The following is a 57,671-nucleotide window of genomic DNA, read 5'->3' as shown; positions in this document are numbered from 1 at the left end:
GAGATTGCCCGTGAAGTGGAAAAGCAGATGGCAGCTCGTCTGATTCCTTTGGGAATGCCTAATGTCCGCTTCCAGGTGGAAATGGGGCTGAAAAAAGAATTGGGTCCCCAAGGAGAAGATACGGTGAACTTCTTATTCTCTGCCAATAAGAACGGAGCGCTGCAGAGTATATCTTCAGTTGCGTCCGGTGGTGAAATAGCTCGTGTTATGCTGTCTATCAAGGCAATGATAGCAGGAGCCGTAAAATTGCCCACTATTGTGTTCGATGAAATCGATACCGGAGTATCCGGTGAGATTGCAGATCGCATGGCGGACATCATGCAAGAGATGGGTGAACAAAACAGGCAGGTGATCAGTATCACCCACTTGCCTCAGATTGCTGCCCGTGGACGTGCCCATTATAAGGTATACAAGCGGGATAATGATACGGAAACGAATAGCCATATTCGTCGTCTGACTGACGAAGAACGGGTAGAAGAGTTGGCACATATGCTGAGTGGTGCCACTTTGACCGAGGCTGCACTAAGCAATGCAAGGGCATTGCTGGAACCTTCTTTGAAAGAGAGAAAAATAATAAAATAAGTATATAGTGGCGTGCAATGAACATTGGCGAGTTGCATACTCTAAAAATGCAGACAATTACATGATTGATAAAAGCGAAATGATTTTCGGCGTCCGTGCCGTGATTGAAGCCATTCAGGCTGGTAAAGAGATAGACAAGATTTTGGTGAAGAAAGACATTCAGAGTGACTTGTCCAAGGAGCTGTTTGCTGCTCTGAAAGGTACGCTGATTCCTGTTCAGCGCGTCCCGGTGGAACGTATCAACCGCATCACCCGTAAAAATCATCAGGGTGTAGTGGCATTCATATCTTCGGTGACGTATCAGAAGACCGAAGATCTGGTACCTTTCCTCTTTGAGGAAGGTAAGAGTCCGTTCTTTGTTATGCTCGACGGGATTACGGATGTGCGTAATTTTGGTGCCATAGCCCGTACTTGCGAATGTGCCGGAGTGGATGCTGTCATTATTCCTGCGAAAGGAAGTGTTACGGTCAATGCGGATGCGATGAAGACTTCAGCCGGAGCTCTGCATACTTTGCCTGTCTGCCGTGAACAGAACTTAAAGACAACTTTACAATATCTGAAAGATAGTGGATTCCGCATTGTGGCTGCTACCGAAAAGGGTGATTATGATTATACGAAGGCCGACTATACCGGTCCGATGTGCATCATTATGGGCGCCGAGGACACCGGTGTTTCGTACGATAACCTTGCGTTATGCGACGAATGGGTCAAGATTCCGATGTTGGGCAGTATTGAGTCACTCAATGTGTCGGTAGCCGCTGGTATCCTGATTTATGAAGGCGTGAAACAACGTACAAACTAAAACAACATTCAAATACATGAAAAAGAGCATATTATTCACATTTGTGCTTTGTCTCCTGTCACAATGGAGTGTAGCGCAAGCCCCCAAATGGGTAGAGAAGGCGAAACGATCGGTGTTTTCCATCGTTACGTATGATAAAGACGACAAAATTCAGAATACCGGCAACGGATTTTTTGTGACCGAAGACGGAGTGGCTCTGTCTGACTATTCTTTGTTTAAAGGAGCTCAGCGTGCTGTTATCATTAATTCCGAAGGAGAGAAAATGCCGGTTGAATGTATTCTGGGAGCCAATGATATGTATGATATCATAAAGTTCCGTGTCGGCATTACAGTAAAGAAGGTACCGGCATTACAGGTGTCCACTGTAGCTCCGGCTGTAGGTGCCGAAGTCTATCTGTTACCTTATTCCACTCAGAAAGGTGGAAACGTGACCAGCGGCAAAGTGAAAAAGGTGGATAATATCGGTGGTGATAAATATCATTATTATACACTGGATATGGTATTGAAAGATAAGATGGTGAGTTGTCCGGTAACGACAGCGGACGGTAAAGTGTTCGGAGTGGCACAAAAAGCTTCCGGACAGGATACTACCTCTATTAGTTATGCAGCAGGTGCAGCTTTTGCCATGTCACAGAATATCAATGCTCTTGCACTGAGCGATGCCGCACTGAATGCAATCGGTATAAAGAAAGGCTTACCTGAAGATGAAGATCAGGCTTTGGTTTACCTGTTTATTGCTTCTACGCAAACTACTCCTGAGGCTTATGCCGTTGCCCTTGATGATTTTATCAAAACTTTCCCGAACAGTGCGGATGGCTATCTTCGCCGTGCAGGGAACTATGTGTTTGCAGGTAAGGATATGGACAAAGCGGCTGCCGATTTGGAGCATGCCCTGAAGGTTGCACAGAAAAAGGATGATGTTTATTATAACATAGCCAAGTTGGTATACAACTACCAATTGAGTAAACCCGAAACCACTTATAAGGATTGGACGTATGATAAGGCTCTGGCGGATGTGCGTAGTGCGATAGCTGTTCAGGATTTGCCTGTATACCGTCAACTTGAAGGAGATATTCTTTTTGCCAAGCAGGATTATGCCGGTGCATTTACCAGCTATGACAAAGTGAACGGAACCGAATTGGCATCTCCGGCTTCCTTCTTCAGTGCTGCCAAGGCAAAGGAATTGAGTAAAGCTGCTCCCGAAGAGGTCGTTGCTTTGCTGGATAGTTGTATTGCCCATTGTCCGACGCCCATTACAGCAGATTTGGCTCCCTATCTGTTGGAACGTGCCCAGATGTATATGAATGTAGAAAAGTATCGTCCGGCTCTGGCCGATTATGATGCATATTTCAATGCAGTGAATGGCAGTGTTAACGATTTGTTTTATTATTATCGGGAACAGGCTGCCTTCAAAGCCAAACAATTCCAGCGTGCTTTGGATGATATCACAAAGGCAATCGAGCTGAATCCGGAAGATCTCACTTATCGGGCAGAGTTGGCAGTGGTCAACCTGCGTGTGGGACGCTATGCGGAGGCCGAGAAAGCATTGAAAGATGCATTGACTGTTGATCCGAAATATGCCGAAGCATATCGTTTGTTAGGAATTTGCCAGATTCAGTTGAAGCAAGAAAAAGAGGCTTGTGCAAGTTTTGCCAAAGCAAAAGAACTTGGCGATCCTAATGTGGATGAACTGATTAAGAAGCATTGTAAATAAAGTGCCGGAAATATAAAAGAGAAGAGGTTATCGTCATTGCGATAACCTCTTTCTTTATGGGGGAGATCCATTTCTAACATCTCCATTTTGTTAAAGTTTAGGTCTTATTCGGTTAAAGTTATTCTGATTCTTTTGTGTATTCATATATATAAATACGTTTGTTTGCCAAATACTGCATAGCTCTTATATTTTTTTCTTATCTTTGTTTTCATAAGAACTTTCCTGATAGGAGTTTTTTATCATCTTCAGGATATCAACTTTACCATAAATGTCAATCATTAATAAACCAAGTAAAATGAAAAAAGTAATTTGCAGTGATAAGGCACCGGGAGCTATCGGTCCTTACAGTCAAGCTATTGAAGCGAATGGAATGGTATTTGTTTCCGGTCAGCTTCCTATCGATGCAGCTACGGGACTGATGCCCGACGGTGTGGAAGCACAAGCCCGCCAGTCTCTTGAAAACATAAAACATATCCTTGAGGCTGCCGGTCTGACCATGTCAGATATTGTAAAAACGACAGTTTTCCTCCAGGATATGTCTTTGTTTGCCGGAATGAATGGGGTATATGCAACTTATTTTGAAGGCGCATTTCCCGCCCGTTCGGCTGTTGCCGTGAAAGCCTTGCCTAAAGATGCTTTAGTCGAGATCGAGTGTATCGCGGCACGATAATAAGTCGGCTACAATAAAGCTACTGCCTCCTACGAAGATCAAGTCTTCCGGGAGGCTTTTTTCTTGTGCGGCCTTTACGGCCGATTGAACATCAGGATAAGTTTTACCCTGCAGTCCGGCAGAGGCTCCGATTTGCTGTAACAGAGTCTCTGACAGAGCTCTTTTGACGCTCGCTTTGGTGAAATAGTAGACTGCATTTTTAGGCAGTAAGGCCAGTACTCCACTGACGTCTTTGTCATTCACCATACCGATGACCATGTGGAGACGTTCATATTTCATTTGCTTTAGTTGCTCTACGATATAAGAGATACCTGCTACATTGTGTCCCGTGTCACAAATGATGGTGGGAGAGTTTCTCAATTTTTGCCAGCGTCCTTGTAGTCCGGTCATTTGGTCTACTTGCCGGAAACCGTTTCTTACGTCATTGTCACTGATCTTATAACCTGACTTCCTCAGGATGGGAAGAGCAGACAGGAGTGTATTTGTGTTTTTTGGTTGATATGAACCTCCCAGTACTCCTTCCAGTTCGGGATATGTCTCGTTTTCGTAGATCCAGCCGGAAACAGCTTCTGCTTCTTCTGCTTGTACAGCACTGGAGTGTTTTTCCGGATATTCTGTCCATTTTCTGTTCGTACAGGTTTTGAATTTTGTTGCTCCTTTTAGTCTTTGTTCTTCTTCTGCGAAGATGATAGGAGCTTCCACTTCCTGAGCTTTCTGCAAAAATACGGGCTTAGTCTCTTCGGTTGTTTCACCAATGACAACCGGTACACCTTTTTTTATGATACCTGCTTTTTCTGTCGCTATTTTTGCCAGTGTATTGCCCAGAAACTGCATGTGGTCGAAACTGATATTGGTGATAATACTCAAATCCGGATGAATGATGTTGGTGCAATCCAGGCGTCCTCCCAGTCCAACTTCGATTACAGCTACGTCGATATGCCGGTCGGCAAAGTATCGGAATGCCATGGCTGTAGTCAGCTCGAAGAACGAAGGATGCAATGGTTCAAAAAAAGAACGGTGGCTTTCCACAAAACGGATCACGTATTCTTGTGAAATGGTCTCGCCATTGATGCGGATACGTTCGCGGAAGTCGACTAAATGGGGCGAAGTATAGAGCCCGACTTTATATCCGGCCGACTGCAAAATTGCTGCCAATGTGTGTGAGCAAGAGCCTTTTCCATTAGTCCCGGCGATGTGGATACTTTGAAACGTGGTGTGAGGATGTCCCAAATATTCGTCTAATGCATGGGTGTTTTCCAGTCCCTCTTTGTATGCACTGCTTCCTACCTGTTGGAACATGGGAACGCTGTTGTATAGGTAGTCTAAAGTTTCCTGATAATTCATGTTTTATAATATTTAACGGGCAACTTCTTTTGTTTGCCTTTTTATTTGTTATCTTAGTTGCAACAATTCAACACAGAGGTGTCGATTGTCTTTTTGATTGCAAATATCAACATTTAAATCTAAGAATCATGGGAACAAAGAAAAATTTTGTGCTCGACACGAATGTTATTCTCCACGACTACAATTGCCTGAAGAATTTTCAGGAGAATGATATTTATCTTCCGATTGTTGTTTTGGAAGAATTGGATAAATTCAAGAAAGGTAACGAACAAATCAATTACAATGCGCGTGAGTTTGTGCGCGAACTTGATTTAATAACCGACGATAGCCTGTTCACCCATGGCGCCCCTTTGGGCGAAGGACTGGGCAAGTTGTTTATTATAACAGGTGATTCGGAAGCTCCTAAAGTACATGAATCGTTTCCTGCCCGTAAACCGGATCATCAGATATTGGCTGTAGCCGAGTTTCTGGCGCGGAAATATCCGAAAATGAAAAATATCCTGGTGACTAAGGATGTCAACTTACGGATGAAAGCCCGTTCCATAGGGATACTTTGCGAGGACTATATCACCGATAAGGTTGTGAATGTCGATGTTTTCGAAAAATCGAACGAGGTATTCGAAAACATAGAACCGGAGTTGATCGACCGTATTTACTCGTCCAGAGAAGGGCTGGATATCAATGAATTTGATTTTAAGGACATTCTTCGTCCCAACGAATGTTTCATTCTTAAGAGTGATCGCAGCAGTGTGCTTGCCCGTTACAATCCCTTTACACACATGGTCTGCCGGGTAAATAAAACGAAAAATTATGGAATCGAACCGCGTAATGCGGAACAGAGTTTCGCTTTCGAAATTCTGAATGATCCCGATATAAAACTGGTGGCTTTGACAGGTAAGGCCGGAACCGGTAAAACATTGCTTGCCCTGGCCGCAGCTTTGGGAAAACTTACTGAATATAAACAAATTCTGCTGGCACGTCCTATTGTGGCCCTTTCCAATAAAGATTTGGGATTCCTTCCGGGAGATGCGACTGAAAAGGTAGCACCCTATATGCAACCCCTGTTCGATAACCTGAATGTAATAAAACGTCAGTTTGCCTCAAACTCTACCGAAGTGAAGCGGTTGGAAGATATGCAGAAGAGCGAGCAATTGGTGATCGAGGCTTTGGCATTCATTCGCGGACGAAGCCTTAGCGAAACCTACTGCATAATTGACGAAGCACAGAATCTGACCCCACACGAAATTAAAACTATTATCACCCGTGCCGGAGAGGGAACCAAGATGGTGTTTACCGGAGATATCCAACAGATTGACCAACCTTATCTGGACAGTCAGTCTAATGGTCTGGTGTATATGATCGATCGAATGAAAGATCAGAACCTGTTTGCACATGTCAATCTGGTGAAAGGTGAACGCAGCGAATTGAGTGAATTGGCAAGTAACTTAATGTAATATCCATATTTTAAAGGGACGGAAGAAGAGAATTCCGTCCCTTTTTTACACTATTATTCCACTTTTATTGTGTTAAAAACTTTATTTTGTCAAATAAAAACGCACGGGTTAGTGAAAATAGTGTATCTTTGCACCGCCTAAAACAAAAACTGTAAAACAAATGAAACAGAATTTTTTCCATCGGTATCTTTCCGCGAAGGTACTGCCCATTTGGACTATCCTATTGATTGACATATTTATTATTGTCGCATCCTGTTTGCTTGCCTATTCGCTTCGTTACGATTTTCGCAGCATTTTTCTGGATTCGTCTACGATAGATAAGACCATTCTTTGGACAGTAGTGGCTAATTTGATTTTCTTCCGGGTATTCCGTACCTATTCAAATGTGCTTCGCTTTTCTTCGTTTGTGGACATTATGCGCATTTTTGTGTCGCTTACGGTCTCTTATGGGGTACTGATGATTCTGAGTGTTCTGCTGGACGCTTATCTGGGTGTCCGGATTGGTGCCATCAGCGTGCTGTTTATGGCGTACGTGATCAATTTTGCCATGATGGCTTGTTCGCGTATAGTAGTTAAGATGTTTTTTGAAGTGCTCAACTTCGATGGTAGTCATACCACTAACGTATTTATTTATGGTGCCAAAGAGGCCGGAGTGAACATAGCCAAGTCTCTGCGTGTAAATTTGCGTAATCATTATCGTCTTCGTGGTTTTATAGCCGACGAGCCGGAGTTGATTGGTAAAGTTATGATGGGAGCTAAGGTATTTCCAAACGACGAACTACTAATTGAAAACATGAACGACCGTGATGTGCATACCATCATCGTTTCTCCGGTTAAGATGGAGAAACTGAAAAAGTCCGACATGATTGATACGCTGCTCTCCAATAACGTGAAGTTGCTGACCGCTCCTCCTCTGAGCGAATGGGGCGGACAATCACTCAATAAAACCCAACTGAAGGAAATACAGATTGAAGATCTCTTGCAACGCGAACCTATCGAGGTAGATATTCATAAGATTGCTTCCCATTTGGAAGGCAAACGAGTGATGATTACCGGTGCTGCCGGTTCTATTGGTAGTGAGATTATGCGTCAGGTTGCATCTTTCAACCCATATAAGTTGATCCTGATTGATCAGGCTGAGACTCCGTTACATGACATTCGTTTGGAATTACAGGATCGTTGGCGTGATATTGATGCTGAAACGATTGTTGCTGATATATCGAACGCTACCCGCATGGAAGCTATTTTCCGTGAATACAAGCCTCAATACATATTTCATGCAGCCGCATACAAGCATGTGCCGATGATGGAAGACAACGTGTCGGAGTCTATTCAGATTAATGTGTCGGGTACACGTACGCTTGCCGATCTTGCCGTTAAATTCGGTTCGGAGAAATTTGTGATGATTTCTACGGATAAGGCTGTCAATCCGACCAATGTAATGGGATGTTCAAAGCGTATCTGTGAAATCTATGTACAGTCATTAGCGAAAAAATTACAGAAGGAAGGCACTCGTTCGGTGCAGTTCATTACCACTCGTTTCGGTAATGTATTAGGCTCTAACGGTTCGGTTATTCCCCGTTTCCGCGATCAGATTCAGCGTGGAGGTCCTGTAACTGTTACTCACCCTGAGATTATCCGTTATTTCATGACTATACCCGAAGCTTGTCGTCTGGTATTGGAGGCCGGTAGTATGGGTAATGGCGGAGAAATCTACATCTTCGATATGGGTAAACCCGTGAAGATTGTCGATCTGGCTAAGCGAATGATCAGCCTTTCGGGACGTACGGACGTGAAGATTGAATTTACCGGTTTGCGCCATGGTGAGAAGCTGTACGAAGAGTTGCTCAACGTGAAAGAGCTGACCAAACCTACTTACCACGAAAAGATTATGATTGCCACTGTGCGTGAGTATGATTATGACGAAGTGAAAGAGAGAATTCAGAAATTAATCGATGTAAGTTACACCTATGATCAGATGAAGATCGTAGCTGCCATGAAAGATATTGTTCCGGAGTTTGTGAGCAAAAACTCTTGTTTTGAGGCATTGGATAAGAAAGACTAAAGTTATTATTAAAGCTGTAAGATAAAAGAAAGTCAACTGAATAAATGCAATTCAGTTGACTTTTTTATTTATTAGAGGATTTTTGTAAGAAATACCTCTATATGAATTGATGTGGATATTGTTTGATTTTATAAGATCTCAATTTCATTAGGATATCTTATAAATAGAAGTATGACTAATATTGAGAGAATGCTTGCCATATATATAAGGGATTTTCTCTATTAACTCTTTCATATTGCCCATAGGTACTGACATTACACCAACATTAGGGTCATACAAATAAAAACGCCCTCCTGTTGCAATTGCTGCAATAGCATGTCTTCCAACTAATTTATGGTCTTTTTCTAAATCAATGACATATAAAAGCATGTTACATTCTGCCAGTGCATTGGTTGTTATCTGATAAATTTCCCCTGCGTTAGTCCCTGTTACATGAAGGGAGTTACGAGTAGCTAAAGATACATTATCTGCAATATTCGGATAATATTGTTGGTAACTTCTTTGGTTGCTTGCTATTTGTTGAATTAAAGTGGGAGTTTTCATTTCCTGCCATATCGTATTCGGAGCTTTATTTGTGCTGTTATGCCATAGATATAACCAAGTAATTGATAAGTGTAGACAAATACCTCCTTGCGTTTCTTCATTTCCAAATTCTTTTAAGTATTTGCCCTGTTCTCCTCCATCATTAACATTCTCAAAGTAAGGTAATAATTTCTTATCCATAATATATTTCTTATTATTTCTTCCTACTCTATTTCCGGCTTTTCGGTTCCGCCCGTTTTTATTTATTCTTTGTAAGCTTACGACAGCAAAAGTGAAAAGAAAAGCCCTATCCTGAAAATATAAATTCCGAATAAGCTATAGTTCCTTTTAAAAGGAGGGATCGGTCTTTTGATTGCTTTCCTTGAGGGACAAGGACACGCGGCCCTGTATGCTTATAAGACAATAGCATTCATTCGGAAAAACATTCTTCCGGTTTAAAATATAAAATTGTAACCGGGCCGGGCACTCTCTATTTTTGCCGTCATAAAAGTCTGAATAGAAAATTGAAATTTATAAATAATCACAGATATGGCTGCAAAAATATTAAGTGTAGATGATGAACTCGATTTAGAGGTATTGCTTACCCAGTACTTCAGGCGACAGATACGAAAAGGTGAATACGAGTTTGCCTTTGCCCATAATGGGTTGGAGGCTTTACAGAAACTTCTGGAAACTCCTGATTTCGATATTATCCTAAGCGATATTAATATGCCCGAGATGGATGGATTGACCTTGCTGGCCAAGATCAATGAATTGAAAAATCCGGCGATGAAATGTATTATGGTCTCTGCTTATGGAGATATGGACAACATACGTTCTGCCATGAATAAAGGGGCATTCGACTTTGCTACCAAGCCGATAGATCTGGAAGACTTGTCGCGGACTATTGAAAAAGCAATCGAACAAGTCCGTTATATCCGGGAGTCACAGCAGGAACACAATCAACTGGAGTCTATCAAGAATGACCTGGCCATTGCAGGAGAAATCCAGCAAACCATTCTTCCCCGTTCTTTTCCGCCTTTTCCTGAATTGGCGGGAATGGTCGATATCTATGCCTCCATGACCCCGGCCAAAGATGTAGGTGGTGACTTTTACGACTTTTTCCAGATTGACGACGAGCGCATAGGTCTGGTGATTGCCGACGTATCCGGGAAAGGTGTACCCGCATCCTTGTTCATGGCCGTTAGCCGGACACTGCTTCGGGCAACCGCTCTCCGGGGAGTATCATCGGCTGAATGTCTCACTTATGCCAACAAGCTGCTGTGCAAAGAAAGTATGGACTCTATGTTTGTGACGGTTTTTTATGGGATCTATAACTGTAGGACCGGTGTAATGGATTATACCAATGCCGGACATAACCCTCCATCTATTCTTCGGAGAAACCGATCGGCAGCGTACTTGCCCGTCGCTTCCAATTTTGTGGTCGGAGTGTTTGATGACATTGAATTTGAAAGTAATACATTGGAGTTTGGAGTCGGAGATACTCTACTTCTGTATACCGATGGGGTAACGGAAGCCTTCAATGATAAAAGCGAACAATTTTCGGAAGGCAAACTGCAGGAAGTTCTGGGTGCTTTGCAAGAAGATACTTCAGCGAAAGAGGTCGTTACGCAGGTGCTTCACTCTGTCAGGGCTTTCTCCGGAGATTATCCTCAGTCCGATGATATCACTTTACTGTCTCTTCAACGAATCAGATAATACTAAAAAATAAGAAAACTATGGAAAAGTATGAAATCCATCCAGTTGGTGCCGTTTTGGATTCAAATACAAGCGCTGACGAACAAACTAAAATTGTAGCTCTTATTGAGCAAGGGCATTCTGTGGCGTTGGACCTCAGCAATTGTTCCTACGTATCCAGTGCCGGATTACGCGTTATGCTCTACGCCTTTAAACTGGCAAAGGCTAAAGGCAGGAATGTATGTCTTGTCAGTGTGTCGCAAGAGATTAAGGACGTAATGCACATGACCGGATTCGATAAGTTTTTTCGTTTCTATCAGACCCTTGACGAATTATCACAATCTTAAAAAATACCTGAGCAATGACGTTACTTCAGTTTCGCCCTGTCGTCGGGAGGTTGGATGAAATTCTCGATATGCTGATGCATAGCCGTGAAGTTACTTCACATCCCTCCCTGTCTTATGCCCTCCGTTTGGTAAGTGAGGAGATAATAGTCAATATTATCAATTATGCTTATCCGCAGGAAACGGACGGTTACCTGACTCTGTGTTTATGGGATGAAGGTGGAGAGATTGTCCTGGAATTCATAGATGGAGGTGTTCCGTTCAATCCTCTGGCTAAAGCCGATCCGGACATTTCATTACCGCCGGAACAGCGTGAGATAGGGGGATTGGGGATTTTTCTGGTACGTGAAATGATGGATGATGTGGCGTATGCCTACGTCAATAAAGAGAATCGGTTAACCATTAAAAAGAAGTATCCGCAATCGGAAGATGAACCTGTATGATGATCAAGTTAAGCCAAAATATAATCCGTTGGATCATAGCAGTCCCTTGTGTACTGTTGACCGTTTGTCTGGTTTTATACCGGGCCTATCGTTATTCGGAATTGGAGAGAGACCGTCTGACTTTGTCTTTGGAGGAGTTTCAGGACAAAGAAAGGCAGTCGGTTCTTATCCAACGTGTCAGTCAGCAAATGGAGGAGATTGCCTATCAGCAAAAAGACATTTCCGAAAAGAGAAGACAGGAAGCTGTCGCGCAGACCCGGAAAGCTAATCAAATGCAGCAGCAGGCGGAAATAGCTCGTGAAAAGGCATTTACTGCACAATGGGAGGCTGAGAAAGCCTATCGGTTGGCGGATGAACAGAAGAATCTGGCAATGGAACGACAACTACAGGCTGAACAATCGAAGAGAGTGGCCGATACGTTGGCTTTTCTGGCCTTGGGACGTTCATTGGGTACGCTTTCTGTCACCCAATACCGGTCCGGCAACATGGAACTGGCCTCGTTGCTGGCATATACTTCCTGGCAGTTCACAAAACACTATGATGGTGATGTGTATCATCCGGCTGTCTTCAACGCTTTGTCCTTATCTTGCAGGCAAGATCAACTTTGGTTTAGACACAAGGGGGCTATCACCGGCATCAGGTTGTTGCACGAAACAATTGGAAACCCGCAGACTTGCCGGGATTCTCTGCCGGGATTGGTCACTGTCAGTAAGTACGGTGAAATGATATGTTGGAAGTCGGGAGATGGACAAACGTACACATCCGGATTTCTGTTGAGTGATTCCCGTTATGATTTTCGGGATGTGCTGATCCATTCGGATTCTCTGGTGTATGCCCTGTCCTATGACGGATGCCTCGTCTCCGTGAACTCTGCCGGTATGGCTGCTTACCTTTTGCCTGAAGGTAAATACCGGCAATTGATTCCGGCTGCTTCCGACCGGCTTTTAGCTATTTCTGCAACGGGTATTTATGCTTTTGACTGTATCAGCCATCAGATACAGCTTTGTTTTCAGCCGGAGTATCCGGTCACTTGTGTCGGGAAGTCAGGAGATAACCTCTATGTCTTTTTAAAGAATGGAACAGTAGCCTTGCTTTCATCTGCCGGTCAATTTGTCCGGTTTATAGAGGGGTGGTCGCAAGGGGGGAGGGTTACCTCTTTTTGCTCTCTTTCTGATGAAAGGTATGCCGTGGGGTGTAGGGAAGGAACCATTTTAATATGTGACAAAGATGGGAATGTCCTGCAAAAGCTGATCGGACACCAGGCTGCCGTCACCGCCATTTTCCGGAAAGGGAATATACTGTTTTCAAGCAGTTATGACTGTACGCTTCGTTTATGGGATCTTCATAAAGGAAAGACGGAATCTGCTGTAATTATGACAAGCAGCGGATGGATTCACACTTTCTGCCTTCATCCGGATGGTACATCCATTTTTATGGGAGACGAACAGGGCCGGTTATACCGGATACCCGTTTCGCCCGATCATATGGCTACTGTTGTCCGTCAGGGATTGCGACGCGACTTCACACAGGAAGAATGGGAGTACTATGTCGGCAAGCAAATACCATTTGAATCTTATTATTTAAAAACGTACCAGCCATGAAAAAGATACTCTTATTGATGTTGTGTCTTTGCCCGATATGTGCGGATTCACAAGAAGGAGTTCCATTCTTTGTGAACTATCCGTCTTCTGTGTATCAGGCGCACAATCGTAATTTCGACGTTGTGTGTGACAGCTGCGGGAATGTTTATTTTGCCAATTTCGAGGGTATTCTTCATTATGATTACAATCGTTGGGAAACAATCTATACGCCCGGATTTTCCCGTGTCACCCGTCTGTTCCGCGATTCGGGGAATAGGATATGGGCAGGAGGATACAATGTATTCGGAAGGATAGAGCGTGATGAACGCGGATGTGTCGTGTTGAGAACCATTGTGTCCGATCTGGACCCTTCTTCTTTCGGTGAATTGGATGATATGGCGGAAGTTGACGGACTTATTTACCTGAAAACGACATCGGGCCGATGCTATACGGTTCAGGAAGATACCCTCCTGTTTCCCACACAGATACTTCCGGTTCAGTTGCAGGAGAAGTGGCAGAAGCAAACGACATTGGAGGACATCGGCCGTGGATTGTCGGTGAACGACAGTGAAGGGAAAGAACTATTTTCTATAACCGAGAATAACGGTCTGTGCAGCAATTCCGTATCTTCTGTTGCCACCGATGGGCGGGGGAACCTCTGGGGGGCCACTGATAATGGGGTATTTCATGTATTCACTCCTTCTTTATTCAGTCGCTTTACTTCCTATGAAGGTTTGAAAGGAGAGGTCGTGTCAGTCATCCACTACAAGGGGATGCTGTATGCCGGCACCTTACAGGGGTTATATGTATGGAGGCATAATGTCTTTGTACCTGTCAGGGGGATTACGCAAGCTTGTTGGCAACTTGTGCTTTCTCCGGAAGGAGAGTTATATGCGGCTACCAGTGATGGGATATATGTTGTCGGGGATTATGACCGTTTGAGAAAACTTACAGAGGTTGCAGCCTATTCGTTGGTATTCGCGGATGGCACCGATATTTTAATGGGAGCTATGGACGGGATTTATCGGTATTCTACCCGGACAAGGAAGGTCGGGAGAGTTTCCGGAATTGAGAAGGTGGTACATTTGGAAGTGAAAAAAGATCATTCTGTATGGGCAAAAACCATGTATGGAGAAATCTATCTGCAGAAAGGGGATGGAACTTCTTTCGTCCTTCAGCCAAGGGGAAACGAAGAAGTGATGACCGGATATACGGACAGCCGCGGATACAATTGGCAAACGAATCTGAAGGGTAAAGAGTTGCAAGTGACGCATCCGCAGGACAATACCGGGAAATTAAACCAATGCCTGCATGCAATTCGAAACTATGTTGTGCGGGTAATTTATATAGAAGAAAGGAATGCAGCCTGGTTTGGGGGGGATTTTGGTTTGATCCGGATGGATCTTGGCAAAGCACAGGCGTTTACTCCGTTTGTTCCTCGTATTTATCTTCGTGAGGTTTGTCTGAACCGCGATTCCATATACCGGGGAGGGGATTTACCGATAAATCCGGAGGCAGCAAACCAACGTATCGACGATATATCCCGTTTTGGAGATGATGTCCGCGCCATTCGTTTCTCGTTTGCCACGGATGCGGCCTGTTTCACGGGTTCCAATGAATATAGATCCCGTCTGGTCGGTTACGATCCGGAATGGAGTTCGTGGGATTACCGGACAGAGAAGGAATATGCCAATCTTCCTTCGGGTACATATACGTTTTGCGTGCAGGCACGTGATATTTACGGTACGATAAGCGAAATAAAACAATTCCGTTTTTCGCTGTCACCTCCTTTTTACTTACAGTGGTATAGTCTCGTTTTGTATGTCGTCACTTTGGGAGGGATACTGTTCCTGCTGTTTAAATGGCGGATGCACAACTTGCTGAAAGAGAAGGAAAGGTTAGAGAATCTTGTAGGCCAACGTACCGGACAGTTGGTGCGGCAAAAAAATGAAATAGAGGAAAAGTCCCTGAAGCTGGAAGAGGCATTGAAAGAGCTGAGGCAGGCACAAGATGATCTGGTGCGACAAGAGAAAATGGCCACTGTCGGTAAACTGACACAAGGGCTGATCGACCGTATCCTGAATCCGTTGAATTACATTAATAATTTTTCTCACCTGACTTCGGGGTTATTGCAGGATTTATATCAGAACCTGGAAAGTGCACAAAAGCTTTTGGATGAAGACACTTATCTGGATTCGGTAGATGTCATAGCCATGATGAAAGATAACCTGGCAAAAATAGAAGAACACGGAAGCAATACTACTCGTGTGCTGAAGGCTATGGAGGAGGTTTTGAAAGACCGTAACAAGCAACTGGAGAAGATAGAATTGACGGGTTTGTGCCGGAAAGACATGGAACTGCTGGAGAGTTATTACCGGAAGGAGATCAGTGATATGCACATTTCAGTCCGGACTTCTCTTCCCGATACACCATTGTTCATTAACGGAAATGCCGAGCAACTGGGGAAAACCATTATGAGTCTTCTTAACAACGGCATGTATGCCATAATCAAGAAGTATGGCAAGAATATATATCCGGCTGAGATTGGTCTGTCATTGGAAAGCCGAAACGGACAGGCAGTCATCTGCTTATACGACAATGGGGTGGGCATTGAACAAAGTATTCTTGAGAAAATCTTCGATCCGTTCTTTACAACGAAGACAACCGGTGAGGCGGCAGGTATCGGATTGTATCTGAGCAAGGAAATCATACTCAATCATCGTGGAAAGATAGCAGTACGCTCAGAGAAAGATGAATATACGGAGTTTGCCATTACTTTGCCTCTATGGGAGGACGGGACAGGATGATCTGTACCTTCCGGACGGAACGTCCGTTCATCCTGCTTTTTACAAGCATAGGTAAATGCTTTTACATACCGGCGTAAAGGCATTTACCTGCCGACGTAAAAGCATTTACATGCCGGCATAAAAGCATTTACCTGCCGGTGTAATAAGTCGGTAAATGCACTGTTTTGATTAACAGCGTAGTATCCCGTCAGATTATATAAGCTAATAATGATATAGTACTTAAAAAGATTGATTATGGAAAGAAACATTTCACAAGAAAAACGAATTGAAGAGCTGGAAGCACGGCTCAGAGAACAGGAAAAGTTGGGGTCATTGGGATTGTTGAGTGCCGGTATAGCCCACGAAATACAGAACCCACTGAACTTTGTCATTAATTTCAGTAAATTGTCCGGGCAGTTGTTGTCCGATCTGGATACCATTGTTGATGAAACCGGGAACCGTATTCCGGAAGAATCGCTGGAAGATATTAAAGATATACTTTCCGGATTACGTGAGAACATGGACAAGATCAGAGAACATGGTGACCGGGCTATTAGTATTATCCGTGGCATTCTACTCTATTCCAGGGGTAAGGATGATGAGTTTATGCCTTCACAGATACAGAAGTTGACAAAAGAATATGTGTGGCTGGCTTATCATGCGATGCGTGCCAACTACAAGAATTTTAATATTGCCATTCATGAAGACTATGCCAAAGACATTCCTCCGGTCCGGCTGATTCCGCAGGATTTCAGCAGGGCAGTGCTGAATGTGATGAACAACGCCTGCTATGCGGTATGGAGAAAATGGCAGGATACTCCCGAAGGATATTCTCCTGAGATAACGGTGAGTCTGGAAAAGCTGGATAAAAGAATCGTGCTTACCATCCGTGATAATGGAGAAGGTATGAGTCCGGAAGTCAAGCAAAGATTGTTCGACTCTTTTTTTACGACTAAACCGGTCGGGCAGGGGACAGGGCTCGGAATGTCGATCGTCCGCGATATTATAGAAAACAAACATCACGGAAAGGTGCTGTTTGATTCGGTTCAACATGAATATACTTGTTTTCGTTTTATCATCCCGGTCACATGAAACGCTACCTGTTGTTATATATCTTCTCCTGTTTTTTTGCCGTGCAACTGACAGCACAATCGGCAGACAGTGTCCGAAATTCATTTGTAAGGGCAGAAGCGCTTTATAAAACTGGAGATATTGATCAAGCCTGCCGTATATTGGAGGAGAATCTGCCGTCTTTTCGGGGGACGATGCGCACCGAGGCATGCCGCCTGACTGCTTTATGTCTTCTGGCTTTGGACCGTTTTGCAGAAGCGGAACAATATGTCTCATTGTTGTTGAAGGACGAACCCTATTATTATATCTCGTTACAGGATCCGGAACGTTTTGCGGACATGGTCAGGAAGCACAGGGAGACTAAAGTAACCTTGGTCACGGCTTCGCAACAGGTGGAGACTCCGGAAGAAGCTCCTGTACCTGTCACTCTGATTACAGAGGAGATGATTCGGGCTATTCATGCCCGATGCCTGCGTGACGTATTGATTGCTTATGTTCCCGGCATATCCGGTTTGTCTTCCAATGAAGAGATGAATCTGGCTATGAGGGGAGTCTATTCGTCCGGACAGGAAAACATACTGGTTATGCAGGATGGGCAGCGCCTGAACAGTTACATCACGAATGCTGTTTCGCCGGATTATGGTATTAGCCTGGCTAAAGTCAAACAGATAGAAGTGCTTCGCGGACCGGCTTCTTCGCTTTACGGTAGCGTGGCGCTGACAGCCGTGATTAACATTGTCACTAAGGACGGGGTGGACATTCGTAATGGTGCCGTATCCGTCGGTGCCGGAGACCGGGGGCAGCTGGCTGCTGACTTGTTATTGGGCAAACACGACATGAACATGGATTTTATGGCATGGTTTTCCTTGTATCGTGCAACGGGAGAGCCGGTTTTTGTCCCTGCCGGCAAACAATATGCCCTTTATCCGAGAGACGGATTTATTTATCTGGACGGTTATTCCGAACTGCCCGCTCTGGATGGCGGCATTAAACTGCAACGGGGAAACTTACTTTTCAGTTTTAGTATGAACTATGCTAAAAAAAGGCAGCCTTATAGCATGTGGCTTTTTGCTTCACCCTACTCTTATAACAAGTTCCGCACTTTTGATGGTGCCGGTCCGGGATATTCCAGATGGTCGGCCAAAGAGCAGGCGGTTTACAGTCGTACGTGGCAAAATGTGAGCTTCAGTACGACGTTCTACACCGACTGGAACAAAAATGTACGTTATGAAACCGCAGGAGATACATTGCAGGATTACCCTATTTACCTCAATCCCAATGACAGCACCAAACTCATTTTTCCGGATCGTGGAGTTTTTCAATACATCCGCTGGATGGACTTCAATGTTGGCTTTAACACTCGTGTGAGCTATACTTACGATTGGGGAAGATACGGAAAAGGTAATATGCTTGGCGGCGTGGAGTGGAATCGGTATGCACTTTATGATTCTGAATACCTGGAAGGTATGAATTTCAGAGAAATAGTCAGGACATGGACCGACAAGCGGCTTTACACTGGTCACGAAATGAACGCAAACGTATTTCTTCAATTCAAACATAATCTGCATAAAAACTGGATTGTAAATGCCGGAATCAGATACGACTATAAGAAACGGAGAAATAACCGGATAATGCAGGCCTTTTCTCCCCGTGTATCGCTTATTTATCTTCGGGACGGACTGAATCTGAAAGCCAGTTATTCCAGGTCGTTTGTCGATGCACCCTATTATTACAGAAACAACGATATGGATACTTACTCCGGTGGCGAGAATCTGCAGGCTGAATATCTGAGTTCGTACCAGTTGACTTGTGCCTATCATTATCGCCCCTTTCATATAGATGTTGAATGCAACCTTTTCTACAACCGGGCTTCCCATTTTCTGTTTACCCAACCGGAAACCCGTATTTACGAAAATGCCGGTCTGCTGGATATGGGAGGTATCGAGGTAACCATGCGTTACCGGGCAAACCGATTAAATCTGGATGCAAACTTGTGCTATCAGAGAGTATTGGGTTATACCAATTTCTTTGTTACCGACGGGTCGGTTAACAATGTGCCGGATTTTTCCGTGAACCTTGTAGCCGGCTATTTCCTGGTAAAGAAGAAAATATGGAACTGGTCTGCCCATGTAAAAATGAATTGTAATAGCCGTTGCTATACACAGGTCAGCGTATTGGAAAACGGACTCAACGGAGATGCCACCAATTATACTGTCCGCCTGCCGGGCTATACTGTTTTCTCTTTCACTACCAGATGCAGGTACAAACAGATAGAAGGCAGTCTGGGAGTTGAAAATCTCTTTAATAACCGATATGAATGCGGAGGAGCAAATATCCCCATCCGGCAGAAAGGACGGTGGATTTCCGGTAGTATATTGTATAATTTCTAAATCAAAAAACAATAATGAAAACAAATATTCAAGAAACTTTTTTTCAGTCATTCTCTACTTGGGGTGACCAAACGGCCGTCATTGCGAAAGACGGTACTGTCTCTTATCAGGAACTGGAACGTTATTCCGGGAAAATAGCACAAATTGTCCGTCAACATTTTCCGGTGACTCATGCATCCGGCTTCCGTAATGTCTGTATCGGAGTTTGTATGGGACGGAATAAAACGCTGGTTCCTGCTATTATGGCCATCTTTCGATTGGGGGCGACTTATCTGCCCATAGATCCTGCTTTGCCGGATAACCGTAAACGATACATGGCCGAAAATGCAGGTATGGTTTTGTTATTGACCGATTCACCGGATGGAGTCAGTGGAATTCCGGAAGCCTGCCAGCTTCATCTGGACTTGTCAGCACTCTCCGGCTCCTCCATTGACGGATATGCCGAGGTCTTCCCCGATGATTGCGCCTACATCATATATACTTCCGGGACGACAGGAAATCCCAAGGGGGTACAGATCAGTTATTCCAATCTGGGGACATTTACAAAGAACCTGATGAATACGGAACTTTATCATTTAGCCAACCCCTCGGACAGGTATCTTGCCTTTGCCAGTATCAGTTTTGATGCCTCCATATTAGAATTAATGATGTGTGTGCCGATTGGGGGGACTTTGGTTTTGGCGGGGGAGGCGGAACGCAGGGACATTTCTTTGCTGGACGGACTGATCAGGCGTGAGCAAGTGAATGTGGCCTTTTTCGCTCCTTCATTATTGGGCATGTTTGCCAATCTTGACTTTCCGTTCATGAAGACTTTGCTGTTTGGTGCTGAGGCTATCAGTGAAAAGTTGTTTAATAGGCTGAAACAACAGCCATACCGGTTGATGAATGTCTATGGTCCGACAGAGAATACGGTACTCAGCACCATACGGATTGTAAATGATGAGACTTCGTACGACAATATCGGTTATCCGCTGGAAGGAACCACCTGCCATATCTTGTCCGAAGATCTTCAACAGGTGGTTGGTGGAGCAACAGGAGAGCTTTATTTGAGTGGTCCACAGGTTTCATCCGGATATATCGGGAATAAAGAGTTGAATGAAAAATCATTTCTCTTCTATCATGGGGAACGGTTGTACAGGACGGGCGATTTGGTTCGGCAACAGCCTGACGGTTCTATACGTTTTATCGGACGAAAGGACACACAAGTCAAGATGCGGGGATTCCGTATTGAACTGAGGGAGATAACGGAATGCCTGAATAAGGACCCGGAGGTTGAGAAAGCTCACGTAGTGGTGGTAGAGCAGAATGGACGGCAATTATTGGGTGCTTACTTGCAACCATCAGTGCCCGGCTGTTTTCATCTGGAAGATGTAAAAGAACGTTTACGGTCGGAACTTCCTTATTACATGATACCTAATTTATGGCAGGTGGTAGATCGTTTTCAGCGTACAATGAATGATAAGATCGACACTCGTTCACTCCCGCCTTTTGCTCCGGTGGAGTTGGAGTATGTCCCTCCGGTGCATCCGGGAGAAATCATTTTATGTGATATTTTGAAGGAAATGCTGAATTTACCCCAGGTCAGTGTTGAGGCCGGTTTGATTGATGACCTCGGAATGACTTCGTTGGATATACTGAGGCTGGTTACCGAGGCAAATAAAAGAGGATGCCCGATTAGTGTATCTGCCGTTTATGCTACCGATACTCTGCGCCGGCTGTTGGTGGTTCCCAGGCAAGAACCCGTTTATTGGTATAAGCAGCAAAATCTCAAAAAGCCGGTTATCATTCTGGTTTGCGGGTCTGCTTATTTCAATCATTGGTATTTTCACTTTGCCGACCGCTTATACGAAAAATATGATATTCTTGTGATAGATGCTGTTTACGATCACTTCTGGAAAGTGGCCGCGGATGTTACGGGATTGCTGGAATATTATGCCCGGGCGGTACAACCAATGATCCGGGAACGTACTGTTTACGCGCTTACCGGTTTCTGCATGGGTGCCGAACTGGCAATCGGCCTGGCCGAGTTGTTACGCCGTTCTATGGGGATAACACCGAAGGTTTTCGCACTCGACGGACAGGCCTGGCAGAATCCCGCTTTGTGCCGGAATTATCCTTTACTGATATTCCCCGGAGATACTGACGAGATGATACGTGAACGGAACGAAATCATTGATATTTATTTCAGTACGACTCCCAACCTGATTTATCAGGGAGAGGTGATTGTGTTGTTATCCGGATTATTCCATCAACAGGCCGGATTGTCTCCCGAAGAGGCATGGACAGAGGAAAACTACCGTATATTCCGGACTGAATATGACAATTGCGAAAGATTGTGGAACAAATATTATCCGAATGCTTCTGTCCTACGATTACCGACAGATCATTGGCACTTTCTGGAAGGCGAATCACTGGAACAACTGATCACTGTTTTTTTTAAGTAAGTATCTATGCAGACAGACAATTTCACTTTGGGTAAGAAGGATCTTCTTATTTTGCTTGGGCTGACTCTTGTACTTCCTTTTCCGATCAACTGGGCATTGATCAGACTGAATCCGTTGACCCTGATGCCGGGTGCGGACGATGTGCCCACCTGGATTGGTTTCGGAGGTAGTTACATCGGAGGAATCATTGGCGGAGTCATTTCAATCTTGATTTTAAACAAGACACTTCGTCAAACCGGTGTACTCCACCATGACCTGAAACTTTTGCAGTTGGATACCATCATCTATACTCAGCAACAAGATTGGTTTACCGGTTTTAAACAAGAATTGGCAGAGAATCTGAAATCCATTGATCTATATGTGTTGAATACCATCGTTTCATCCATATCCATGAAGAATTATGCATATGCCAAAGAGGTCTTGAGCGAGATCAATAAAAACCTCGAATATCAGATGGTTGCTGCATCCTTTTCTTTCACCTCCTCCCGCCTTTCGCCGGAAGAGCAAAAATATATGCAATTGGTGCGTCGGATACAGACTGAATACAGTTCTTTTATCAAAGATATTCTTTACTATATTCCTTTGGCGGAGACGATGGCTTCCCGGAAAAAACTGAACTATGAACAGTTGATGGACTATACGCTGTCCCAATACGATTATTTGCAGGGGCAGGAAGGAGAATCTGCTGTTTCCGGAGCCGTCATACCACGTGTTATGGAGATCGATCCTTCTGATAATATAGGTAAGGAGTTGGAACGGATTATGGAAGAAAGATTAACCGGGCGTACTTATCTATATCACATGAAGTCTGATCTTGCAGAGGTTACCCATCAATTAATTATTTATGAAGAACAGCTCATCAATGCCATCCTGTATAAACCTATGGGAGAAACACATTGACAGATATTAATATAAAATGGTATTTTTTTATTTCAGTATTAAAAGTGAATTTATATTTGTTTTTCTATTGATAAAAGAGTGTTTTAAACTTTATATGTCTTTTATAAGAGAATACTTTCGGAAAAAATAATCTGGTATTCGGAAAAAAAAGCACACTATACGGAACGTAAAATTTCTATAAGTTAATAAAATCCTATTTTTGCACTAAATGAAATTTAATAAGTTAAGTTATGAGCAAAAATAGAGGTCTATACAGGCTGTTTTTGTATTTTGTCTTTATCATGCCTGTGTTTTTAAGCTGCCGACATAGTCCGGTAGAAATGCCGGACGGTATGTATGGAAGATGGAAATCATCCACAGACCGTCCGGACATAACATTAGGGACAGACAGCATAGGATATTTTGCTATTGTTCATCATCGTATTAATGACGGACGAGTCTGTCCGGTCCGCTATCCTCTTCATCTTAGTTCACCCACAAAAGGGTATATCCGGGCAGAGGGTTGTATTCTGTTTTATTATGACAGCCTGAAACATACTTTGTACTTTTCTCCCGGAGGAGATTATGCTAAATAATCGCATGGACGTACTTCAGTTAACTAACAATAAAATAATTATGAAAGAGAACTTGATCAAACCGTATTGTTATTGTGGTGAGTCGGAAAACTCATTGGTTGATAATGCTATTTTTGTGTACTTCAGTGATGAGTACAGAAGGGTGCTTCTGGATGAAATCTTATGGGTGGAAGCATCCGGAAGTTATTGTGTAATCTATATGGAGGATGGTGCCGAGATAACAATGAGCTATCCTTTGGATCGTGTTTTCAACAATGATCTGCCTTGTAGCAAATTTAAAAGGATCCACCGGTCGTATGCTATCAATCTTTTTAAAGTGACCGGGTTTGCCGGTAACTACGTACACATCGGGAAAAAGATGTTGCCGGTGAGTGAATCTCACAAAAAGGACTTTCAAGCCTGTTTCCATAAGATTTATTCAAAACGGGCATTGGGAAAGTGACGAAAGGGAGTGGGAAGAAATCCGGCTCCGTCTAAAATTAAAAATTTACTACGCAAAGAACGTGCACTACCTTTGCATCGTAAGCTTACAAAAGAGAAAAAACAATTAAGTAACAAATTTAAAAAACAATTATTATGGCAGTTGACAAAACACCGTCGCAAGTTGCAACCAGTGCGTTGCAGTCGATTCCGTTTGGTTCTATTATTGGTGGCCCGTTGAAGGCATGTGTGGAAGCGCAGGCTTTAGCCGCTAAAACCACTTGGGAGTTTATTCAGAACGTGGGTATTAACGTGAATCCGGAAACCGGTGAGAAAACAGCGGTTAACGTTTCGTTCTCATTCATTCAGGGCGGACGCCTGGTTCAGTTGAATATTCCGTTGCTGACTATCGTTCCTATTCCTTATATTGCAATCCGTGAAGTGGACATCAATTTTAAGGCTAATATCAGTGCTTCTTCTTCATCGGCAGCAGAAACAAACGAGTCAGTATCCAAAGATGCGGCCCTGAAGGCTTCGGCCAGTTTGGGATTGGGATGCTTCAAGATGAATGCCAATATGAATGCAAGCTATTCATCGAAAAAGGACTCTAAAGCGACTTCCGATTCTAAGTACAGTGTAGAGTATACCATGGACGTGGCTGTAAAAGCCGGACAGGACAGTATGCCTGCAGGTCTTTCTAAAATCCTGGAATTGCTGGGTAATTCATTGGATGTTTCCGATCCAACCGGTACTTTGGAAGTGAACAGCAACTTGCTGCTGATTGAAGATGGCAAAGAGAAAGTGCAGCTGATTGCTACCTATAAGGATCCTAACGGTCTGTTGGCTCCTGAAAAACTGACTATTTCCGGAACCGGTGCCAACGCTGCTGACTTTAAGGTAAGTGGTGACAGTAAAATTATCGATTTGCCGGAAGGTAAATACACTGTCAAAGCAGAGGGAAGCAAGAAGGAAGTTATTATCGAAGTAAAGAAAGATACGGCAGCTCCTCAGGAAGGGACACAGGCTTAACATTAATTTAAAAACTTAAGAACTCATAATATGGCTCAGTTAAGTTCAGTAATCGGCTCTATATTGCGTGATATTGTTTCGGCACAGCACGAGGCCAACCTTTATTCATTGTCGCTTGGCGACTCTTACGGGAAAGACGGAAAGGCGAAAGATTTTCAACTGCCTAATGTCATGGTCAGCGATATGGAACTGGATTTAAAATATGGTGTGAAAAGTGCATCGGAAAGTCAGCAACAGTTTAATATCAAATATGATAAGTTCCGTCAATTCCTCAAGGAACTGTGCGAACAGGTTGCGAGGGTAGCTATCAGCAGTGCCGTCACTACAGTGATGACCTCGGATATAGAGAGAAATGAAGGAGAGAAACACTTCTTTGAACGGCTTAAAAAAGAAAACAAACTTCATCAGGAATTCTGCACTTTTCTGAGCCGTAATATGAGAAACTCTTTCCGGAATAACCTTTATGATGCCGTAGACAGCAGTAATGGTTCTGTGAACAACGATGTTGTGATCAGCAGGCTGACGGATGTCGTGCGTAAAAAGTTTCTTTATGATACGGACCTCGATGATCTTTTTGCCGGAGAAGATGGAGAAAAACTTCGTGATACCGCTGAAAAGAACATTATAAAAGCGATGGAAGCTATTGTGAAAAAGCTCTCGGTAGACGCTAACTTCAAAAGTCTTCATTCATTTCCACAGCTGGATGTGGCCATCACGGCTGATGAACTGATGAATATGCCTGAAGAAGCGATACACAGTTTTAAGATCAAGTTCAGTCCTCGCAATTATTCAGTCAGTCAAACGGACGATGATTCGTTACTGGAAGATTTTGTGATGCGATAATCAATCCTAATCAATTGGTACAATATGGATAAAAAGAAAGTTAGGAGCGTTAGTAGTCAGGTAATGGAACTTCAGCAATTAATTGCCGGTCCTTTGATCGCAACAATTGAAGCAGATTCATTATCTTCGCAAAGGTATCTGGATTATTTGATGAAAATAGCATTTGAATCTTATGATCCTGCAACAGGACGGACCGGTAAGATACGTATGCTTACGTTCAACTATCAGAGTCAGGATGCCGGTGGAGGAAGAAAACAAAGTGTGAGTATCCCGATACTTACGCTGGTACCTTTGCCACTGTTACAAGTGCAGGAGGCGGATTTCGATTTTGATATTAAAATCCTGGATGCTTTATCGGAGACAGCAGAAGAGAAATTCTCGCTGGAAGAAGGCAAAAGCGTGAGTGAGCCGCAAAGCGGGGGAGGATTCAAACTCCGGGCTTCGCTGGCTCCCAAACAGGGAGAGGGCAGCAGCACCTCAAATGTGCAGCAGAGTTTGTCGGCGAATATGAAAGTAAAGGTGAAGATGCGTCAGGCGGATGTGCCTGCCGGATTGTCCAACTTACTACATCTGACGGCAAGCAACATGCAAGTAGAAGAGACTGAAACTGAAGAAATAACGGAAGGAGGAAAGAAATGAATAATGTAGCAGAACATGCCCGTGAACAGAAAGCCGGGATGAAGTGTCCGCAATGCGGAACGTTTATTGAAACATCGATTTTTGAGTTGTTGACATCCAATGCCTTGCAATGTCCATCCTGTCACTTGCGTCTGAACATAGACCGTATGAAATCAAAACCGGCTTTTGACGCATTACGGAAAGTGCAGAATGCACAAGAGAATCTGGAGAGAAAGAGCAAATTCAACGGCTAAGTGTACGGACTATGAAATTAACTTTTTTCAAACGGGTGGGGGAGAAGATCCGCCATCCGTTCCGAAAGGAAAATACGGAAACTGTTGTAGTTTCGGAAGCCGTTCCTCAGCCGGAAGTGGATAATGCAGCTGAAATAACGATAAATGAACCTTCCGTTACGATGTCGGCAGACAAATGTGCGGAACAGGCACGTTGTTTTCTGTTGAAAGATAACAAACTGGTCGGTAAGCCTCTCAGTAGTTATCATCCCGAAATACGGATTATCCATGTCGATAGTTTTGTAAATGCCTTTTTGTTTTTCTTACGTATGTGCGATCAGCGTTTGCTGACTTATCGCCAGACAGGAGAGCACTTGCATTGCACTGCTGTTTTTCCGGACGAAAGCGGGAATTTGTATTTTACTAACAAGGTGACTTGTCGTAACAAGGAAAATACAGTTGCGGTCTTAAAGATTGACTATATGGGTCTTAAACCCAGGATTAGTGAAATAAGATTTGAATTAAACATTAAAAAATAAAAGAGTATGAATCCTATATTAAATAAAATGGGCGCAAACGCCAATGAACAAAAAAAACTCCTGATGGAGTGTGCGGCAATGCTGGAAAAGTACGTGAACAGATTTCCGGCAGAAAAGGGATGTGCTTCATTCTCAGGTGAAGACATGAAATTATGGAAAGAAGTTTATTATCCCAAACTTGTCCAGACGGACATTCTGCCGGACGGAAAATTCTTTAGTGGTACTTCATCAGGAAATAGCGGTATTGGTACAGACGGTTATTTTACCGGTTATGAATTCTTCCAGTTTATATATCGTGCCTATAAGTCGCTTTACGAGCTGGAAAAGGCAGGACAGATGAGATGATAAATAAAAACTAATTGGAATATGAAAACGATTAAATTGGATTATGAAGGCGAAGAAGCTCTCTTGTTGTGTCAGGGGCTGAAACGCAATGGCTATTCAGTGAATGAAAGCCGGATTTTCACACAAGAAATGAAAGAATCGGTTGTTGATTTTCAACGGAAAAGCCAACTGGATGCTGATGGGATCGTGGGATACCGTACCTGGGAATCCCTGTTTTTTACAGGACGTCCCACTACTGAACGTTTGACAGAAGAAGATTTCGTTCTTGTTGCCCGATTGCTCGATGTGGAAGTGGCTGCTTTAAAAGCCGTACAGCAAGTGGAGACAGGCGGAAAAGGAGGATTCTTTTCTCCCGGTAAGCCCGCTATCCTTTTCGAAGGTCATATTTTCTGGAATCAGTTGAAAAAGCGGAATATCAATCCTGAATCGCATGTGAAAGGGAATGAAAACATTCTCTATCCCAAATGGGAGAAAGGACATTATAAAGGCGGTATGGGTGAATACGATCGTTTGGAACAAGCCCGCAAAATCAATCATGAAGCAGCGGATGCTTCTGCCAGTTGGGGGATGTTCCAGATTATGGGTTTTAACTATGCGGCCTGCGGAGAGAAGAGTGTCGACAGTTTTGTAAAAGCTATGTGTGCGAGTGAATGCAGCCAGTTAATATTGTCTGCCCGATTTATCAAACAATCCGGAATGCTTCCCGCTTTGCAAGCCAAAGACTGGGCAGAGTTTGCCAGACGTTACAATGGTCCTGCTTATAAGGAGAATCGTTATGATGAAAAATTAGCAAAAGCTTACCAGAAATTTTTGTAGGCCAATTACAGACCTGAAGCGTCTCAATGAAATTTGAATTTAAAAAGAACTATGGATTAAAAAGAGCGGTGAGCAAGCTGTGAAGCTTGTTCACCGTTCATCGTTATTATCTTTATTTCTCAGAAAAATATTTCAGGAATTGGGTACGTTCAAACATATTGATGCCTTCTACATCTTTGGCGTTCAATTTACCTTTGAATTGCGAGATGTGTTTGAAGCCTTTTCTTTCCATCCATGCACCCAGAAAACGGTTCATTTCTCCTATAAACAAGTTGGTGTTCTGATAAATGGCACTGCATACCTCTATGGCAGATGCTCCGGCTAAAATGGCTTTTACGATTGCGTCCGGTTTATGAATACCTCCCGAAGCGGCATAATCTATTTTAGTAACCAATGATGAAGAAATACCTATCCAACGCAGGGTTGCCGAAAGGTCGGACGCGTTGCTGAACACGTCTCCTGAAGTATGCTCCATCTTCTCTACATCAATATCCGGTTGGTAGAAACGGTTGAAAAGAACAACTGCCGCTGCACCGTTGGCATATAGTTGATCGATCAGGGCTACCGGATTCGTAAAGTTACTGCCCAACTTCATAATAACCGGAATACGAATCGTTTTCTTTATATGGCTTAAGATATCGATGTGACGCTGTTCAAATGAACCATATTTATATTGGACGTCCGATTGCAAAGCAAGAATGTTGATTTCCAGCGCATCTGCACCGGCTTCTTCTATTTGCTTGGCAAAGTCTATCCATTCTGAGTCAGTATAGCAGTTTATACTTGCAATGACGGGAATGGTGCAGGCCTTTTTGCTTTCTTTAATCAGTTCCAGATATTCAGCCAGTTTGTGATTGCGGATATATTCAGCCAGATAGTCACTTCCTTCCGGATAATAAGACGGGTTTCTCAAGCGGTCAGCTTCCAGCATAATTTGCTCTTCGAACAGTGATTTCAGGACAATAGCTCCTGCACCGGCTGCTTCCAGCTTAGCGTTTTTAGCAGCGCTGTTAGTGAGTCCCGAACTACTGATGATAACAGGATTTTTTAAAGTCAATCCCGCAAAGGTTGTTTTTAAGTCGGCCATGGTAATTATTGTTAATGGTTTTTCAATGAATTTTCTGCTTCATTGTTTCAATTATTAATAAACTCTTTCCCCGAAAATTTTACTTCCTACTCTTACCAGCGTGCTGCCTTCTGCAATGGCGAGGCGATAATCGTGGGACATACCCATTGAGAGTTCGCAAAAAGTCGGTTCGTCAGCAAAATATTGTTTTTTCACTTCGTGGAAGAAACAATTTAAAGAACGGAATTCCCGTTCGATTTGTTCTTTCGAATCTGTGTTGGTAGCCATTCCCATCAGTCCGCATATCTGTATGTTTGCCAGTGCTTTCCATTCGTCGGCATTCAACATCTCCTTGCATTCGTCAAAACTGAAACCAAATTTGGTTTCTTCCTGGGCAATATGTATTTGCAGCAAACAGCGAATGACTCTTCCTGCTTTGATAGCTTGTTTATTTACTTCCGCTAACAACTTGTACGAGTCGATTCCATGAATCATGGACACATACGGAGCCATATATTTGATTTTGTTTGTCTGCAAGTGCCCGATAAAATGCCACTCAATGTCCTTGGGCAGGCTTTCATACTTGCCTGTCATCTCCTGCACTTTGCTTTCTCCGAAAATTCTTTGTCCTGCACGATAAGCTTCTTCAATAGCTTCGTTCGGGTGGAATTTCGAAACCGCAACCAGTCGAACGCCGGATGGCAATTCGGCCAGGACCTGCTTTAAGTTATCAGTAACATTCATTTTTTACCAGTTTTGAGTTCACCACAGATTACACAGATTAACACAGATATTTTAATTTAACTCCCAGTAAAATAAATTATTAATCTGTGAGAATCCGTGTAATCTGTGGTGAGTTATATTTATTTCTATTCCAAAATTATACTTCCGGTTTATCATTAGGCTCAGAACTATACGGATATACATCCATAATTGCTGTTTCAGCAACAGAACCGATCTGATAATCAGCCATTGTACCTTTCATGCCTTCATCCAGCTTCTTTACAGCATCGCGCAGATCGGCGGCCTGTACCAAAACTTGAGTCGATGTTTTCTTTTCGGCACCGCTTTTTTCGTCCAGTGTGATAAAAATCAGTTTACACTTAAACCAGCGGTCAGCAGCTTCTTCTTCGCTGGGGAAAAGTTCACTATAGTTGGCTCGTTTGATATCCGATACGGTAAATTCTCCTGTAATGAACGGAGTCATCTCCTCAATAATGCGTGCTTCTGCTTCTGTAAAGCTGAGTGCATCCACGAGATAAGGTTCAGTAACTTTCTTGTTCATTCCGTTTTCCATCAATTTCTCGTAACGGATCTTACACTCAAACCAAGTATGCATTGACATATTCTCTTTTGATTTTTAAGTAGTTAATATATGATTTACTATATAGATCTGCTTGTTTGCTAATCTATTCTACCACAAAGATAGTTCAAAATCTCTCTTTATGCTGTGATAAAGATAAGAATTTATTGCCAGTTTATTGTAATTTATCACCTCGCAGCCCGGAATAGGGGCTTATTGAGGGATTTTTAGTTGATGAATTCGTAAGTTGGCACTTGAGATACCAAAAAGATGATCAAGAAGAAATTCTTTTGAATATGTATTTAATGTTTTGATAATTAGTTGTTTGTGTGTGATTTGTTTTCTTTATATATATATGGGAATACAAGAAAACTAAATTTTACTTTTCCGGGAAACGAATTGCTTTTGAATATATTTCTTTTACCTTTGTGAGAAAATACTTAAAATAAATTGCTATGGAAAAATTATACTTTCAAAGAGCTGCTTCATTAGGGTTGCTTTTCTGTCTTCTTGCAGGAACATGGGCTCAGACACCTCTGAAAACAAAGAAGAAAAAAGAACATAAGTCGCAAACAGAAGTATCGGTAAACGAATGCGTATCGGTGGATACGTTGTCTTTGGTATCGTTTAACGATTTCCATGGAGCCTTTGCCAGCGATAAGGGAGTGCCCGGGGCAGGGAAATTAGTACAAACTATCTTGACTCAAAAAGAACAAAATAAAAATACAATAGTGCTTTCGGTCGGCGATAATTTCAGCGGGAGTTATTTCTCAAGAATAACAAGAGGTAATCCGTTGCCTGAAATGTTTCGGGAGATGGATGTCAAGATGTCAGCGGTAGGTAACCATGAATTTGACTGGGGATTACCTTATCTGACGGATACAGCCAAAGTATATATGAACTTTGTAGCTGCCAATATCATTTCAGAACGGGGGGATTCGTTGGAGTGGGCAAAACCTTACCGGATTGTGAATCTGGAGATGAAAAACGGAGGAATGGTGCGTGTTGCTTTTGTTGGATTGACAACAACGGAAACTGCCCATAAGACGAGTCCGGAAAATATCAAAGGATTGGCTTTTGTACATCCCACATATGTTGCCCGTGTCGAGACGGCTTGCCGGTTGAAGAAAGAGGGGAAGGTGGATCTGGTGGTGCTTCTGATGCACATTGGTACCAATATGAAAAATAAAGATATTATTGAAGAAGAGAATGCCAAGTCACTTCCTTATCTTAATGGAGTGGACGCTATCATTTCCGGTCATTCCCATGAAGTGGTGCTTAGTAAGGTGAACGATGTTCCCATCATTCAGGCAGGAGTCAACGGTACACACGTCGGTAAACTGGATTTCAAGGTTGTCAGAGAAGGAGGGAGTTGTAAGGTTTCTTATATCGGTGGCGATACTATTCGTACCGGTGAGGTTTCGAATCCATATATTGATTCATTGGTCAATAATGTACTGGAAGAATATGGATTGTCGGATAGTTTGACTAATGCTAAGGATGCTTTGATCCATGACCGTACCGTCAATAAGTGGGACTATACATCTGTGGGAGCTTATGTGACTGCTGCCTACGTGCAGAGTTTCTTGCAAAGTGAATGTGTGGCGGATGAATTGAAAAAATTACCAGTGATTGGAGTGAATCATTACGGGGGCTTACGTGCCAGTATTCCGGCCGGAAAGGTCACAAGGTTGCGTGCCGGTAATGTGCTTCCATTCGGTGGCAATGTGGTGGCTTATGAATTTACGGGTGAACGATTGAAGCAGTTGTTGGACGATGGACGCAGAAATAAAAATGGTTTTCTGCAAACTTCTTACTTAAAATTACATTTGAATTCTAAAGGAAATATTGAAACGATAACCGACTGCCGTACCAATAAGATAATCCGTGATGACGATAAATGTATTGTTGTGTTGGATGCTTTCATTACTTCCGGTGGTGACGGTTATGACAGCAAATTATTTTCAGGTTATGAAATAGGAGATTTTAATAATCAGAAACTTGAAACAACCACGGCTTTTATCGATTATTTGAAGAGTTTGAAAGGGTTTATTTCGTCTGCGGCTGCACCGATACCCATAGTGCAAAAGTAAAAAATTAGAGCTAAGATGAAAGCGATCAGGCGGTTTAAAATGTAATTACACATTTTGAGCCATCTGATCGCTTTTGTGTTTTTTAAGTTTTTTGTCTTTCACTTATTAATAAATTATTGCTAAATTCGAACGATTTTTTGCAAATCGACATTGTTTACTAATAATTTAATTTATATGGAAAATCTGGAAACAGCGCTTCTGCTGATGGTAGTGGGAATGGCAACTGTCTTTGCTATTCTCCTTCTTGTGATCTATTTAGGAAAATTACTCATCTCTTTAGTTAATAAATATGCCCCTGAGGAACAACCTCTTGTGAAACAGGGAGCTAAAGTATCAGCTCCTATTCCCGGTAATATTGTTGCAGCCATTACAGCGGCTGTCAATGTAGTGACACAAGGAAAAGGGAAAGTGACTAAAATCGAGAAAATCTGAAAATTAATCTTATAGAATAATACCGAAAACGGAAATGAAAAGAGAAGTAAAATTTAGTCTGGTTTTTAGAGACATGTGGCAGTCTGCCGGTAAATATGTGCCTCGGGTAGACCAGTTAGTGAAGGTAGCACCTGCTATTGTTGAAATGGGATGTTTTGCCCGGGTAGAAACAAACGGCGGTGGTTTTGAACAAGTAAATCTATTGTTTGGTGAGAACCCCAATAAATCTGTGCGCGCATGGACGAAGCCCTTCCATGAAGCCGGAATACAAACCCATATGTTGGATCGTGCCCTTAACGGGCTTCGTATGAGCCCTGTTCCGGCCGATGTGCGTAAGTTGTTTTATAAAGTAAAGAAAGCACAGGGGACGGATATCACCCGTACATTCTGTGGGCTGAATGATGTACGTAACATTGCACCTTCCATCACTTATGCCAAAGAAGCGGGAATGATTTCGCAGTGTTCACTCTGCATCACCCATTCGCCGATTCACACGGTGGAGTACTACACCGACATGGCATTAGAATTAATTAAATTGGGGGCGGACGAGATTTGCATTAAAGACATGGCAGGTATCGGACGTCCCGTTTCTTTGGGCAAGATTGTGGCAAATATCAAAGCAGCACATCCCGATATTCCTATTCAATATCACAGTCACGCGGGACCGGGCTTTAACATGGCCAGCATTTTGGAAGTATGTGAGGCCGGGTGTGATTATGTGGATGTCGGAATGGAGCCTTTGTCGTGGGGAACGGGACATGCCGATTTGTTGAGTGTGCAGGCTATGCTGAAGGATGCGGGATTCCGGGTGCCTGAGATTAATATGGAGGCTTATATGAAGGTGCGTGCCTTGATTCAGGAATTCATGGACGACTTTCTGGGGCTGTATATCAGTCCGAAAAACCGGTTGATGAATTCATTATTGATAGCTCCGGGACTTCCGGGCGGAATGATGGGAAGCTTGATGGCGGATTTGGAAACGAATCTGGAATCCATTAATAAGTATAAGGCAAAACACAATCTTCCTTTCATGACACAAGATCAGCTTCTGATCAAGCTGTTTAACGAAGTGGCTTATGTATGGCCCCGCGTCGGATATCCTCCTTTGGTTACTCCTTTCAGTCAGTATGTGAAAAATCTTTCGATGATGAACGTTATCGCGATGGAGAAAGGAAAAGAGCGTTGGGGAATGATCGCTGATGATATTTGGGATATGATTCTGGGTAAAGCCGGACGTCTGCCGGGCAAGCTTGCTCCTGAGATTATAGAGAAAGCCGAGAGAGAAGGAAGGAAATTCTTTGAGGGAAATCCGCAGGATAACTATCCGGACGATCTTGACAAATATCGCAAACTGATGAAAGAAAAGAAGTGGGAGACAGGCGAGGACGATGAAGAACTCTTTGAATATGCGATGCATCCGGCTCAATATGAAGCTTATAAGAGCGGGAAAGCGAAAGAAGATTTCTTGGCCGATGTGGCAAAACGCAGGGCGGAGAAAGAACAGGCACCTGCTGAAGAGGTAAAACCCAAAACACTTACAGTACAGGTAGACGGGCAAGCTTACCGGGTGACAGTTGCTTACGGAGATACGGAACTGTCTGTTGCACCGGCTTCACAGCCGTCTGCTGCTGCAGGTGAGGGAAAAGAGGTGCTTTCTCCGCTTGAAGGAAAATTCTTCCTGGTGAAGAATGCGCAGGAGACTCCACTCAAAGTAGGCGATGCGGTAAAAGAAGGTGATGTGCTTTGCTACGTGGAAGCAATGAAAACCTATAATGCCATCCGTGCTGAATTTGGTGGAACGGTAACAGCTATTTCTGCAAATCCCGGCGATACGGTTTCTGAAGATGATGTATTAATGAAGATAGGATGATGAACGGAATATTTGAAAAATTATATGATATGACTGCTTTCAGCAATATTGTTGCCGAACCGCAGTTTTTGGTGATGTATGTCATCGCCTTCGTTCTCTTGTATCTGGGTATAAAGAAACAATACGAGCCCCTCTTATTGGTGCCGATTGCCTTTGGAGTATTGCTGGCTAACTTCCCCGGTGGAGGGATGGGAGTGATACAGGCTGACGAGAATGGCATGATCTTGGTGAACGGAGTAATGAAGAATATCTGGGAGATGCCTCTCCATGATATTGCTCATGAATTGGGACTGATGAACTTTGTATATTATATGCTTATAAAGACAGGGTTTCTTCCCCCGATCATTTTTATGGGAGTGGGAGCATTGACGGACTTCGGGCCGATGCTTCGCAATCTGCGTCTGTCGATCTTCGGGGCTGCGGCCCAATTGGGTATCTTCACCGTATTGTTGGTAGCTATCCTGATGGGATTTACACCCAGTGAAGCGGCTTCTTTGGGAATTATCGGTGGTGCGGACGGGCCTACGGCTATCTTTACCACCATCAAGTTGGCTCCTCATCTGTTGGGTCCGATTGCCATTGCCGCCTATTCTTATATGGCACTGGTTCCGGTTATCATACCATTGGTCGTTCGGCTTTTGTGTACCAAGAAGGAACTGAGCATTAATATGAAAGAGCAGGAAAAGAAATACCCTTCGAAAACGGAAATCAAAAATCTCCGCGTACTGAAGATTGTTTTCCCGATTGTGGTGACTACGGTTGTAGCTCTTTTTGTACCGAGTGCAGTGCCTTTGATCGGTATGCTGATGTTCGGTAACCTGGTGAAAGAGATCGGTGCCAATACTTTCCGTCTGTTTGATGCGGCTTCAAATAGTATAATGAATGCGGCAACCATTTTCCTGGGTTTGTCGGTAGGAGCCACTATGACGAGTGAAGCCTTCCTGAACTGGACGACTATCGGCATTGTGGTAGGAGGATTCCTGGCTTTTGCGTTGTCTATAGCAGGAGGTATCTTCTTTGTGAAACTGGTGAACCTGTTTACGAAGAAAAAGATTAATCCGCTGATTGGTGCTACGGGACTTAGTGCCGTTCCTATGGCCAGCCGTGTAGCCAATGACATTGCCTTGAAATATGATCCTAAAAATCATGTATTGCAATATTGCATGGCCAGCAATATCTCGGGAGTGATAGGGTCTGCTGTAGCGGCAGGGGTGCTGATCTCTTTTCTGTCTTAATAGAGCCGGAAAGATATCCGGTTCATCATAGGTGATAAAAAGCGTCCGCTTATCCTGTAATGGGATACCGGACGCTTTTTAATTAAGTATTTTAAAATCATGCGTTTTTTCTTTATTAATTATTTGCATAATTAAAATATAATGTTTTAATTTGGGAATGCGTAACAATGTTTTTCCGGAAGATTGTTGCAAAGTATGTTTGTTGACTAAAATGTAGGAAATTATGATAAACCGGATATTGACCATGTATGCCGGTCAAATGGAACAATACATGGAAACTTACTTCCATCGGCCGGAAGGCATGGTAGAGGTTGGAGCGATCGGAGCACAAGTAGACGAAGAACCATGTAAAATACAGATTTCTTTGTTGAATGTAGAGCGTGAAACTGCCCAAGGGATGAATATGGGAAAAGTGGGAACTTCAGGAAGGTTTTCCGGTTTGTCTTATCCGCTCATACATGTTAACCTGGATGTGATCATAGCTGCTGTTTTTAATGAAAAGAGATATCGTGAATCTCTGTCGGTCCTCTCGTTGGCAATTACTTTTCTTCAGTCTAACCCTGTTTTTATGGTAGAAAACACAAAGTATACCATCGAAATGATAACTCCTTCACTTCAGGATCAAAGTAATGTATGGACACTGTTTGGTGGACGATACTATCCTTCTATCTTCTGTAAAATCAGGAGGTTGACATTTGATGGCCGTGAAGTGAAACAGGTGATAGCAGATATAACGGACAATAAGTCGACCGTAAAAAAATGATAAAGATTATTTGGAGTCTTTGGCTGAAGCATGAATATTATAAGGTATTTCCGGAGAAAGGGCTATCGTTGATTTTATCGGACGAATCGCGGCGGCTTTTACTTAGGCGGGGAATGATGTGGCGTTATGATGGCAACGGCAGATGGCTTTTGTTTTCGTTGGACGGTGATCATGGACAACCAGCCGAGGAAGACAGGGTCGTGATTGATTTTCGTGTGGAGGATAAATCGTTATCGTATGTGACGGATTGGGACTGGAATTTAGCAGGTGTATGTGAACAACTGGAACTGTCGGAGGGTAGGGAATCTATTAGGATGAATGCCCTTCATGGGGCTCTGGTACCGGTACATCCCGGGGTTTGTTTTCGACTTGTTTTTTTATTTGATAAGATCGGGGATCAGTCATTGCCTTATGAAACCGAACTTGTATTTAATTCTTTCAATAGACAGGTGGAATATTTGTTTTTGCTTCGTGATGAAAATACAGAACGGAAATTGATGATAGAGGATATGGAGAATACGGTTCTGTTTGACGGCCCTGTAGAGGTTGATTTTATGGGAAAGAAAGTAATACGTTTCCGATCGAAAGAAAAGGTGAAGATGAAAGAGTTTCCGGATTACCGTTTGCGGCTGTGGGAAATTTATCCTTCCGGTAAAAGGGAGATCTTTCGTCAATTGCCCTATCCGGTTCCCGGAAATATTATGGGCGACACTTATAAGGACATTCTTTGCCGATTATTGTATATATGAAATAGACTGATTTTCTTAATATAAAAATTAAATGCTTATGGGACCAATGAAAACACCCGGCGTATATATCGTCGAGAAAAGTGCATTTCCGAGTTCGACAGTTGAAGTGGCTACGGCTGTGCCTGCTTTTATCGGGTATACCGAAATGGCTTTGAATGGTAACGTTTCGTTGTTGAACAAACCTTTCCGTATCACTTCGATGGCCGAATATCACTCTTTTTTTGGGGGAGCGCCGACTCCTTTGTTTACTTTGGAGGATGCGGCTGACGGTGAGATGCCGACAATGGTTTGCGGAACTAAAAAAATGGTGGCAAAGCGTACCAGTGTACCTTTTACTCTGTACTACCACATGTTGATGTTCTTTGCAAACGGCGGGGGACCTTGCTACATTGTTTCCGTAGGTGATTATACAGCCGACAGCCTCGACGCTGATGCGTTCAAGGCAGGTATCGACACGTTACTGAAAGAACAGGAACCGACAATGGTACTGTGTCCCGAAGCCGTCAATCTGAATGACAAAGAATTATGTTACGGTGTGCAGACTGCTATGTTGAGCCATTGCGGATACAAGATGCGCAATCGTATCACGATTCTGGATATATACGACGGCTACAAGGACCGTCGGGATCCTAAAGGAGATGTGGTGAATGAATTCCGCAAAAAGATAGGCAGTGCTTTCCTCGACTTCGGGGCCGCATATTATCCCTGGATTAACACTTCTGTCGTACAGGATCGCGACCTGTCTTTCCTGAACCTGGATGCTGAAAGTCTGAAAGCATTGCTTGAAGAAGAATTGAAGAGACAGCCGGAAGAGAAAAAGCAGTTGATAAAAGAACAGATTGATAAACTGGGTACGGAGATGACTGACGTGGAACAAGACGGGCTGCATAAAACGCTGATGTTGATTTGTCCGATCTACATAGCCGTGCTAAAGGAACTCAAAAGGGTACTTAACTTGCTTGCGCCTTCGGCTGCAATGGCGGGCATTTATACAATGGTGGACAACACACGAGGAGTGTGGAAAGCACCTGCCAATGTCTCGGTTAATACAGTAATCTCTCCGGCTTTGAATATCACCCATGATGAACAGGAAGACCTGAACGTACCTTTGTCGGGTAAAGCCATCAATGCCATACGCACGTTTGTGGGCGAAGGGATCAAGGTATGGGGTGCCCGTACATTGGACGGTAATTCGCTCGATTGGCGTTATATTAACGTCCGCCGTACCATGATCATGCTTGAGGAGTCGGTGAAGAATGCAAGCCGGGCGTATGTTTTCGAGCCTAATGTGGCGTCTACCTGGTTGAACCTGAAAAGTATGATTCAAAACTTCCTGACCGGTATCTGGAAGCGGGGAGGACTGGCCGGAGCTACTCCGGATGATGCCTTCAGCGTACATGTCGGCTTGGGAGACACAATGACTCCGGAAGATGTGCTGGAGGGTATTCTTCGCGTGACGGTTCTGGTAGCTATTGTCCGTCCGGCAGAGTTTATCGAAATCACATTCCAGCAGCAGATGCAAAAAAGTTAGCGGAGGAGGAGGCAAGGTGTTTCTCAACAAAAAGACTTAAGTCTTCGGAGTGAAACGTTTAAGTCTTCGGACTGAAACTCTTAAGTCTTTTCAGAAAACGTCTAAGTCTTTCCGAAAAACACTTTAGCCTTTATCGAAATAAGATAAACAGATTATTTATAATTTAATACTAAAGATTATGGCAGGAGAAAAACAAGATAGCGTATGGCCGTTGCCGGTGTTCTATTTCAAAGTGGAGATTGGCAGTTTGGGTGAGATTGCCTTTAAAGAAGTTTCGGGAATGGATGCTGAGGCACAAGTGATAGAGTACAGGCATGGAAACAGTCCGCAGTTTTCTACAATCAAGATGCCGGGCATCAAGAAATATAGCAATGTCACTCTGAAAAAAGGAGTTTTCGCTCAGGACAACAAGCTATTCGACTGGTTCAATACCATCAAGATGAATACCATTCAAAGAGAGCCGGTTACGATCAGTTTGCTGGACGAGGAAGGAAATCCGACAATGGTATGGAAACTTGCCAATGCGTGGCCTACCAAAGTGAGCGGTGTCAGCCTGAAGTCGGATGGCAACGAGGCGGCTATCGAGCAGTTAGATATAGCGCACGAAGGAATAACCATTGAAAACGGATAATAAAGATAAGCTGAATGCTCGAATTAGATCATATCATACCGCCTCCTACTGTATTCTACTTCAATGTACAGTTTCTGGCTCCTTTTCCCATTCCGGATATGGCTTTTCTTGAAGTATCCGGACTTACCATGGAGTTGGAAACCATAGAAATAGAAGAGGGTGGAGGGCCGAGAGTGAAACTACCGGGCTACCGGAAACATGGAAACTTGGTATGTAAAAGACCTATGAAGCGATTGGGATTAAGTGCCCTGTCGATGTGGACAACAGCGACGATGCAAATGGAGTATACCACTCCGGTATTGACCAGCGAGATTATGGTGACTCTGTTGGGAGCTTTCGGTGAGCCTGCATGCGGGTGGCTGATTACGGATGCCTATCCGGTGAAGTGGGAGGTTGGCGCATTCGATTCAAAGAAAAATGATGTAGCGATTGAGACGATTGAGTTTGCGTATTATTCTGTAAATCGTGTATTGTGATATGCCTATTATTATTAAGGAAGTAATTGTAAGAACTACTGTGGAGTCTAAAAAGGCTCCACAGGAGACTTTCCCGAAGGAGTGGATGGAGAAGATGAAGCGGGAAGTGGTCGAGGAATTGAGACAGGAGAACCGGAGTATAAGAACGGGAAAAATCAGAAAGGACAGGTAAAATGGATATCGGATGGCTTAAAAAACTTGAAATTATCGGGTATAAGGACGGAACGTTCAATACTTTGAGTGGCCATCGCTTTAGGTTGATGATTAATCCGAAGGATTATGAGTCTAAAAAAGAAATAAAGTATTGCGTTGAAAACTGGATTGGAGGACCTGTTTTCAAAAGCTATAATCAAGAAGGACTGGAACTTGAATTTGTGCTTGATACTACAGGAGTATTGACTAAGCTCGGAGACGATAAATTTGGGAAAAGCCTGAAATCTCTGATTAATGATTTGAGCGAAACCGTTTACCAATATATAGGGACTGTTCATCAGCCGGGGTTTGTTAAGGTGATTTGGGGAGAACTTAACTTTCAGGGACGGTTGCAACAGATGGATATCAAATATACCATGTTCGATCCGAATGGTGCTCCGCTGCGTGCAACCGTGCAACTCAAGTTGATAAGGTATACGGATGTGAAAACCTTCCGGTTGCAGATGTCGAACAGTTCTCCGGATCTCTCGCATGTGGTTACTGTAAAAGACGGAGATACACTTCCTGACCTTTGTCGGAAGATTTATGATAATACAGCCTATTGTACGGAGGTGGCGCGCATCAATGGGCTTACGGGTTTCAGGTACATTGAACCCGGAACACAGTTGCTTTTTCCACCATTAACTAACGAGTAAATAGAAATCTATGAATGATAATTCACCAAGTAAAAATGCCGGAAAACTGGTCACATATACCGTTTATAGTAACGGGACTAAAATAAGTGATAAATATCAGTTTAAAAATATAGAAGTATGTCGTGAGGTAAATCGGATAGGAAGTGCTGTACTGAAGATTTATGCCGGGGATATGCCTAAATCGAATGTGCCGGAAAGTGAGTCGGACGACTTCAAACCCGGTCAAAAAATAAAGATTGAGTTGGGATATGAATGCACGGATAACTCGGTTTTTGAAGGTATAGTCGTGGCTCAAAGAATCTATATTCCACGAGAAGCGGAAGCGGCCGCATTATTAATTGTAGAGTGTAAGAACGAAGCGGTCAAAGCTACCGTAGCCCGTAAGAATCGGGTATTTGAGAAGAAGAAAGACAGTGATGCCATTATAACGGTTCTTTCCGATTGCGGGTTGTCGGTTGACGTAGATGGTACGGATGTGGAACATACACAACTGGTACAATATTATTGTACCGATTGGGATTTTGCCTTGTCACGGGCCGATGTCTGTGGCATGATTGTGACAACAGACGGAAGTAAAGTAACCATCGGTAAACCTAAAGTTGCAGGACCCCCGGTTCTGAAAGTGGAGTATGGCACGGATTTGCTTTCGTTTGACGGAGAGTTGTATGCCGAAGACCAATTTTCTGAAGTAGAAGGTGTCGGTTGGGATCCGGTTACTCAGAAAGCCATTATTGTTAATGCGGTTACTCCTTCTCTAAATGAACAGGGCAACCTCTCGACTGCGGATATTTCTTCGGCTGCCGGCATGGATAAAGTGACCTTACAGGCGGATGCGTTATCAGCCGGGGATGTACTGCAAAACTGGGCGGATGCAACACTGCTGAAGACGGGATTGTCGCGTTTCAGGGGGACGTTCTCTTTTCAGGGAAATGCATCTGTTACACCGGGATGTATCATTGAACTGACCGGTATGGGAGCACGGTTCAATGGAAAGGTATTTGTGGGGGCGGTGACACACAGAGTACAGGAGGGAGCGTGGATAACGGAAGTGGAGATGGGTATTTCGTCCATGAACATTACCCAGCGTACGGATGTTGTGGCTCCTCCGGCATCGGGGTGGATTCCCGGTATTGAAGGGCTGCATATCGGTAAGGTTTCAAAGCTTACCGATGATCCGGATTCAAATTATCGTATCCAGGTGGAAGTGCCGTTGTTGAATTCCTCTCGGGATACCGTATGGGCACGTTTATCTCAATTTGCGGCTTCCAATGGGATGGGAAGTTACTTTATACCTTCGGTTGGCGATGAAGTAGTACTGGGTTTTATTAATAACGATCCGAATCAGGCTGTCATATTGGGCTGTATGTATAGCAGCAAGCAGGTGCCTCCGTACGAAGCGGATGAAAATAATTATAAGCGGGCTATTATCACTCCCGAGAAACTGACGGTGGAACTGGATGATGAGAAAAAAGTGATAACCATCAGTACACCTCGCGAGAACTCGATTGTGATAAGCGATGACGCCAAAGGAATTAGAGTGAAGGATCAGAACGGGAATGAATGCATGATGGACGATAAAGGTATTAAACTGACTTCCGCAAAGGATATTGTTCTGTCGGCAAAAGGGAATATACAATTGGATGCAAAGGGGAAAGTTGCTGTCAAAGCTACACAGGATGCATCGATTGAAGGGATGAATGTGACTGCTAAAGCACAGGTTTCCCTGAAGGCCACCGGTTCTGCTTCTGCTGAACTTTCAGCTTCCGGACAGACTACTGTCAAAGGTGCCATGGTGATGATTAATTGATTGTTTCATACTAAAAATATAAAATTATGCCTCCAGCTGCCAGATTAACTGATATGCACTCTTGCCCCATGCAGATTCCTGCATGGCCGTCACCTATTCCGCATGTGGGCGGGCCAATTATAGGGCCTGGTGCCCCTACCGTACTGATAGGTAAGTTGCCTGCTGCCGTAATGGGTGATAGTTGCGTGTGTGTAGGACCTCCTGATTCGATTATCAAAGGATCGGCTACTGTAATGATATGTGGAAAACCTGCTGCCCGTATGGGGGATACGACTGCCCATGGCGGTTCGATTGTTGCCGGTTGCCCGACTGTCCAAATAGGAGGATAGCTTTTATGGATACGGATAAGGACCGTTCTTTTCTGGGAAAAGGGTGGGCTTTCCCACCGGTTTTCCATACGGGTGTGTCTCCGACAGCGATGGTGTCGGATGAAGAAGATATCCGACAGAGTTTGCACATTATCTTATCCACACGTTTGGGAGAGAGGGTGATGCGCCCTGAGTTCGGTTCGGAGGTACACAATATGGTCTATCACAATATGGATGTGACTGCACGTACTCAACTGCGGGCAGCTATTGAAAACGCGATACTTCATTTTGAAAGGCGCATTACGTTGACCGACGTGGAGTTTGACGTAAGTGAAGAACGGGTGGGTAAAATGAGTATTATACTGGAATACACCATACGCCTGACAAATGCCCGCGGTAATTTGGTTTATCCTTATTATTATGACGAACATTTCTGACACAGACGGGTTGAGTAGGGCAAAACGCCTGGAGCGCTTTGAATCTTCGGTTGTTTTGCCGGTACTGGAAGAGCGGTTTCCGGTACTCCTTGCTCATGTCTTGTGCGGTTCGGAATTTTCGTCTTATTACCATTGGCAGCCATTAATGGTATGGCTCGATATGGTACGTTTTCACGACTTTGATGATGCGGGACAAATCTATCATGTTCTGCGGGAATGGAGAAAGAGGTTGGAGTACGCTTGTCTGGAAGGGCCTTCTTTGGGGCTGCTGAAAGATATCAGCGGACAAATAGACCTTCACATCCGTCCTGTACAGGCTGCTGTAGGAGAGCAGCCGGAAGATGAAAGTGTCCGGCGTCGTTTTCATCTGCTGTTGCAAGGGGTGGTACGCTGGTTGCAATCCAGGAGGGAAACGTATTTGACGGAAATCTGTACTTCCGGAAGGATGGACCCTTCACTTGCCTTACTGGTTGCTTTTCTGCACAATCATGCCGGAATCGTTTCATCGTTCAATCTGCGTTGGGAACGATTGCAGGACTTCTATCAGAAAGAGATTCTGAAAGGAATTGCCCGAAAAAGAAAACCTTGTTCCACTTGGCTTTCTTTCGAAAAATCACCTGCTGTGAATTCTGTTTTACTTCAGCGCAATATATATTTCAAAGCAGGAAAAGATGAAAAAGTAGCAGGCTATAAGTTGCTATCCGATATGTGTGTAACGGGGATGAAAGTAGCTGGAGTAAGTATAATCCGAGTAGAGAAAAAGTCAGACCGTTATCCGGAAGCGGCATTAGGCTATGTAACTTCGGTACTTCAGTCTACTTTGAAAGACCGGACGGCTCGTCCGGAACCTATCGGACTCCGTATCCATTCGATGCTGTTACTATTGAGTGAGGGCGAGCGGGAGGTTTCCGTATGGTTCGAACTGAACCGGGAGTCTCAGCAACGATGGGTAGGGATGGTTGATGAAGTGGCTAAAGCTCAGGAAATCAATCCCGATGAAGCTGCCTTTAAGATTCTGAATGATTCATTTCTACTCAAAGTGAGTACTTCGGAGGGAGATCGGGAAGTAGATCGTTTCCATCTTCGCTGGCAGGAAGGAATCGGATTGCGGTTGACATTCCGTTTGGATGAAAGTTTCCCTCCCGTATGTCCGGACAAAGGAGAAGGTGCTCCGGCATTGAGCTTACTGATGAATACTGAGGCATGGTTGTTCCCTTACTCGTGGGCACGTAGGCTTGAAGTGCGTTCAGTGAGGATACATGTGGAGGTGAACGGACTCAGAGAGTTCAGTTTGTATAATGAACTGGGACAGGTCGATGCCCGTCAGCCTTTTTCGCCCTTTGGTATACAGGGAGATAAAGGAGCATGGATGGCGTTTGGCTGTTATGAAATGGCATTAAAACCGGTGACGCATGTAGAACTGCATTTCCGCTGGCTACATCTTCCGGTGGGCAATGGCGGATTGGAGGAGCATTATCGGGAATATAATAAAGGGCTGAATAATCGTTCGTTTCGGGCCCGGACAGAGTTTTTGCATAACCGGGAATGGAAACAGACGTCCGGAATAGAAGAACATTATCTGTTTTGTACTTCATCAGCGTCTGTTCCTATAGCTGCAGACGCGGTGAAGGAAGAGACGAAGATCGTGTTTGAAGTTCCCGAGGTGGTTTTACCTCCATTGGACGACATCACCCGTTTTCGTCTCGGGGAGGTTCGCTCCGGCTTCTATCGTCTGGTGTTGAGTGCTCCGGATATGGGATTCGGAATGCATGAATATCGTCGGCTTTTTGCTGAAGTGATGATGGAAAACAGTTATCGCCGCCGTAAGAAACGTCCTTTGCCGGAACCTCCGCTGTCTTTGCAAATGGATGCCGTATCACTGAATTATATAGCGGAAGAAGAGGTACAATTTGCAGTCGGATGTCATTCGGAAATCAGATTTTCATACATCCGTCCGTTGTCCGGAACTGTAGATGCTACCCCCGATATGAGCCATCCGATCACTTTGGCGGACGGACCGGACGATGAAGGCAATATCCTGATAGGCATAGCAGATGCGATAGGTGAGAATATAATCCGGTTGTATATCGGAATGGAACTGTTGCAGCGTGAGATCGACCATGAGTATTTGCCATCTGTGGACTGGTACTATAGGGATTCTTACCGTTGGGTGAAAGTGGATCCTGTGTATGTATTGCGGGATGATACCGGGGGATTGATGCATAGTGGTGCAGTCATCATTCAGTTTCCTTTTAGTATTTCTCCGGAGATGACAGATACGGAGGGAGTTTTCTGGATTTGTGCGGGTATACACTCTAATGTAGGTAACTGTTCGGTGTTGCGGAGTGTGAGTTTGAATGTAGCCGAGGTGGCATGGACAACGGAAGAAGAAACGGAGAAATCTGTCCCAGGTTTACTCTCTTACCGGAGAGTCGGATTACTTGATACGACTGCTGCTGAGGAATCGGAAACAGAGATGAAAGCACGTTTGAGCGAACGGATTGCACATCGTCAGCGTCCTCTTTTACCTTGTGAATATGAACAGTTGGTATTGCAGGAATTCCCTGGATTGGCAAAAGTGAAGTGCTTACGGGGAATTGATGCGAAATCCCTGAATCGTGCAACTGTGGTTACATTGGTCGCCATACGCAATCGTATCAGTAAAGACTGGCCCTTGTGCACCGATCAGCTGCTTTGCAGGATAGAGAGTTTTTTACGTCCTTATACATCGCCATTTGCCAAGATTGATGCGATTAATCCGGCTTATGAAGAAGTGACTGTTTTTTGTGGCGTCAGCTTGAAGGAAGGACAGCAAGCCGGCGAAGCTATTTCGGACATTAACCGGAATCTGTGCAGATGCATTGCTCCTTGGAACGAAGAGCAGAAAGAACCTGTTTTAGGGTACTGTTTCTCCATACGCGATCTGATAAGTTGTATCAAAGAAAATCCGTCTGTAGAGGCATTGCACGGCATAAAACTTTTGCAGGTCATTGGTGAAGAAGCGAAGTTCGGATTGAAAGAATATACGGGTGAGCAGGATGAGAATCAGACGATTGCTCCTTCTGTGCCTTGGGGTATATTGGTACCGGCTGTACGGCAATACGTGAAGTTGGTGGAGGCTGGTGAATGGCGTCAGGATATTGAGTTCGGAGATTTGGAAGTAGAGAATACCTTTGTAATACAATAGCGAATATGGCAAAAACGAATCGTAAGACTTTGAAAGAGTATTTCGGTAAAGGTAAGAAACCGGATCATACACAATTTGTCGATCTGATTGATTCTATGCTGAACGTTGTGGATGATGGATTCAATAAATCGGCAGAGAGGGGGATGCTCCTTTCACCGCTGAATGATGACGGAGCTGTCATGGAGATACGCCGGAATATATTGGACGGAGCTCCGGCCTGGATCATATCTCTTGGTAAGGAGAGGGAACTGCATATTCACCGGGGAGAGGATGAAAAGGCCTTGGTGACTTTGTGTGCCGACGGAACAATAAGGATGGGAGATAACGGCAAGGTGAAGCTGCAGGTGAACGGTTCGGTTCAAGCAGATAGTTTTGTGGGAGGGTATATGCAGGGAAAGGTTCCCGCTAACGGATTGTGGCATGATATTGGAGGGATGGAATATGGTTGTCTGGCTTACCATATTGTGGCAGCTTGCGGACTAAAATGGAAAGGTAAATATGCCATAGCAGATGTAACTGCGATGAATTGCTTCGGACAGCATCCTCGCATTTGGAACCGTCGTTCCTGGTTTGGGACTCGTTTCAACAAAATACAATTTCGGTGGCGACGAGGAGAAGGAAGGACATGTGGATTGCAGGTTCGGACGAGTTCCAACTACGGAGAAGATGTCTGGCTTCACTATCGTGTCAGTTCAATGCTTGATATGGATTTTGTAACAAAAGAATAAATGGAAGAGCACGTTACCATACAACGGAAAGGGGAGGGACAGGATCTTTATACGCAACTCCAGGAGAAAGCGCTGGCAAAAGTTCAGGAGCTGGCAGGGGAGTTGTGGACGGACTATAACGAACACGATCCTGGAGTAACGGTGCTGGATATACTGAATTATGCTTTGTTGGAGACAGATTATCGTTTGGGTTTTGATCTACAGGATTATCTGACTGCCGAAGAACAACGCTTTTCCCCCGGAGAGCATGCTCTTTTCCCTCCTTCTGAAGTCTTTCCGGTAAATCCTGTTACGGCTGCCGATTACCGGAAATTATTCATTGCGGGGATTGAGGGATTGTCGGATGTACAAGTGGTGGTTCATCACGAATCCGGCATTTATGACTTTGTATTGGATGCAGGTCCCGAAGTACATGTGGAACGGAAGCATGAAATAATGAAGGAAGTATACAGGTTGTTTCATGCCCATCGCAATCTCTGTGAGAATGTAGGTGAAGTGAGCTTCCTTACTTATGAACCTCTGCAACTCTATGCCGAAATTGAGATAGATGAAACGGAAGATGCCAATCATATGATGGCACGTTTGTATTTTGAAGTCCGTGAGTTTTTGGGCGCAGGTGTGCGTTTCTGCCGAGTAGACGAATTATTGGACAAAGGCATGACTATTGATGAGATTCTGGAAGGTCCCGTACAACAACGAATGGTGATTGACGAGTCTACCATGTGTACCGGAAGAATGGTGTATGATGTCCTTAGTCTCTATCAACGAGTAAAAGCAATGCCCGGGATACATCGGGTTATTTCCCTTTACTTTATGGAGAATGGGCGGACATTGAAGCAATTTATTCGTAGAAAAAGTCCTTTACAAGCTTATTCCATATCTCCTTTTAGCGGGGCAGAAGAAGGAGTTGTATTAAAAAAGAATGGAAAGCGTGCAGCGGTGGAACCGGGAGTGGTGCAGAGGGTGATTGCTTCTATGCGTGCGGCTACCTATGGGGTACAAAACCAGACTATGGACAAAGCAATATTGGATGACTGTCCCGAAGGAACCTACAGGAATATCTTCACACATTGTCCGGTTCGTCAGGATCTTCCGGAAATTTATGGCGCTGTTGAGCAAGAAAGTTTCAAAGAGTATCTTGCTCTTTTTGACGGACAGTTTATTTCTGTTCTGAATGAATTAGAATCCCTTCCCTTTTGGATGCGGCCTGATGAGACCGATCTGAATGATAAAAAAGAGGCATGGATGGATATTCTCGATCGTTTGTATGGAGAAGACAGTAATCCTACTTTTCTGAGGAAATATGAAACAGACGAAGAACGGCGAAAACGGCGGATCAATTTTTTGAGTTGTCTTCCTGAATGGGGACGGGATAGAAACCGTGCATTTAATTTACAAGATTCTTCTCCGGAAAATCGTTCCGGATTAGAGAAATATATAGATTGTCTGCTTCATCTTGAAAGATACGAAGCTGAAATATTTGTAGTGGAACATCCTCTATTGGAACTACACTTGAAAAAAGGAGAAGACGGTTCTTCTTTCCGGATTTCAGTGATATGGACTGCGGGTGAGCGTTGGATACGGGATGAAGAGTTCAAGCATAACTGCGAGCAACTGGTTCTTTCACGTATACCTGCCCATATTCACGCCTGCGTTTATTGGTTGGAAAAAGAAAGGGGGGCGGATTTCAGAACTGATTTCCGGTTGTGGAAATATGCACTTTCCACTTCCAGAGATTGGAAAATAGAGATATTGACTGATAAACTAAAAAAATGGCTGACGAATGATTTCAATTGACTCGGTGAAATTTGACTTTCTGGCAGATAACGAGCTTTTTGCACAAAGGCTGAATGCACGTTGGGACTACTCTTATGAAAAAGATTTCGAAGAAGTGTGGGAGGAAGTCATGTGTCACTATGACCGGGAAGATAAGGCTATTATCATAGAGCGTTTGCCGCTCGATTTGGGTATTCTAAAAGAAGAAGAGTTTGATGACCGGTTTGTGGAACGGCTACGCATTGCCTTGCATGAATATTGCCGGAAGTGGCTAAGTGAGGATACTTCATTTCCGGATCAGGGCATCCGGAAAGAGACGTTGCCCCATACAGCGTTGGAATTACTCGGTTTTTTTCTTTTGCACGGATACTTCCCTTCTTTTGTCGAACAGCGTTTGATGGATATCAGTTATCTTTTGTCGCTTGTTCTTCGTAAAGACGCCTATTCTTTCCGTGAGTTTTTGGAAACATATGGTCATTATGATTTCCTGTATCGTCGAATGGTATTTCAGTTCACTGATGAAGAGTTGGAAAATATCGTGCAAACAGTCAGACCTTCCGAGAGCAAGTTTATTAATCTTTATGTTCGTATCCAGCTACGAACCTATACTTTGATGAAACGGGCAGATATCGGACAATATGATTACAGAAATGTAGTTTGGACGCTGGTGCTTGCTTATCTGCTTTCGGAAAGCAGAGGCCGATTTGACCGAAAACAATTGTTGGTACATACGCTTCACGGGATAGCTGCCCACTTCAACTTCTCTTTTGCGGAAATGACGTTGCTCCTGACCGAAGGCATCAGGGAGTTAGAAAATAAAGTGGTGCAATTACCCGAATTGTGGAGTATCCTGAAAGAGATCAGAACTGATGTACAAGCAGGATTACGTGCATTGGAGGGTACTTTCTACACGATTATGTTTAGGGAAATTAGGGTTTGTCTGAGGCATCTGGCAGGAGAGGAAGAAGCATTTGTTATTTTGTCTGCCAATCGGTTGAAGCAGATTTTCTCAGACAGGAAACTAACCCGTGAATTGCTAAGTTCTCTGAGCGAAGAAGAAATTCATATACTGGTCGGAGTGCTTATTCCGACGGAAAAAGAGTTTATTGTTTTTTATGCTCATACCCTTGACAGACGTAAGAATGCCGGTACTTTTTCCGGTAAGGCCGGAGATGAATTCCGCATACTGAAATGGGAGTTTATTTTTGCGGTATTGGTTCGACTGCCTGCCTCTGTCTTCAGTCGTAAGGTGTTTGTTCTTTCTGTTTTACAGCAACTGGCCGCACATTATAATTTATCCGTCGGTAGTTTGATCTTGTTGCTAACTGAGGACGAAAGCTTACAGGGAACTTTTCTGTCTGTGCAGTTACTTTCGGTATTGCTGGAGTTGAAACAGGAGCTGGTTCCTCAAACAGTTGAAGAATTTTCCTGGGAGAAACTTTCTCCGGAAAGTATAATCACAATTTGGGCAACTCCACTTCTTTGCCGGCATTTTTTAGAACCATTCTCTGAACAGCAAATAGAAGAGGTTGTGGCACGTGTATTACCGGGAAAATATGAATTTATCCGAGCTTATGCCCGATTGCTTGACAGAGGGCATACTCATGGGCTTCTTGAAGGAAAAGCAGGAAGTGATTTCCGTACATTGAAGTGGGAGTTCATCTTTTCCTGTATACTCCCCGGCAAAGAAAGCTTTTTTCACCGAAAGAGTTTCGTTTACTCCGTGTTGTTGCGGTTGGCAACTCATTATAATCTGAGTGTTTCTGAATTACTGGGCTATTTCTTCCGCGAACTAAAAGAAATGCCGGACTTTGTTGCAAATAATGGATTAAGTGAGGTTCTGGAAGAACTTTATAAAGAACATCTGCTTCCTTTGGCTATTCCCGAGGTGGTGAGACGGTTGGACCGGAGGGAATTAGAATCCTGGTTATTTCATCTTTTCGGAGAATCAGCGATTCTTCGGGATGCCGGAAAAGAAATCTATTGTGAGAAATGGCTTATTTATTTATTGGATGAACAAAATGAGTTATTTCGTTCTCTCTGGAAAACCGGGCGACTGAATTCGTCGTTTATATTGAGCCTGATAAACCGGAAGGCTTCTTTGCAAAGACTTTGGCTCCGAAGAATCGGAGATATGAGATTACTGACTATTTATCAGGAGCTTTTATCTGTTTATGCGGTCCTGCGTACTCACTGCACTGAATTCTATTTTTTACAGTCGATAGCCGAATATTTATCTGTTTGGATGGTGGAGCTGACAGCAAAACCTTTTACAGCCTGGTCCGAAGAGGAAATCATTCGCTTTCTTATGGGACGTATTCGGCAAGCTGTTCCTCCCGGAGTAATGGAAGTATTGGATAAAGTGTATCTGAGAAATGATAAAAATATTACAGAGATAATTAACTACATTAACCAATTAAACAAAAATGTAATGATTATGGAAACAAGTAATTTTGAAATCCCGAATGCGGGTATTGTTCTTTTGGCTCCTTTTTTTCCTCGTCTTTTTATGATGGCTGAGTATCTGTCGGATGATCGCAGGCAATTTAAAAATGAAGAGTTGCAAAATCATGCTATCTTCTTATTGCAGTATATTATATATGGTGAGGAAAAAGAGTGGCTCGAAAGAGATTTGCTGTTGAATAAGGTTTTAGTAGGGATGAATGTTGAAGCTCCTTTACCTTCTAAGGTTGCGTTGACTGAAAAGGAAAAAGAGTTGGCCAATAGCCTCTTGGAAAATGTTAAATCTATGTGGAGTAAAATAAAGAATATATCCACCAGAGCTTTTCGAGAGGCTTTTTTAATACGTAAAGGCTCTTTGAGTATGAAAGATGACCGTTGGACATTGAGCGTAGAACGCAAAGCCTACGATGTACTTCTTGACAGTATACCATGGAGCTATAGTATGCTACGAACTCCGTGGATGCATTCGCTTTTAATGGTAAACTGGAGGACAAAAGAATGAATGCGGAAAAAGTGAATACAGAGGCTGTACCTATAAGGGTACAGCAATCTAAGAAAGGGCTGTCTGCTGTTTCAATGATTGATAATCGGGACTTGGCAACCATGCAAGCGAAGATGACTGAAGTCGTCCAGAGGATGGGAGACGATGATGACGAGTTATTGCAAGGTAGGTTTGTTGCACAGCGTGAAGAAGATGATGATGAATTATTGCAAGGAAAGCTTGAACAGTCTGTGCAAAGAAAAGCTGAGAACCGAACTGGAATTCCGGATGGTGTGAAACAGAATATGGAAGAGTCGTTGGGGGTGGATTTTTCTTCTGTCCGCGTGCATCCTGAGTCGTCAAAAGCACCGGAAGTCGGTGCATTAGCTTATACCCAGGGAACGGATATACATTTTGCCCCCGGGCAGTTTAGGCCGGATACTTCTTACGGAAAACAATTGTTGGGACATGAACTGACCCATGTGGTTCAACAGGTAGAGGGACGTGTACAACCAACGACCGAAATAGGAGGAATGGCTGTAAATGATGATGCCGGGTTGGAACATGAAGCGGATGTGTTGGGAGCGAAAGCGGCACAATAAAAAGTAGGTCCTATGAAAGAACTGATTGATTGGTTTCAGCAGGTGCTTGATGTGAGTATTCGTTTGTACTTCAGGCAGGAGTGTGAAGTGACCTCTCTGTTTGAAGTACAACCTCCTGTCAATTCATGGTGGAGGGAGATAACGGGTAAACCTTCATCTCAGATCACTTTTGAAGAAAAAGTGGTCATAATGCTTGCTTTGATGCCTCATTGTTATCCTCAGGCTTTGGACATTTTCTTTGTGAACAATAAGAATTTTGATCGTCCATATACTGAGTTTGGTGGTTGGAAAGGTGTTTCGCATGGGGGCTTTCTTCCTACAGGCGAGACTGCTGCTTTCATGTTGATCGGCGAGGATGTGGAAAAACGGCAATCGGTGATTCGTCTGTTTGAACGTGACCATTGGTTTTATACTCATAATATCTTACGGTTGGAAGGTTCCGGAGATGGAGAACCTTTCTTAAGCGGGCAGCTTCGTGCATCGGATGAATTGCTCAGTAGGGTGCTTTATGGTAAAGAATATAAGCCGGATTACAGTATCGGTTTTCCGGCAAAACGAATCGTGACTCCGCTTTCCTGGAATGATTTGGTTGTAGATTATCAGGTTGCCGGACAACTGGAGGAAATTAATACCTGGATTACCAGTCATCATACGGTGATGGAGAAGTGGAACCTGAAACGTATTCTGAAGCCCGGTTACCGTTCTTTGTTTTATGGCCCTCCCGGAACAGGTAAAACACTGGCAGCAACGTTGCTTGGTAAACGCAATCAAATGGATGTTTACCGGGTAGACTTGTCTATGATTGTTTCGAAGTATATTGGCGAGACTGAAAAGAATCTCGCTCGTGTATTCGATTTGGCAGAGAATCGCAACTGGATCTTGTTTTTTGATGAAGCAGATGCTTTGTTTGGTAAAAGGACTTCTACGCAGACTTCCAATGACCGGCATGCCAATCAGGAGGTTGCCTATTTGTTACAACGTATTGAAGATTTTCCCGGTACGGTGATACTTGCTACTAATCTGCGTTCGAATATTGACGAAGCTTTTTCCCGGAGGTTTCAGTCCACTATTTATTTTCCGATGCCGGATGAATATATTCGTAAGGCATTATGGGATAAAATGCTGCCGGTAGTCTGGACTCCCCGGAATCGTGAAGAGTTGATAAATAAAATAGCAACTTATTCATTTTCGGGAGGTGCTATGACCAATATCATTCGTCGTTGCGCTTTGCAGTTGGTTGCGAGCCATACTCAAGTCATCGATGAATCCATGTTGCTTGCCGCTGTGCGTCAGGAGCAGGCTAAAGAAGGTGCAAACTGAATATTAAATTGATATACTTATGAAGAAGTTCTTGTTAGCCGTCAGTGTGATGTTTTTGGGGTATCTGTCGCTTTCTGCACAGAATAGCTTCACAAATGCCTATCAGAAATTTCGCCCTTACCATTATCAGACTCCTCAGGGATGGAATCGAATCCGCTTAGAAGTTTTAACTCATGGACGTCAGAAATGGCCGTTGATCCCAACTGAGCAACGGGATATGCGACTTGCCGGAGGCTGGAAAGGATTGATTCCTTCTCCTGTTCCCGAAAATACTTATTTCTTTAAAGATATCGATCAGCTGAGCAATATTTATAGTCTGATTCTTACTCCGGGAGCTTATGGCTATGTTGTTTATCCATATAAAATAGAAGAACAGTTCAAGCTTTCTGAAAATGAACTGCTGAAAAAATATATCAGTGCCAAAGGGTTTATGAATACCCTTGTTTCTGATGTGCCTTATGAAACAGAGAAAAAGTTGGATGAACTTATCTATACTTCTGATACGACGCTAACGGAATTGAGTACAGAGCCAGAGATATATGATGAATCTCATCCGGTAGGAGAATGGCTGAAAGAGGCTGAATATTACGATTATTACAATGTGAAGAACTTCTATTGTTATTTTGACAATCGTCCGGATACATTGAAACAACGTCAGATCTATACGACTCGTGTTACACAACACTTCCAGTCCGAGGTCGACTCTCTCACTTCTGCTCTTCAACGTGCCTCTTTGGCCTATGTCATAGTTCCTTATTGGATGACTGATGTCTATTTAAGCCAACCGGTTGTGCATACCCGGAAGATCAGTCGTTTGGGATATCCGGGCTATATCATTAATCCTGTGACAGGAATGCCCGAGCTGACGAATAACTGGGACTCTCCGAATGTGATGGATTTCTATCCTTACGATCGTATTAACTATGATCTTGTAGCTTATTGCGGTGATGCGCTTTCCACCAATCGTTTCCTTTCTAATCCGGCAGCATGCCGCCGTTTTATCTATACTGTTTTCGGCTATCCGTCCGGGATGATCCATCGACCGCATAGTATTCATAAACCCAGTGGCCTGAATGTTTATCTTCCGGAGTTCGACTTTAAGGATAAACGTGCATTGGCCCAGTTCGTTAAATCATTGAGTCTTGTCATTGACAGTTTTCGGGTAGATACCACCCATGTTTACGAGAAACTCGATTTATCTTTAACCTTTTCGCGTAGTGCGGGCATCCGGAATTCCGGTTTTATTGCCGGGCTGCAATGTTTTGTCGATACGGTTTATTTCGCGGATTTCGATTCCTTGGGGCTGGCATCCAAAGTCATTTACAGTGATGGTTCCATAGATACCAGTTCTGTCATTTCTCTTGTTTCCAATCCGTTTTATCTTTTTCGGATTCCATTCAAACAGATTCAACCCGGAATAAATGATACGAATGTATGGGAGTTGTCCAATTGTGATTATGCTTCCGGGCAATGGGGCCTCTTTTTCTGTATTGATCTTTGTTTGCTCCTGTCAATTGCCGGTTTGATGGTAATGCGGTATATTTCTCCGACTTTTAATCTTTATGTAGAAAGATACCATACTTTTATTGTATTGCTGATGATCACTTTGGTCATGGAGTTTGCTGTCTTTTTTTTCTTTATGGTAGAAGCACTTTCTCCACAGGTGATTTTCTTCGATCTTGAAACTGGAAATATGACTTACTTGGCATTAATAGCTCTTCCAGTGCTTCCCATCCTTCTGTATTTCTTTATATTGAAATTGAATAACCGGGAACAGCTACCCTAAAAAAATGTTCCTCCGACCACGCCTGGCCGGAGGAACACACACAAACAAAACAAATAAAAGCTGCCACGATTCACATCGGGACGCCCCTACGCCCGGCATTAAACCGGGACTTATAAATATTGAAAGGGATCAACATTTATTCTTTTGAAAAGTCTTTGATTCGTTGCTCTTCCGATAATTGGCATATAAGCAGTATATTGTCTTTTTCAGCCACGATATAGTCATTCAGACCTTGTATGACTACCCGTTTCTCTTGTGAAGTATGTACCATGCAGTTCCGGCTTTCGTACATCCGGACATCTGTTCCTACTGTGGCATTGCCTTCTTTGTCTTTGGGCAACAGACTCTGCAGTGCTCCCCAGGTTCCCAAGTCGGACCATCCGAACTTTGCGGGCAGTACATAAATCTCTTCTGCTTTTTCCATCACTGCATAATCTATTGAAATGCTTTCGGCTGTGGGAAATAGTCTTTTTACAGTCTCTTCCTCACGTTCTGTATAGAAGTCGGGATAAATCCGGTCGAAGATCTGTGCTATGCCCGGTGCATAAACCCGCATGACTGCTGTGATTGTTCTCACATTCCATACGAAAATCCCTGCATTCCAGAAATAATTACCTGCCGCCAGATATTTTTCGGCTGTCTCCCTATTGGGTTTCTCCCTGAAAGACTCTACATGGAATATTTCTTTATCCCTTGCTATGGGTTCGCCTGCGGCAATATACCCATAACCGGTTTCCGGACGCCCGGGTTTTATTCCGAGTGTAATGATGGCACTGCTTTTATCCGTAAACGAGAGTGCCTTGTCTATTACTCTGCGAAATTCGGTGGTATCAATCACCACTTGGTCAGAAGGAGTGACCACAATGTTGGCATCCGGATATTTCTTTTTTATTTTCCAGCAGGCATACGCTATGCAAGGAGCCGTATTTCTGGGACAGGGCTCTGCCAATATGTTGTTTTCCGGTATACCCGGCAATTGTTCCTGAACAATGTCTTTATACCTTTCAGATGTGACTACCCACATGTTTTCTTGCGGGCAAAGGTTGCCGAATCTTTCGGCTGTCAATTGGAGCAGTGTTTTCCCACATCCCAATATATCTATGAATTGTTTGGGACATTCCGGTGTACTCATCGGCCAGAAGCGGCTTCCTATGCCACCGGCCATAATTACTACATGATTATTCATCGTTGGTCCTTTCCTTTTATTTGTTACGTTTGCCGAACAGTTTCCCTATCCAGTTTGAATCGCCGGCCGATTTCTGTCTGTCAGATAGAACGGGTTCGTATGGTTTTTGTTCATGGATCATCTGGTAGATGGTTCCCCAGTCGGGTAAACCTCCCAGGTTCCGGTCATCAATGAAAAGGTCTGCTTTCAGTTTGCGGGAGAATCCGTGATGATTTTTTTCTTCCTCCGGATAGTCTTTATTGACGGCATAGAAGGAGACCCCCCGCTGCCGGCACCATTCAATGGCTTCTTCAAGTAAATCACCTTCGCGTACAGTCCATAAAATCAGTCTGTGACGCTCTTTGGCCAATATCTTCAGGGTTTCTG

General features: G+C 43.7%; 52 protein-coding genes (2 of these 52 running past the window's edge). 45 read left to right on the top strand and 7 right to left on the bottom strand.

Annotated elements, in window-relative coordinates; translation table 11 throughout:
- The 4 genes from recN to R3O62_RS18270 form a co-directional block, all read left to right on the top strand.
- Positions 1-582 carry the 3' portion of a DNA repair protein RecN gene (gene recN, locus R3O62_RS18285; protein WP_223126536.1) on the top strand. 1,104 nt of this gene lie to the left of the window's left edge, so 582 of the gene's 1,686 nt are visible here — the last part of the coding sequence; its start codon lies beyond the left edge, outside the window; it ends in the stop codon at positions 580-582.
- Between the two features lie 61 nt (positions 583-643).
- Positions 644-1,384 (top strand): 23S rRNA (guanosine(2251)-2'-O)-methyltransferase RlmB, encoded by a 741-nt coding sequence (rlmB, locus tag R3O62_RS18280; RefSeq protein ID WP_005779999.1) that lies wholly within the window; start codon positions 644-646, stop codon positions 1,382-1,384.
- Positions 1,385-1,400: 16 nt separating this feature from the next.
- Positions 1,401-3,098, top strand: coding sequence for a serine protease (locus tag R3O62_RS18275; RefSeq protein ID WP_186992752.1), 1,698 nt, complete (start codon positions 1,401-1,403; stop codon positions 3,096-3,098).
- A gap of 295 nt (positions 3,099-3,393) precedes the next feature.
- Positions 3,394-3,768 (top strand): RidA family protein, encoded by a 375-nt coding sequence (locus tag R3O62_RS18270; protein ID WP_005806951.1) that lies wholly within the window; start codon positions 3,394-3,396, stop codon positions 3,766-3,768.
- Here R3O62_RS18270 and R3O62_RS18265 read toward each other — a convergent pair.
- Entirely contained in the window at positions 3,736-5,112 is a 1,377-nt protein-coding gene (locus R3O62_RS18265) for a bifunctional folylpolyglutamate synthase/dihydrofolate synthase (RefSeq protein ID WP_195317626.1), read from the bottom strand. The two genes, R3O62_RS18270 and R3O62_RS18265, sit on opposite strands and share 33 nt — an antisense overlap.
- A gap of 128 nt (positions 5,113-5,240) precedes the next feature.
- Here R3O62_RS18265 and R3O62_RS18260 point away from each other — a divergent pair, with 128 nt between their 5' ends.
- Together R3O62_RS18260 and R3O62_RS18255 are read left to right on the top strand one after the other, a co-directional pair.
- Positions 5,241-6,566: a PhoH family protein gene (locus R3O62_RS18260; protein WP_022011885.1), complete on the top strand. Its 1,326-nt coding sequence runs from the start codon at positions 5,241-5,243 to the stop codon at positions 6,564-6,566.
- Positions 6,567-6,726: 160 nt separating this feature from the next.
- A complete protein-coding gene (locus R3O62_RS18255) occupies positions 6,727-8,631 on the top strand; it encodes a polysaccharide biosynthesis protein (protein ID WP_005806946.1) in 1,905 nt (634 codons plus the stop codon).
- A 147-nt stretch (positions 8,632-8,778) separates the two neighbouring features.
- Here R3O62_RS18255 and R3O62_RS18250 read toward each other — a convergent pair whose 3' ends face one another.
- Positions 8,779-9,354 (bottom strand): YopT-type cysteine protease domain-containing protein, encoded by a 576-nt coding sequence (locus tag R3O62_RS18250; RefSeq protein WP_217738068.1) that lies wholly within the window; start codon positions 9,352-9,354, stop codon positions 8,779-8,781.
- A gap of 348 nt (positions 9,355-9,702) precedes the next feature.
- Here R3O62_RS18250 and R3O62_RS18245 point away from each other — a divergent pair, with 348 nt between their 5' ends.
- From R3O62_RS18245 to R3O62_RS18160, 18 genes are all read left to right on the top strand, one after another.
- Positions 9,703-10,872: a PP2C family protein-serine/threonine phosphatase gene (locus R3O62_RS18245; protein WP_005806941.1), complete on the top strand. Its 1,170-nt coding sequence runs from the start codon at positions 9,703-9,705 to the stop codon at positions 10,870-10,872.
- Between the two features lie 20 nt (positions 10,873-10,892).
- Positions 10,893-11,198, top strand: a complete 306-nt coding sequence (locus R3O62_RS18240) for an STAS domain-containing protein (protein WP_005806939.1) — start codon at positions 10,893-10,895, stop codon at positions 11,196-11,198.
- Positions 11,199-11,212: 14 nt separating this feature from the next.
- Positions 11,213-11,638, top strand: a complete 426-nt coding sequence (locus R3O62_RS18235) for an ATP-binding protein (RefSeq protein ID WP_005779989.1) — start codon at positions 11,213-11,215, stop codon at positions 11,636-11,638.
- Positions 11,638-13,239, top strand: coding sequence for a hypothetical protein (locus R3O62_RS18230; RefSeq protein WP_317472610.1), 1,602 nt, complete (start codon positions 11,638-11,640; stop codon positions 13,237-13,239). Before R3O62_RS18235 ends, R3O62_RS18230 begins: the two co-directional genes overlap by 1 nt.
- Positions 13,236-16,025 (top strand): ATP-binding protein, encoded by a 2,790-nt coding sequence (locus R3O62_RS18225; RefSeq protein ID WP_317472587.1) that lies wholly within the window; start codon positions 13,236-13,238, stop codon positions 16,023-16,025. The genes R3O62_RS18230 and R3O62_RS18225 overlap by 4 nt, the downstream gene beginning before the upstream one ends.
- A 234-nt stretch (positions 16,026-16,259) precedes the next feature.
- On the top strand, positions 16,260-17,096 hold the full coding sequence (locus R3O62_RS18220) for a sensor histidine kinase (RefSeq protein ID WP_022011880.1): 837 nt from the start codon (positions 16,260-16,262) through the stop codon (positions 17,094-17,096).
- Complete coding sequence (locus R3O62_RS18215; RefSeq protein WP_317472588.1) at positions 17,093-19,465, top strand: TonB-dependent receptor plug domain-containing protein; 2,373 nt, start codon at positions 17,093-17,095, stop codon at positions 19,463-19,465. The genes R3O62_RS18220 and R3O62_RS18215 overlap by 4 nt, the downstream gene beginning before the upstream one ends.
- A 14-nt stretch (positions 19,466-19,479) precedes the next feature.
- Positions 19,480-21,909, top strand: a complete 2,430-nt coding sequence (locus R3O62_RS18210; protein ID WP_317472589.1) for an amino acid adenylation domain-containing protein — start codon at positions 19,480-19,482, stop codon at positions 21,907-21,909.
- 6 nt (positions 21,910-21,915) lie between these two features.
- Positions 21,916-22,809, top strand: coding sequence for a hypothetical protein (locus R3O62_RS18205; protein ID WP_317472590.1), 894 nt, complete (start codon positions 21,916-21,918; stop codon positions 22,807-22,809).
- Positions 22,810-23,039: 230 nt separating this feature from the next.
- Positions 23,040-23,384, top strand: coding sequence for a DUF3876 domain-containing protein (locus R3O62_RS18200; RefSeq protein WP_005779973.1), 345 nt, complete (start codon positions 23,040-23,042; stop codon positions 23,382-23,384).
- 40 nt (positions 23,385-23,424) lie between these two features.
- Entirely contained in the window at positions 23,425-23,826 is a 402-nt protein-coding gene (locus tag R3O62_RS18195; protein ID WP_317472591.1) for a LytTR family DNA-binding domain-containing protein, read from the top strand.
- A 134-nt stretch (positions 23,827-23,960) separates the two neighbouring features.
- Complete coding sequence (locus tag R3O62_RS18190) at positions 23,961-24,833, top strand: DUF2589 domain-containing protein (RefSeq protein WP_122330417.1); 873 nt, start codon at positions 23,961-23,963, stop codon at positions 24,831-24,833.
- A 30-nt stretch (positions 24,834-24,863) separates the two neighbouring features.
- Positions 24,864-25,676, top strand: coding sequence for a hypothetical protein (locus tag R3O62_RS18185; protein ID WP_005788697.1), 813 nt, complete (start codon positions 24,864-24,866; stop codon positions 25,674-25,676).
- Between the two features lie 24 nt (positions 25,677-25,700).
- Complete coding sequence (locus R3O62_RS18180) at positions 25,701-26,315, top strand: DUF2589 domain-containing protein (protein ID WP_005779963.1); 615 nt, start codon at positions 25,701-25,703, stop codon at positions 26,313-26,315.
- On the top strand, positions 26,312-26,548 hold the full coding sequence (locus tag R3O62_RS18175; protein ID WP_005779961.1) for a hypothetical protein: 237 nt from the start codon (positions 26,312-26,314) through the stop codon (positions 26,546-26,548). Before R3O62_RS18180 ends, R3O62_RS18175 begins: the two co-directional genes overlap by 4 nt.
- 11 nt (positions 26,549-26,559) lie before the next feature.
- Entirely contained in the window at positions 26,560-27,066 is a 507-nt protein-coding gene (locus R3O62_RS18170) for a hypothetical protein (protein WP_005806917.1), read from the top strand.
- A 6-nt stretch (positions 27,067-27,072) separates the two neighbouring features.
- The gene (locus R3O62_RS18165) at positions 27,073-27,411 is read left to right on the top strand and encodes a hypothetical protein (protein WP_005779958.1); all 339 of its coding nucleotides are present in this window, start codon (positions 27,073-27,075) and stop codon (positions 27,409-27,411) included.
- Between the two features lie 21 nt (positions 27,412-27,432).
- Positions 27,433-28,227, top strand: coding sequence for an N-acetylmuramidase family protein (locus R3O62_RS18160; protein ID WP_044301813.1), 795 nt, complete (start codon positions 27,433-27,435; stop codon positions 28,225-28,227).
- A 112-nt stretch (positions 28,228-28,339) separates the two neighbouring features.
- Here the strand turns inward: R3O62_RS18160 and R3O62_RS18155 are convergent, their stop codons facing one another.
- From R3O62_RS18155 to R3O62_RS18145, 3 genes are all read right to left on the bottom strand, one after another.
- Complete coding sequence (locus R3O62_RS18155) at positions 28,340-29,314, bottom strand: dihydroorotate dehydrogenase-like protein (RefSeq protein WP_005806914.1); 975 nt, start codon at positions 29,312-29,314, stop codon at positions 28,340-28,342.
- 54 nt (positions 29,315-29,368) lie between these two features.
- Positions 29,369-30,037, bottom strand: a complete 669-nt coding sequence (locus tag R3O62_RS18150; protein ID WP_005806912.1) for a YggS family pyridoxal phosphate-dependent enzyme — start codon at positions 30,035-30,037, stop codon at positions 29,369-29,371.
- A 136-nt stretch (positions 30,038-30,173) separates the two neighbouring features.
- Positions 30,174-30,638: a DUF4494 domain-containing protein gene (locus R3O62_RS18145; RefSeq protein ID WP_005788684.1), complete on the bottom strand. Its 465-nt coding sequence runs from the start codon at positions 30,636-30,638 to the stop codon at positions 30,174-30,176.
- A 413-nt stretch (positions 30,639-31,051) separates the two neighbouring features.
- Here R3O62_RS18145 and R3O62_RS18140 point away from each other — a divergent pair, with 413 nt between their 5' ends.
- From R3O62_RS18140 to R3O62_RS18040, 21 genes are all read left to right on the top strand, one after another.
- Positions 31,052-32,689, top strand: coding sequence for a bifunctional metallophosphatase/5'-nucleotidase (locus tag R3O62_RS18140; protein ID WP_005820756.1), 1,638 nt, complete (start codon positions 31,052-31,054; stop codon positions 32,687-32,689).
- A gap of 174 nt (positions 32,690-32,863) precedes the next feature.
- Positions 32,864-33,121 carry an OadG family protein gene (locus R3O62_RS18135; RefSeq protein WP_005820754.1) on the top strand — a complete coding sequence of 86 codons (258 nt, stop codon included), beginning with the start codon at positions 32,864-32,866 and terminating at the stop codon, positions 33,119-33,121.
- Between the two features lie 34 nt (positions 33,122-33,155).
- A complete protein-coding gene (locus tag R3O62_RS18130; RefSeq protein ID WP_269110424.1) occupies positions 33,156-34,991 on the top strand; it encodes a biotin/lipoyl-containing protein in 1,836 nt (611 codons plus the stop codon).
- Complete coding sequence (locus R3O62_RS18125; protein ID WP_005779936.1) at positions 34,991-36,226, top strand: sodium ion-translocating decarboxylase subunit beta; 1,236 nt, start codon at positions 34,991-34,993, stop codon at positions 36,224-36,226. The genes R3O62_RS18130 and R3O62_RS18125 overlap by 1 nt, the downstream gene beginning before the upstream one ends.
- A 223-nt stretch (positions 36,227-36,449) precedes the next feature.
- Positions 36,450-36,989 (top strand): DUF4255 domain-containing protein, encoded by a 540-nt coding sequence (locus R3O62_RS18120; RefSeq protein WP_122141724.1) that lies wholly within the window; start codon positions 36,450-36,452, stop codon positions 36,987-36,989.
- On the top strand, positions 36,986-37,738 hold the full coding sequence (locus tag R3O62_RS18115) for a hypothetical protein (protein ID WP_269110425.1): 753 nt from the start codon (positions 36,986-36,988) through the stop codon (positions 37,736-37,738). The genes R3O62_RS18120 and R3O62_RS18115 overlap by 4 nt, the downstream gene beginning before the upstream one ends.
- Positions 37,739-37,775: 37 nt before the next feature.
- Positions 37,776-39,269, top strand: coding sequence for a phage tail sheath family protein (locus tag R3O62_RS18110; RefSeq protein WP_186992743.1), 1,494 nt, complete (start codon positions 37,776-37,778; stop codon positions 39,267-39,269).
- A 178-nt stretch (positions 39,270-39,447) separates the two neighbouring features.
- Complete coding sequence (locus R3O62_RS18105; protein WP_122141721.1) at positions 39,448-39,900, top strand: phage tail protein; 453 nt, start codon at positions 39,448-39,450, stop codon at positions 39,898-39,900.
- 14 nt (positions 39,901-39,914) lie between these two features.
- Positions 39,915-40,376: a phage tail protein gene (locus tag R3O62_RS18100; protein ID WP_186992742.1), complete on the top strand. Its 462-nt coding sequence runs from the start codon at positions 39,915-39,917 to the stop codon at positions 40,374-40,376.
- A 1-nt stretch (position 40,377) separates the two neighbouring features.
- Entirely contained in the window at positions 40,378-40,548 is a 171-nt protein-coding gene (locus R3O62_RS18095) for a DUF5908 family protein (RefSeq protein WP_181996269.1), read from the top strand.
- A gap of 1 nt (position 40,549) precedes the next feature.
- Entirely contained in the window at positions 40,550-41,224 is a 675-nt protein-coding gene (locus tag R3O62_RS18090) for a CIS tube protein (protein ID WP_186992741.1), read from the top strand.
- A gap of 10 nt (positions 41,225-41,234) precedes the next feature.
- Positions 41,235-43,031: a type VI secretion system tip protein VgrG gene (gene vgrG / locus R3O62_RS18085; protein ID WP_269110426.1), complete on the top strand. Its 1,797-nt coding sequence runs from the start codon at positions 41,235-41,237 to the stop codon at positions 43,029-43,031.
- 26 nt (positions 43,032-43,057) lie between these two features.
- Positions 43,058-43,360, top strand: a complete 303-nt coding sequence (locus R3O62_RS18080) for a PAAR domain-containing protein (RefSeq protein ID WP_186992739.1) — start codon at positions 43,058-43,060, stop codon at positions 43,358-43,360.
- Between the two features lie 5 nt (positions 43,361-43,365).
- Complete coding sequence (locus R3O62_RS18075) at positions 43,366-43,776, top strand: GPW/gp25 family protein (RefSeq protein WP_269110427.1); 411 nt, start codon at positions 43,366-43,368, stop codon at positions 43,774-43,776.
- On the top strand, positions 43,760-46,963 hold the full coding sequence (locus R3O62_RS18070; RefSeq protein WP_317472593.1) for a hypothetical protein: 3,204 nt from the start codon (positions 43,760-43,762) through the stop codon (positions 46,961-46,963). The genes R3O62_RS18075 and R3O62_RS18070 overlap by 17 nt, the downstream gene beginning before the upstream one ends.
- Positions 46,964-46,968: 5 nt before the next feature.
- Positions 46,969-47,691 carry a hypothetical protein gene (locus R3O62_RS18065; protein WP_186992737.1) on the top strand — a complete coding sequence of 241 codons (723 nt, stop codon included), beginning with the start codon at positions 46,969-46,971 and terminating at the stop codon, positions 47,689-47,691.
- Entirely contained in the window at positions 47,692-49,488 is a 1,797-nt protein-coding gene (locus R3O62_RS18060) for a hypothetical protein (RefSeq protein ID WP_269110429.1), read from the top strand.
- The gene (locus R3O62_RS18055; protein ID WP_269110430.1) at positions 49,475-52,432 is read left to right on the top strand and encodes a contractile injection system tape measure protein; all 2,958 of its coding nucleotides are present in this window, start codon (positions 49,475-49,477) and stop codon (positions 52,430-52,432) included. Before R3O62_RS18060 ends, R3O62_RS18055 begins: the two co-directional genes overlap by 14 nt.
- Positions 52,429-53,013, top strand: a complete 585-nt coding sequence (locus R3O62_RS18050; protein WP_186992734.1) for a DUF4157 domain-containing protein — start codon at positions 52,429-52,431, stop codon at positions 53,011-53,013. Before R3O62_RS18055 ends, R3O62_RS18050 begins: the two co-directional genes overlap by 4 nt.
- 12 nt (positions 53,014-53,025) lie before the next feature.
- A complete protein-coding gene (locus R3O62_RS18045; RefSeq protein WP_122141710.1) occupies positions 53,026-54,333 on the top strand; it encodes an ATP-binding protein in 1,308 nt (435 codons plus the stop codon).
- 19 nt (positions 54,334-54,352) lie between these two features.
- Complete coding sequence (locus R3O62_RS18040; RefSeq protein WP_250746504.1) at positions 54,353-56,119, top strand: hypothetical protein; 1,767 nt, start codon at positions 54,353-54,355, stop codon at positions 56,117-56,119.
- Between the two features lie 136 nt (positions 56,120-56,255).
- Here R3O62_RS18040 and R3O62_RS18035 read toward each other — a convergent pair whose 3' ends face one another.
- Both R3O62_RS18035 and R3O62_RS18030 read right to left on the bottom strand, forming a co-directional pair.
- Positions 56,256-57,305, bottom strand: coding sequence for a mannose-1-phosphate guanylyltransferase (locus tag R3O62_RS18035; protein WP_032530458.1), 1,050 nt, complete (start codon positions 57,303-57,305; stop codon positions 56,256-56,258).
- A gap of 16 nt (positions 57,306-57,321) precedes the next feature.
- Positions 57,322-57,671, bottom strand: partial view of a BT0820 family HAD-type phosphatase gene (locus tag R3O62_RS18030; RefSeq protein ID WP_022012593.1) — the 3' portion only. Its footprint extends 79 nt past the window's final position; 350 of the gene's 429 nt are visible here — the last part of the coding sequence; its start codon lies beyond the right edge, outside the window — the gene reads right to left on this strand; its stop codon occupies positions 57,322-57,324.

Source organism: Bacteroides hominis (assembly GCF_033042785.2).
Taxonomy (GTDB): Bacteria; Bacteroidota; Bacteroidia; order Bacteroidales; family Bacteroidaceae; genus Bacteroides; species Bacteroides hominis.
The sequence above is the reverse complement of the archived record's forward strand: the minus strand, read 5'-3'. Positions and strand labels throughout refer to the sequence as shown.

Coding starts and splice junctions, on each gene's coding strand:
- R3O62_RS18120 (WP_122141724.1), top strand. CDS start 36,450: ATGATAAACCGGATATTGACCATGTATGCCGGTCAAATGGAACAATAC.
- R3O62_RS18275 (WP_186992752.1), top strand. CDS start 1,401: ATGAAAAAGAGCATATTATTCACATTTGTGCTTTGTCTCCTGTCACAA.
- R3O62_RS18190 (WP_122330417.1), top strand. CDS start 23,961: ATGGCAGTTGACAAAACACCGTCGCAAGTTGCAACCAGTGCGTTGCAG.
- R3O62_RS18075 (WP_269110427.1), top strand. CDS start 43,366: ATGGATACGGATAAGGACCGTTCTTTTCTGGGAAAAGGGTGGGCTTTC.
- R3O62_RS18270 (WP_005806951.1), top strand. CDS start 3,394: ATGAAAAAAGTAATTTGCAGTGATAAGGCACCGGGAGCTATCGGTCCT.
- R3O62_RS18250 (WP_217738068.1), bottom strand. CDS start 9,354: ATGGATAAGAAATTATTACCTTACTTTGAGAATGTTAATGATGGAGGA.
- R3O62_RS18060 (WP_269110429.1), top strand. CDS start 47,692: ATGGAAGAGCACGTTACCATACAACGGAAAGGGGAGGGACAGGATCTT.
- R3O62_RS18105 (WP_122141721.1), top strand. CDS start 39,448: ATGGCAGGAGAAAAACAAGATAGCGTATGGCCGTTGCCGGTGTTCTAT.
- R3O62_RS18100 (WP_186992742.1), top strand. CDS start 39,915: ATGCTCGAATTAGATCATATCATACCGCCTCCTACTGTATTCTACTTC.
- R3O62_RS18210 (WP_317472589.1), top strand. CDS start 19,480: ATGAAAACAAATATTCAAGAAACTTTTTTTCAGTCATTCTCTACTTGG.
- R3O62_RS18205 (WP_317472590.1), top strand. CDS start 21,916: ATGCAGACAGACAATTTCACTTTGGGTAAGAAGGATCTTCTTATTTTG.
- R3O62_RS18165 (WP_005779958.1), top strand. CDS start 27,073: ATGAATCCTATATTAAATAAAATGGGCGCAAACGCCAATGAACAAAAA.
- R3O62_RS18115 (WP_269110425.1), top strand. CDS start 36,986: ATGATAAAGATTATTTGGAGTCTTTGGCTGAAGCATGAATATTATAAG.
- R3O62_RS18245 (WP_005806941.1), top strand. CDS start 9,703: ATGGCTGCAAAAATATTAAGTGTAGATGATGAACTCGATTTAGAGGTA.
- vgrG (WP_269110426.1), top strand. CDS start 41,235: ATGAATGATAATTCACCAAGTAAAAATGCCGGAAAACTGGTCACATAT.
- R3O62_RS18195 (WP_317472591.1), top strand. CDS start 23,425: ATGAAAGAGAACTTGATCAAACCGTATTGTTATTGTGGTGAGTCGGAA.
- R3O62_RS18185 (WP_005788697.1), top strand. CDS start 24,864: ATGGCTCAGTTAAGTTCAGTAATCGGCTCTATATTGCGTGATATTGTT.
- R3O62_RS18135 (WP_005820754.1), top strand. CDS start 32,864: ATGGAAAATCTGGAAACAGCGCTTCTGCTGATGGTAGTGGGAATGGCA.
- R3O62_RS18175 (WP_005779961.1), top strand. CDS start 26,312: ATGAATAATGTAGCAGAACATGCCCGTGAACAGAAAGCCGGGATGAAG.
- R3O62_RS18155 (WP_005806914.1), bottom strand. CDS start 29,314: ATGGCCGACTTAAAAACAACCTTTGCGGGATTGACTTTAAAAAATCCT.
- R3O62_RS18130 (WP_269110424.1), top strand. CDS start 33,156: ATGAAAAGAGAAGTAAAATTTAGTCTGGTTTTTAGAGACATGTGGCAG.
- R3O62_RS18045 (WP_122141710.1), top strand. CDS start 53,026: ATGAAAGAACTGATTGATTGGTTTCAGCAGGTGCTTGATGTGAGTATT.
- R3O62_RS18230 (WP_317472610.1), top strand. CDS start 11,638: ATGATCAAGTTAAGCCAAAATATAATCCGTTGGATCATAGCAGTCCCT.
- R3O62_RS18110 (WP_186992743.1), top strand. CDS start 37,776: ATGGGACCAATGAAAACACCCGGCGTATATATCGTCGAGAAAAGTGCA.
- R3O62_RS18095 (WP_181996269.1), top strand. CDS start 40,378: ATGCCTATTATTATTAAGGAAGTAATTGTAAGAACTACTGTGGAGTCT.
- R3O62_RS18260 (WP_022011885.1), top strand. CDS start 5,241: ATGGGAACAAAGAAAAATTTTGTGCTCGACACGAATGTTATTCTCCAC.
- R3O62_RS18265 (WP_195317626.1), bottom strand. CDS start 5,112: ATGAATTATCAGGAAACTTTAGACTACCTATACAACAGCGTTCCCATG.
- R3O62_RS18050 (WP_186992734.1), top strand. CDS start 52,429: ATGAATGCGGAAAAAGTGAATACAGAGGCTGTACCTATAAGGGTACAG.
- R3O62_RS18090 (WP_186992741.1), top strand. CDS start 40,550: ATGGATATCGGATGGCTTAAAAAACTTGAAATTATCGGGTATAAGGAC.
- R3O62_RS18220 (WP_022011880.1), top strand. CDS start 16,260: ATGGAAAGAAACATTTCACAAGAAAAACGAATTGAAGAGCTGGAAGCA.
- R3O62_RS18160 (WP_044301813.1), top strand. CDS start 27,433: ATGAAAACGATTAAATTGGATTATGAAGGCGAAGAAGCTCTCTTGTTG.
- R3O62_RS18235 (WP_005779989.1), top strand. CDS start 11,213: ATGACGTTACTTCAGTTTCGCCCTGTCGTCGGGAGGTTGGATGAAATT.
- R3O62_RS18145 (WP_005788684.1), bottom strand. CDS start 30,638: ATGTCAATGCATACTTGGTTTGAGTGTAAGATCCGTTACGAGAAATTG.
- R3O62_RS18125 (WP_005779936.1), top strand. CDS start 34,991: ATGAACGGAATATTTGAAAAATTATATGATATGACTGCTTTCAGCAAT.
- R3O62_RS18040 (WP_250746504.1), top strand. CDS start 54,353: ATGAAGAAGTTCTTGTTAGCCGTCAGTGTGATGTTTTTGGGGTATCTG.
- R3O62_RS18200 (WP_005779973.1), top strand. CDS start 23,040: ATGAGCAAAAATAGAGGTCTATACAGGCTGTTTTTGTATTTTGTCTTT.
- R3O62_RS18255 (WP_005806946.1), top strand. CDS start 6,727: ATGAAACAGAATTTTTTCCATCGGTATCTTTCCGCGAAGGTACTGCCC.
- R3O62_RS18180 (WP_005779963.1), top strand. CDS start 25,701: ATGGATAAAAAGAAAGTTAGGAGCGTTAGTAGTCAGGTAATGGAACTT.
- R3O62_RS18215 (WP_317472588.1), top strand. CDS start 17,093: ATGAAACGCTACCTGTTGTTATATATCTTCTCCTGTTTTTTTGCCGTG.
- rlmB (WP_005779999.1), top strand. CDS start 644: ATGATTGATAAAAGCGAAATGATTTTCGGCGTCCGTGCCGTGATTGAA.
- R3O62_RS18140 (WP_005820756.1), top strand. CDS start 31,052: ATGGAAAAATTATACTTTCAAAGAGCTGCTTCATTAGGGTTGCTTTTC.
- R3O62_RS18170 (WP_005806917.1), top strand. CDS start 26,560: ATGAAATTAACTTTTTTCAAACGGGTGGGGGAGAAGATCCGCCATCCG.
- R3O62_RS18035 (WP_032530458.1), bottom strand. CDS start 57,305: ATGAATAATCATGTAGTAATTATGGCCGGTGGCATAGGAAGCCGCTTC.
- R3O62_RS18150 (WP_005806912.1), bottom strand. CDS start 30,037: ATGAATGTTACTGATAACTTAAAGCAGGTCCTGGCCGAATTGCCATCC.
- R3O62_RS18070 (WP_317472593.1), top strand. CDS start 43,760: ATGACGAACATTTCTGACACAGACGGGTTGAGTAGGGCAAAACGCCTG.
- R3O62_RS18065 (WP_186992737.1), top strand. CDS start 46,969: ATGGCAAAAACGAATCGTAAGACTTTGAAAGAGTATTTCGGTAAAGGT.
- R3O62_RS18080 (WP_186992739.1), top strand. CDS start 43,058: ATGCCTCCAGCTGCCAGATTAACTGATATGCACTCTTGCCCCATGCAG.
- R3O62_RS18225 (WP_317472587.1), top strand. CDS start 13,236: ATGAAAAAGATACTCTTATTGATGTTGTGTCTTTGCCCGATATGTGCG.
- R3O62_RS18240 (WP_005806939.1), top strand. CDS start 10,893: ATGGAAAAGTATGAAATCCATCCAGTTGGTGCCGTTTTGGATTCAAAT.
- R3O62_RS18055 (WP_269110430.1), top strand. CDS start 49,475: ATGATTTCAATTGACTCGGTGAAATTTGACTTTCTGGCAGATAACGAG.